General features: G+C 63.5%; 53 protein-coding genes and 1 pseudogene. 25 read left to right on the top strand and 29 right to left on the bottom strand.

Annotated elements, in window-relative coordinates:
• Positions 1-164 precede the first annotated feature (164 nt).
• Positions 165-533 (top strand): hypothetical protein, encoded by a 369-nt coding sequence (locus N805_RS22760; protein ID WP_026034337.1) that lies wholly within the window; start codon positions 165-167, stop codon positions 531-533.
• A gap of 122 nt (positions 534-655) precedes the next feature.
• Here the strand turns inward: N805_RS22760 and ubiA are convergent, their stop codons facing one another.
• Both ubiA and N805_RS22770 read right to left on the bottom strand, forming a co-directional pair.
• Positions 656-1,546, bottom strand: coding sequence for a 4-hydroxybenzoate octaprenyltransferase (gene ubiA / locus N805_RS22765; RefSeq protein WP_019470232.1), 891 nt, complete (start codon positions 1,544-1,546; stop codon positions 656-658).
• Positions 1,546-2,103: a chorismate--pyruvate lyase family protein gene (locus N805_RS22770; protein ID WP_019470231.1), complete on the bottom strand. Its 558-nt coding sequence runs from the start codon at positions 2,101-2,103 to the stop codon at positions 1,546-1,548. Before N805_RS22770 ends, ubiA begins: the two co-directional genes overlap by 1 nt.
• 249 nt (positions 2,104-2,352) lie before the next feature.
• On the opposite strand from N805_RS22770, the gene N805_RS22775 reads away from it, so the two are divergent.
• The 4 genes from N805_RS22775 to N805_RS22790 all read left to right on the top strand — a co-directional run bounded on the left by N805_RS22775 (position 2,353) and on the right by N805_RS22790 (position 4,703).
• Positions 2,353-2,520 (top strand): rubredoxin, encoded by a 168-nt coding sequence (locus tag N805_RS22775; RefSeq protein WP_003253349.1) that lies wholly within the window; start codon positions 2,353-2,355, stop codon positions 2,518-2,520.
• 16 nt (positions 2,521-2,536) lie between these two features.
• Entirely contained in the window at positions 2,537-3,685 is a 1,149-nt protein-coding gene (locus N805_RS22780; protein ID WP_019473521.1) for an NAD(P)/FAD-dependent oxidoreductase, read from the top strand.
• A 187-nt stretch (positions 3,686-3,872) separates the two neighbouring features.
• A complete protein-coding gene (locus N805_RS22785; RefSeq protein ID WP_019473522.1) occupies positions 3,873-4,181 on the top strand; it encodes an HU family DNA-binding protein in 309 nt (102 codons plus the stop codon).
• A gap of 147 nt (positions 4,182-4,328) precedes the next feature.
• Positions 4,329-4,703 carry an SCP2 sterol-binding domain-containing protein gene (locus N805_RS22790; protein WP_019473523.1) on the top strand — a complete coding sequence of 125 codons (375 nt, stop codon included), beginning with the start codon at positions 4,329-4,331 and terminating at the stop codon, positions 4,701-4,703.
• A 135-nt stretch (positions 4,704-4,838) separates the two neighbouring features.
• On the opposite strand, the gene N805_RS22795 is transcribed toward N805_RS22790, so the two are convergent.
• The 6 genes from N805_RS22795 to exbB all read right to left on the bottom strand — a co-directional run bounded on the left by N805_RS22795 (position 4,839) and on the right by exbB (position 11,543).
• Positions 4,839-6,242, bottom strand: a complete 1,404-nt coding sequence (locus tag N805_RS22795) for an aminoacyl-tRNA deacylase and HDOD domain-containing protein (protein ID WP_019473524.1) — start codon at positions 6,240-6,242, stop codon at positions 4,839-4,841.
• A gap of 78 nt (positions 6,243-6,320) precedes the next feature.
• Positions 6,321-8,399 carry an ATP-dependent DNA helicase RecG gene (gene recG, locus N805_RS22800; RefSeq protein WP_016489833.1) on the bottom strand — a complete coding sequence of 693 codons (2,079 nt, stop codon included), beginning with the start codon at positions 8,397-8,399 and terminating at the stop codon, positions 6,321-6,323.
• Positions 8,400-8,402: 3 nt separating this feature from the next.
• The gene (locus N805_RS22805) at positions 8,403-9,329 is read right to left on the bottom strand and encodes a hydrogen peroxide-inducible genes activator (protein ID WP_019473525.1); all 927 of its coding nucleotides are present in this window, start codon (positions 9,327-9,329) and stop codon (positions 8,403-8,405) included.
• 94 nt (positions 9,330-9,423) lie between these two features.
• Entirely contained in the window at positions 9,424-10,155 is a 732-nt protein-coding gene (locus N805_RS22810; RefSeq protein WP_016489831.1) for an energy transducer TonB, read from the bottom strand.
• The gene (gene exbD / locus N805_RS22815) at positions 10,152-10,580 is read right to left on the bottom strand and encodes a TonB system transport protein ExbD (protein ID WP_003253367.1); all 429 of its coding nucleotides are present in this window, start codon (positions 10,578-10,580) and stop codon (positions 10,152-10,154) included. Before exbD ends, N805_RS22810 begins: the two co-directional genes overlap by 4 nt.
• Before the next feature lie 3 nt (positions 10,581-10,583).
• Complete coding sequence (gene exbB / locus N805_RS22820; protein ID WP_019471055.1) at positions 10,584-11,543, bottom strand: tonB-system energizer ExbB; 960 nt, start codon at positions 11,541-11,543, stop codon at positions 10,584-10,586.
• A 190-nt stretch (positions 11,544-11,733) separates the two neighbouring features.
• Between exbB and N805_RS22825 the strand changes: the two genes are divergently transcribed.
• Entirely contained in the window at positions 11,734-12,591 is an 858-nt protein-coding gene (locus tag N805_RS22825) for an SDR family oxidoreductase (RefSeq protein WP_019471054.1), read from the top strand.
• 129 nt (positions 12,592-12,720) lie between these two features.
• Here N805_RS22825 and N805_RS22830 read toward each other — a convergent pair whose 3' ends face one another.
• From N805_RS22830 to N805_RS22850, 5 genes are all read right to left on the bottom strand, one after another.
• A complete protein-coding gene (locus N805_RS22830; protein WP_019471053.1) occupies positions 12,721-13,452 on the bottom strand; it encodes a hypothetical protein in 732 nt (243 codons plus the stop codon).
• A gap of 55 nt (positions 13,453-13,507) precedes the next feature.
• Positions 13,508-13,888, bottom strand: coding sequence for a RidA family protein (locus N805_RS22835; RefSeq protein ID WP_016489827.1), 381 nt, complete (start codon positions 13,886-13,888; stop codon positions 13,508-13,510).
• 23 nt (positions 13,889-13,911) lie between these two features.
• Positions 13,912-16,020 carry a bifunctional GTP diphosphokinase/guanosine-3',5'-bis pyrophosphate 3'-pyrophosphohydrolase gene (gene spoT, locus N805_RS22840; RefSeq protein ID WP_019471052.1) on the bottom strand — a complete coding sequence of 703 codons (2,109 nt, stop codon included), beginning with the start codon at positions 16,018-16,020 and terminating at the stop codon, positions 13,912-13,914.
• A 59-nt stretch (positions 16,021-16,079) separates the two neighbouring features.
• Complete coding sequence (gene rpoZ / locus N805_RS22845) at positions 16,080-16,343, bottom strand: DNA-directed RNA polymerase subunit omega (protein WP_003253383.1); 264 nt, start codon at positions 16,341-16,343, stop codon at positions 16,080-16,082.
• A 241-nt stretch (positions 16,344-16,584) separates the two neighbouring features.
• On the bottom strand, positions 16,585-17,457 hold the full coding sequence (locus tag N805_RS22850) for a LysR family transcriptional regulator (protein WP_019471051.1): 873 nt from the start codon (positions 17,455-17,457) through the stop codon (positions 16,585-16,587).
• Between the two features lie 205 nt (positions 17,458-17,662).
• Between N805_RS22850 and N805_RS22855 the strand changes: the two genes are divergently transcribed.
• The 3 genes from N805_RS22855 (at position 17,663) to N805_RS22865 (ending at position 21,478) form a co-directional block, all read left to right on the top strand.
• Positions 17,663-19,045, top strand: coding sequence for a glutamine synthetase family protein (locus N805_RS22855; protein WP_019471050.1), 1,383 nt, complete (start codon positions 17,663-17,665; stop codon positions 19,043-19,045).
• 4 nt (positions 19,046-19,049) lie between these two features.
• Complete coding sequence (locus tag N805_RS22860; RefSeq protein WP_019471049.1) at positions 19,050-19,823, top strand: gamma-glutamyl-gamma-aminobutyrate hydrolase family protein; 774 nt, start codon at positions 19,050-19,052, stop codon at positions 19,821-19,823.
• A gap of 113 nt (positions 19,824-19,936) precedes the next feature.
• Entirely contained in the window at positions 19,937-21,478 is a 1,542-nt protein-coding gene (locus N805_RS22865; RefSeq protein WP_019471048.1) for an APC family permease, read from the top strand.
• 132 nt (positions 21,479-21,610) lie between these two features.
• On the opposite strand, the gene gmk is transcribed toward N805_RS22865, so the two are convergent.
• On the bottom strand, positions 21,611-22,231 hold the full coding sequence (gene gmk / locus N805_RS22870) for a guanylate kinase (protein WP_019472533.1): 621 nt from the start codon (positions 22,229-22,231) through the stop codon (positions 21,611-21,613).
• Between the two features lie 13 nt (positions 22,232-22,244).
• Entirely contained in the window at positions 22,245-23,108 is an 864-nt protein-coding gene (locus N805_RS22875; RefSeq protein WP_016489820.1) for a YicC/YloC family endoribonuclease, read from the bottom strand.
• Between the two features lie 228 nt (positions 23,109-23,336).
• On the opposite strand from N805_RS22875, the gene rph reads away from it, so the two are divergent.
• Positions 23,337-24,059, top strand: coding sequence for a ribonuclease PH (gene rph, locus N805_RS22880; protein ID WP_019472532.1), 723 nt, complete (start codon positions 23,337-23,339; stop codon positions 24,057-24,059).
• A 133-nt stretch (positions 24,060-24,192) separates the two neighbouring features.
• On the opposite strand, the gene N805_RS22885 is transcribed toward rph, so the two are convergent.
• Positions 24,193-24,972: an exodeoxyribonuclease III gene (locus N805_RS22885; RefSeq protein ID WP_003253401.1), complete on the bottom strand. Its 780-nt coding sequence runs from the start codon at positions 24,970-24,972 to the stop codon at positions 24,193-24,195.
• An 80-nt stretch (positions 24,973-25,052) separates the two neighbouring features.
• On the opposite strand from N805_RS22885, the gene pyrE reads away from it, so the two are divergent.
• Positions 25,053-25,694, top strand: a complete 642-nt coding sequence (pyrE, locus tag N805_RS22890; RefSeq protein ID WP_019472531.1) for an orotate phosphoribosyltransferase — start codon at positions 25,053-25,055, stop codon at positions 25,692-25,694.
• 179 nt (positions 25,695-25,873) lie between these two features.
• Here the strand turns inward: pyrE and argB are convergent, their stop codons facing one another.
• The 4 genes and pseudogenes from argB to coaBC form a co-directional block, all read right to left on the bottom strand.
• Positions 25,874-26,779 carry an acetylglutamate kinase gene (gene argB / locus N805_RS22895; protein ID WP_004575216.1) on the bottom strand — a complete coding sequence of 302 codons (906 nt, stop codon included), beginning with the start codon at positions 26,777-26,779 and terminating at the stop codon, positions 25,874-25,876.
• A gap of 30 nt (positions 26,780-26,809) precedes the next feature.
• Positions 26,810-28,177: pseudogene (locus N805_RS22900) on the bottom strand (phosphomannomutase/phosphoglucomutase); the annotation flags it as partial.
• Positions 28,178-28,321: 144 nt separating this feature from the next.
• Positions 28,322-28,777 carry a dUTP diphosphatase gene (gene dut / locus N805_RS22905; protein WP_019472529.1) on the bottom strand — a complete coding sequence of 152 codons (456 nt, stop codon included), beginning with the start codon at positions 28,775-28,777 and terminating at the stop codon, positions 28,322-28,324.
• Between the two features lie 5 nt (positions 28,778-28,782).
• Positions 28,783-29,994, bottom strand: a complete 1,212-nt coding sequence (gene coaBC / locus N805_RS22910) for a bifunctional phosphopantothenoylcysteine decarboxylase/phosphopantothenate--cysteine ligase CoaBC (protein WP_019472528.1) — start codon at positions 29,992-29,994, stop codon at positions 28,783-28,785.
• Positions 29,995-30,122: 128 nt separating this feature from the next.
• Here coaBC and radC point away from each other — a divergent pair, with 128 nt between their 5' ends.
• Positions 30,123-30,803 (top strand): RadC family protein, encoded by a 681-nt coding sequence (gene radC, locus N805_RS22915; protein WP_019472527.1) that lies wholly within the window; start codon positions 30,123-30,125, stop codon positions 30,801-30,803.
• A gap of 120 nt (positions 30,804-30,923) precedes the next feature.
• Here radC and N805_RS22920 read toward each other — a convergent pair whose 3' ends face one another.
• Positions 30,924-32,531 carry an ABC transporter substrate-binding protein gene (locus N805_RS22920; protein WP_028614092.1) on the bottom strand — a complete coding sequence of 536 codons (1,608 nt, stop codon included), beginning with the start codon at positions 32,529-32,531 and terminating at the stop codon, positions 30,924-30,926.
• 361 nt (positions 32,532-32,892) lie between these two features.
• Here N805_RS22920 and rpmB point away from each other — a divergent pair, with 361 nt between their 5' ends.
• Both rpmB and rpmG read left to right on the top strand, forming a co-directional pair.
• Entirely contained in the window at positions 32,893-33,129 is a 237-nt protein-coding gene (gene rpmB, locus N805_RS22925) for a 50S ribosomal protein L28 (protein WP_003253504.1), read from the top strand.
• Positions 33,130-33,140: 11 nt separating this feature from the next.
• Complete coding sequence (rpmG, locus tag N805_RS22930) at positions 33,141-33,296, top strand: 50S ribosomal protein L33 (RefSeq protein WP_003253507.1); 156 nt, start codon at positions 33,141-33,143, stop codon at positions 33,294-33,296.
• A 77-nt stretch (positions 33,297-33,373) separates the two neighbouring features.
• Here rpmG and N805_RS22935 read toward each other — a convergent pair whose 3' ends face one another.
• On the bottom strand, positions 33,374-33,733 hold the full coding sequence (locus tag N805_RS22935; RefSeq protein ID WP_019472525.1) for a cupin domain-containing protein: 360 nt from the start codon (positions 33,731-33,733) through the stop codon (positions 33,374-33,376).
• Between the two features lie 196 nt (positions 33,734-33,929).
• Between N805_RS22935 and N805_RS22940 the strand changes: the two genes are divergently transcribed.
• Both N805_RS22940 and N805_RS22945 read left to right on the top strand, forming a co-directional pair.
• The gene (locus N805_RS22940) at positions 33,930-35,423 is read left to right on the top strand and encodes an aldehyde dehydrogenase (RefSeq protein WP_019472524.1); all 1,494 of its coding nucleotides are present in this window, start codon (positions 33,930-33,932) and stop codon (positions 35,421-35,423) included.
• A gap of 202 nt (positions 35,424-35,625) precedes the next feature.
• Positions 35,626-36,765, top strand: coding sequence for an MFS transporter (locus tag N805_RS22945; protein ID WP_019472523.1), 1,140 nt, complete (start codon positions 35,626-35,628; stop codon positions 36,763-36,765).
• Between the two features lie 123 nt (positions 36,766-36,888).
• Here the strand turns inward: N805_RS22945 and N805_RS22950 are convergent, their stop codons facing one another.
• On the bottom strand, positions 36,889-38,442 hold the full coding sequence (locus N805_RS22950; protein WP_019472522.1) for a phospholipase D family protein: 1,554 nt from the start codon (positions 38,440-38,442) through the stop codon (positions 36,889-36,891).
• 59 nt (positions 38,443-38,501) lie between these two features.
• Positions 38,502-39,932, bottom strand: coding sequence for a PLP-dependent aminotransferase family protein (locus tag N805_RS22955; protein WP_177313763.1), 1,431 nt, complete (start codon positions 39,930-39,932; stop codon positions 38,502-38,504).
• 178 nt (positions 39,933-40,110) lie between these two features.
• On the opposite strand from N805_RS22955, the gene N805_RS22960 reads away from it, so the two are divergent.
• Entirely contained in the window at positions 40,111-40,341 is a 231-nt protein-coding gene (locus N805_RS22960; RefSeq protein ID WP_019472520.1) for a DUF1127 domain-containing protein, read from the top strand.
• Between the two features lie 154 nt (positions 40,342-40,495).
• Here N805_RS22960 and N805_RS22965 read toward each other — a convergent pair whose 3' ends face one another.
• Complete coding sequence (locus N805_RS22965) at positions 40,496-41,788, bottom strand: NAD(P)/FAD-dependent oxidoreductase (RefSeq protein ID WP_019472519.1); 1,293 nt, start codon at positions 41,786-41,788, stop codon at positions 40,496-40,498.
• 208 nt (positions 41,789-41,996) lie between these two features.
• Between N805_RS22965 and N805_RS22970 the strand changes: the two genes are divergently transcribed.
• Positions 41,997-42,350: a YkgJ family cysteine cluster protein gene (locus tag N805_RS22970; protein ID WP_019472518.1), complete on the top strand. Its 354-nt coding sequence runs from the start codon at positions 41,997-41,999 to the stop codon at positions 42,348-42,350.
• A 2-nt stretch (positions 42,351-42,352) separates the two neighbouring features.
• On the opposite strand, the gene dadR is transcribed toward N805_RS22970, so the two are convergent.
• Complete coding sequence (gene dadR / locus N805_RS22975) at positions 42,353-42,841, bottom strand: transcriptional regulator DadR (RefSeq protein WP_003258963.1); 489 nt, start codon at positions 42,839-42,841, stop codon at positions 42,353-42,355.
• 156 nt (positions 42,842-42,997) lie between these two features.
• Between dadR and dadA the strand changes: the two genes are divergently transcribed.
• From dadA to N805_RS23000, 5 genes are all read left to right on the top strand, one after another.
• Positions 42,998-44,302, top strand: a complete 1,305-nt coding sequence (gene dadA / locus N805_RS22980; protein WP_019472517.1) for a D-amino acid dehydrogenase — start codon at positions 42,998-43,000, stop codon at positions 44,300-44,302.
• 146 nt (positions 44,303-44,448) lie between these two features.
• On the top strand, positions 44,449-45,522 hold the full coding sequence (alr, locus tag N805_RS22985; RefSeq protein ID WP_019472723.1) for an alanine racemase: 1,074 nt from the start codon (positions 44,449-44,451) through the stop codon (positions 45,520-45,522).
• 109 nt (positions 45,523-45,631) lie between these two features.
• On the top strand, positions 45,632-46,180 hold the full coding sequence (locus N805_RS22990; protein WP_016489803.1) for a cupin domain-containing protein: 549 nt from the start codon (positions 45,632-45,634) through the stop codon (positions 46,178-46,180).
• 154 nt (positions 46,181-46,334) lie between these two features.
• Positions 46,335-46,739, top strand: a complete 405-nt coding sequence (locus N805_RS22995) for a c-type cytochrome (RefSeq protein WP_033692624.1) — start codon at positions 46,335-46,337, stop codon at positions 46,737-46,739.
• Between the two features lie 273 nt (positions 46,740-47,012).
• A complete protein-coding gene (locus N805_RS23000; protein WP_019472725.1) occupies positions 47,013-48,869 on the top strand; it encodes an acetyl-CoA hydrolase/transferase C-terminal domain-containing protein in 1,857 nt (618 codons plus the stop codon).
• 119 nt (positions 48,870-48,988) lie between these two features.
• Here the strand turns inward: N805_RS23000 and N805_RS23005 are convergent, their stop codons facing one another.
• Complete coding sequence (locus N805_RS23005; protein ID WP_019472726.1) at positions 48,989-49,561, bottom strand: xanthine phosphoribosyltransferase; 573 nt, start codon at positions 49,559-49,561, stop codon at positions 48,989-48,991.
• Positions 49,562-49,624: 63 nt separating this feature from the next.
• Positions 49,625-51,634: a DNA helicase Rep gene (rep, locus tag N805_RS23010; protein ID WP_019472727.1), complete on the bottom strand. Its 2,010-nt coding sequence runs from the start codon at positions 51,632-51,634 to the stop codon at positions 49,625-49,627.
• A 294-nt stretch (positions 51,635-51,928) separates the two neighbouring features.
• On the opposite strand from rep, the gene N805_RS23015 reads away from it, so the two are divergent.
• Positions 51,929-53,596: a putative bifunctional diguanylate cyclase/phosphodiesterase gene (locus N805_RS23015; RefSeq protein WP_019472728.1), complete on the top strand. Its 1,668-nt coding sequence runs from the start codon at positions 51,929-51,931 to the stop codon at positions 53,594-53,596.
• A gap of 81 nt (positions 53,597-53,677) precedes the next feature.
• Here the strand turns inward: N805_RS23015 and N805_RS23020 are convergent, their stop codons facing one another.
• Complete coding sequence (locus N805_RS23020) at positions 53,678-55,066, bottom strand: NorM family multidrug efflux MATE transporter (RefSeq protein WP_019472729.1); 1,389 nt, start codon at positions 55,064-55,066, stop codon at positions 53,678-53,680.
• Positions 55,067-55,223: 157 nt separating this feature from the next.
• Between N805_RS23020 and N805_RS23025 the strand changes: the two genes are divergently transcribed.
• Complete coding sequence (locus tag N805_RS23025) at positions 55,224-56,150, top strand: LysR substrate-binding domain-containing protein (RefSeq protein WP_019472730.1); 927 nt, start codon at positions 55,224-55,226, stop codon at positions 56,148-56,150.
• Positions 56,151-56,173 lie beyond the last annotated feature (23 nt).

Raw genomic sequence — 56,173 nt, forward strand, 5'->3', positions numbered from 1 at the left:
CCTCTCCTGGATTCGGTGTCTTGGCCCGCATTAGATAACGGAATTATTGCAGCTGTGTGACAGGGTGTTGGCCGTTCTGGCGACATTGCGTGACTGAACTAGGCTTGAAAGAGCCGCAATTGTGGCACCCGAACTCAATTTCCCCCGGAACAATGGTGAATCCAATGACACGAAAAACGCTGAGCTGGATGGCCCTTTTCACTGCGCTGGCGCTCCCGGGGGTGGCGTCGGCCCACCATGCCATGGAGAAGGACGGCATGTGGGTCGATCATGCCGGCATGACTCTGTACACCTTTGACAAGGATGCGGGCGGCAAGTCGATGTGCAATGGCGACTGCGCCACCAACTGGCCGCCATTGAAGGTAATGGATGGCGAAAAGGCCGATGGCAAGTGGACGCAGATCAAGCGTGACGACGGCTCCATGCAGTGGGCCTACGACGGCAAGCCGCTGTATACCTTCATCAAGGACAAGAAGGCCGGGGACAAGACCGGTGATGGCGTGAAAGACGTCTGGCATATCGCCAAGCCTTGAGATTGCCGGGGCCGCTGTGCGGCCCATCGCGACACAAGGCCGCTCCTACAGGGTCCTGCATACGCCGATCAGTGTATGAGCGGCCTTGCGTCGCGATGGGCTGCAAAGCAGCCCCATAATATTCAGCGCAACGCGTAATCCAGCACCACACCAATGAACACCAGCAACCCCGCCCAGTGGTTGTGCAAAAACGCCTTGAAGCACGACTCGCGGTCCAGTTTGCGCGTCGACCAGTACTCCCAGGCAAAGCACGCCGCCGCACCCAGCAACCCCAGGTGGAACCAGCCCCCCAGCTCGAAGCGGCTGCCCGCCAGCAACAGGCAGCCCAGCGACAGCAGCTGCAAGGTGAGGATGATGGTGCGGTCGGCCTCGCCGAACAGGATCGCGGTCGACTTGACGCCAATCTTCAGGTCGTCATCGCGGTCGACCATGGCGTAATAGGTGTCGTAACCCACCGTCCACAGCAGGTTGGCGATATACAGCAGCCAGGCGCTGGCCGGCAGCTCGCCCCCTGCGGCAGTGAAGGCCATGGGAATGCCCCAGGAATAGGCCGCCCCCAGCACCACCTGCGGGTAATAGGTGTAGCGCTTCATGAACGGGTAGCAGGACGCCAGCGCCACCGCGCCAAACGATAGCCACACCGTGCGGCTGTTGGTGCACAGCACCAGCAGGAAGCTGACCCCGACCAGAATCGCAAACAGGGCCAGCGCCTCGCGCGGCTTGACCCGGCCGCTGGCCAGCGGCCGGTCGGCGGTGCGTTTGACGTGGCCGTCCACCTTGCGGTCGGCAAAGTCGTTGATACAGCAGCCGGCGGCGCGCATCAGCACCACGCCAAGGCCGAAGATCAGCACGTTGGCCAGGGTGGGAGAACCGTTGCCGGCAATCCACACCGCCGACAGGGTCGGCCACAGCAGCAGGTAGATACCGATCGGCCGGTCCATACGGCTGAGCTGGATGAAGTCCCAGGCCCGCGGGTGCAGGCGGTTCAGCGACTTGAGCAGTTGCAGGTACATCAGCGGTTTTCCTCCCTGGCCGCTTGCCACAAGGCCGGCAGGAACACTTCTGCCACCAGCAGCTCCAGGCCGCCTCGTTCAAAGCGCGAGCGACGACCCCACAGGGCTGCATGGGTGGCGTCGGTCGGTAGCCACGCCTTTGGATAACTGCACACTTCGATCGGGTGGCGGATGAACGCCTGGTCGCAGAACAACAACTCGCCCAGCGAGCGGCTGCCGAGGGTTTCCAGGTCCAGCCCGCCGCGCTCCAGGGCGCTGCGGCTGGCGACACTGCGGGCGAACACCCAAGGCTGGCCATGGCCGCGCAGGTACACCTCGCGCACCCAGCCTTCGCTGCCGGCAGCAATGCCCAACGCCTGGCATTCATCGTCGCGCAGCGCTTGCCAGCCCTCGGACAGCGGGGTGACGGAGAAGTGATCAGAAGACAGGCGGGTCAGGCGGCGGGTCAGCGAGCCTTCGTCGAACAGCCAGTCAAGGGTAGGCTGGTCGAAGTCGGTCGCCAGCTGTGAATACGGCAGCCACGCGACAGCGGCTGCTTGCGGGGATTCGTACGACACGTCGGTCTGCTTGTTACAACCAATGAGGCGGCGAGCTTAGCATGATTGCCCCGACTGCTTGCATACTGCGGGCAGGGCCGATAAAAAAGCCCCCCATGAATTGCGCGCTGGCTGTTTCGCGGGCACGCCCGCTCCCACAGGGATCACCACAACCTCTGGCCCGTGAAGTTCCTGTGGGAGCGGGCGTGCCCGCGAAGAGGCCATCAGCTGCGACACAAAGCCCCAGCCTGAACCGAGGAAAAAGACCTGATGAAAAAGTGGCAATGTATTGTCTGTGGCCTGATCTACGACGAAGCCGAAGGCTGGCCCGACGACGGCATCGCCCCCGGCACCCGTTGGGAAGATGTGCCTGAAGACTGGCTGTGCCCCGACTGTGGTGTCGGCAAAAGCGACTTTGAAATGATCTCCATCGGCTAATCAAGGAAAGCACGACATGACGTCCCCTGTGGTAATCATCGGTACCGGCCTGGCGGGCTACAACCTGGCCCGTGAATTTCGCAAGCTCGATGCGCAGACGCCGCTGCTGCTGATCACCGCCGACGATGGTCGCTCCTATTCCAAGCCCATGCTCTCCATGGGCTTTGCCAAGCAGAAGGACGCCGACGGCCTGTGCATGGCCGAGCCGGGCGTCATGGCCGAGCAACTGAACGCCGAGATCCGCACCCATACACGCATCAGCGGCATCGACCCCGGCCACCAGCGCCTATGGATCGGCGAAGAGGCAGTGGAGTACCGCGACCTGGTGCTGGCCTGGGGCGCGCAGACCGTGCAGGTGCCGATCGAAGGCGATGGCAGCCATCTGGTGTTCCCGATCAACGATCTGGAAGACTACGCACGCTTTCGTGCCGCCGCCGTCGGCAAACAACGCGTGCTGATCCTGGGGGCCGGCCTGATCGGCTGCGAATTCGCCAACGACATGAGCCTGGGCGGCTTCCAGGTCGACGTGGTGGCGCCGTGCGAACAGATCATGCCGACCCTGTTGCACCCGGCCGCTGCGGCGGCGGTGCAGGGCGGGCTGGAAGGCCTGGGTGTACGCTTCCACCTGGGGCCTGTGCTGACCCGCCTGCAACAGGTGGCGCAAGGCCTGGAGGCACACCTGTCGGATGGCAGCGTGATTGCCTGCGACCTGGTGGTTTCGGCCATTGGCCTGCGCCCACGCATCGACCTGGCCGCCGCGGCCGGCTTGCAGACCAATCGTGGCGTCAGCGTTGACCGCGCGTTACGTACATCCCACGCCAACATCTTCGCCCTCGGCGACTGTGCCGAGGTGGATGGCATCAACCTGCTCTACGTGATGCCGCTGATGAGCTGTGCCCGGGCGCTGGCGCAAACCCTGGCCGGCAAACCGACGGCGGTGGCCTATGGGCCGATGCCGATCACCGTGAAAACCCCGGCGTGCCCGCTGGTGGTGTCGCCGCCGCCCATGGGCCACGAAGGCACCTGGCAGGTGGAGGGGCAGGGCAGTGACCTCAAGGTGCTCTGCTACGGCGCTGACGGCGCATTGCTGGGCTATGCCCTGACCGGGGCTGCCGTGATGGAAAAGCTGGCACTGAATCGTCAGTTGCCACCCGTAATGGCGTAAATAGGGGGCGTTCTGTCGGATTTGTCCTGTTGTTGCCTGCACAATGGCCGGCCTGATACTGGCGCGGCCCCTGAGCACGTGCCATTCTCACTTCCGTCTGCCGCAGATTAGAGCCTGCGGTGCCTTGAGCGCTGCTCCCAAAGGCAGCACGGCATAACAACAAGAATTCCGTCAAAGAGGCTTCATTATGCGCAAACCAGAACTCGCCGCCGTCATCGCCGAAAAGACTGAACTGACCAAGGACAAGGCCAATCAGGTGTTGAACGCGATTCTCGACAGCATCACCGGTGCCCTGGACAAGGACACGGTGACCCTGGTCGGTTTCGGCACCTTCGAAAAACGTCATCGCGGCGCGCGTACCGGTAAAAACCCGCAAACCGGCGAGCCGGTCAAGATCAAAGCCAGTAACACCGTGGCCTTCAAGCCAGGCAAGAACTTGCGCGACGAAGTTAATAAACCCAAAAAAGCCGCCAAACCTGCCACCAAAGGCAAGTGATCGCTCACTGACAAGCCAGTGTCAGCCAAGCGGGCGCCCCAGGGCGCCCGTTGTGCTTTCTGCGGGCAAAATGTTTCGAACTTGCATAAATAGTTCTAGAAAAGGATAGACTGCGCGACTTAGTCACTTTTCATTCGAGGCACGTTGATGAAGTTCCGCTTTCTTCTCTGGGCCATGGGGCTGTTGATGGCCAGGGCCAGCCGTAACAACCCTGCATTCCAGCAGCAGCTCAAGGGCAAGGACCTGGTGTTCCAGATGCAGACCCTGGACGGCAAGGTTGCACGGCACTTCGTCGTCAACAACGAGCGCATCAGTAGCAAGGGCGGCGCGTATCCGCAGCCGGCCTTTGCCATCGCCTTCAAGGACGCGGCCTACGGCTACGCCACGATGCAGGCGGGCAACAAGCAGTTGGCGTTCATGCAGGGGATTCAGGAGAAGAACATCCAGATCAAGGGCAACCCGGCGCTGGTGATGTGGTTCCAAGGGCTGATGAAGTACCTGAAACCGAAGAAGAAAGGCTGAAATTGCCGGGGCTGCTGCGCAGCCCATTCGCCGGCAAGCCAGCTCCCACAGGTACCGCACAGGGTTTGAGGCCAATGCGGTCAATGTGGGAGCTGGCTTGCCGGCGATTGGGCCGCAAAGCGGCCCCTCGTGATATCAGTGCGGTGCTTGAAACTGCGAAGCCAGCTCGCGCAGCAGGTTCTCGGCCTCGAGCACCTTGTTCACCACATCCTCGGCCTTTTCCCGGGTAATCCCCAGGCGCTCCAGCAACTCGTCAGGAATCTCTTCCTGCGGCCCGGAGCCAATCCCCCGCGAGCGCAACAGGCGGGTCGCCAGGCACACCAGGTTGGGAAACGCCGAATACTCGCCGTCGTAAGCCGGGTCGTGCTGGAAGCGCAGCGCGGTCGACAGCTCTTCGGGCATGTCCCACAGCTTCATAAGCCAGGCACCGATCTGTTCGCGGCTGATGCCTAGCAGGTGTTGTTCCACATAGGTGTGGTTCAAGTGCGGGTTCACCTCCAGATGGCGGCAAATCAGCGAAAAGTGGGGCGGAAACACGTGCGCCAGCAACAGGTAGCCAAAGTTGTGCAGCAGCCCGGCCAGGTAGGTCAGCCCGGCCTCGGGGCGTTCTGCCCGCGGCATGGCACGGGTCAGGCCTTCGATGATCGCGGCGGTGTAGATCGACTGCTGCCAGTAGGGGGTGGCCTGCTGCGGTTGGTCTTTCGGCAGGCTCAAGGTCTTGCCCAGGGCCAGGCCAAGGGCCAGGTTGATCACCAGGTCGAAGCCCAGCACGCGCACGATGGCGTCTTCTACCGAGCGGATCTTGCCCGGCGAAGCGTAGTAGGGCGACGCCGCCCAGCTCACGACCTGTGCCGCCAGCGCCGGGTCGGTTTCGACCACGCCGGTGATGTCATCAATGCTCGCGTTGGGGTCTACCCGCAGTTTGATGATTTTCTGGGCGGTATCGGCCAGCGGCGGGATCTCGATGGTTTCTTCCAGGCGCTTCTGGATGCGTCGGGCGGTGAAGGCCTGAACAGCATCGTTGATTTCCTGGGTGTCGTCATGGGGGCGGTCGAGGTTGGGGCTGATGGCCTCGACTTCCTGGCCGAAGCTGCTGGCGCTGGCCTTGGCCAGCATGCGCTTGAAGTGCGCGCGCTCAATCGCCAGCAGCAGCCCGCTTTCGCCAGACTGGATGTACACGGTCTCGGCGTCGAGCAGGCTCTTTTCGTACTGGCACGGCGAGCTGGTCAGCGCGGGAATGCCGGGCAGGGCCTTGAGCTGATGTTTGTCGAGCATTTGCTTGAGGCGCGGCACCGACACGGCAGTCAGCTTGCGCCCGGTCAGCTCGGTCAGGCGGTTGAGGTCCAGCAGTTGGCTCTGCGGGAACAACACCATGAGGGCGCCGACCTCGTCGTCGAGAAGCACCGCCTGCACCCGCGAAGCCGCAGGCAAGTGCGGGTGTTGGACCACCTCGCGGTAGACGACGCCGATCTTGTCGAGCAGCAGCCTGATTACCGTGGGGGCGTGTGGCGTTGCGGTGTCCAGGGCAACTTCAGTCATGGTCCGTATCCACTGATTCTTTTAAACGCGAAGTATAACCAGCCTGCGAGCAAATCTGGATCCATTCTGGGACTAGCGTCACACTTGGCCATATTGCTGACCATGGCGTAGCCAGCGGTCGAGCAGCGGGCTGACGTGGTCCGGCCAGCGGGCCACCAGGGCCTGGGCGGCATCGCGCACAGCCGGTAACAGGTCGGCATCGCGCATCAGGTCGGCGACCTTGAATTGCAGCAGACCGGTCTGGCGTGTACCCAGCATCTCGCCTGGGCCGCGTAGTTCGAGGTCTTTCTCGGCAATGATGAAGCCGTCGTTGGTCTCGCGCATGATACCTAAGCGTTCGCGGCCGATCTGCGACAGTGGCGGGTGGTACAACAGCACGCAATGGCTGACGGCACTGCCCCGGCCAACCCGGCCGCGCAGCTGGTGCAACTGGGCCAGGCCCAGGCGTTCGGGGTTTTCGATGATCATCAGGCTGGCGTTGGGTACGTCCACGCCTACTTCGATGACAGTGGTGGCGACCAGCAGCTGCAATTCACCGGCCTTGAACTGCGCCATGATCTCGGCTTTTTCAGCAGGCTTCATGCGGCCGTGGATCAGGCCCACACGCAATTCGCCCAAGGCACTGCCGAGTTCTTCGTATGTGCTTTCGGCGGCCTGGCAGGTCAGCTCTTCGGATTCTTCGATCAGGGTGCACACCCAGTAGGCCTGACGGCCTTCGGCGCAGGCGGCGCGAACCCGTTCGACCACCTCGAAGCGGCGGCTGTCGGCTACCAGCACGGTGTTTACCGGGGTACGCCCAGGCGGCAATTCGTCGAGCACCGAGGTGTCCAGGTCGGCGTAAGCGCTCATGGCCAGGGTGCGCGGGATAGGCGTGGCGGTCATGATCAGCTGGTGCGGGCACAACTCGCCGGCCACGCCTTTCTTGCGCAGGGCCAGGCGTTGCTGCACGCCAAAACGGTGCTGTTCGTCAATGATCGCCAGGGCCAGGTGCTTGAACTTCACTTCTTCCTGGAACAGCGCGTGGGTGCCGACCACCATCGGCGCACCGTTGGCAATCTGCTCCAGGGCGCTGGCCCGGGCCTTGCCCTTGAGCTTGCCGGCCAGCCAGGCCACTTCGATGCCCAGCGGCTCGAGCCAGCGCTTGAAGGTGATGAAGTGCTGTTCGGCGAGGATCTCGGTGGGCGCCATCAGCGCCACCTGATAGCCGGCTTCCAGCCCTTGCAGAGCTGCCAGGGCGGCGACCACGGTCTTGCCGGCACCGACATCGCCCTGCACCAGGCGCATCATCGGCTCGTGCTGGCTGAGGTCGTAGGCAATTTCGTTGGCCACCCGCTGCTGTGCGCCGGTCGGCTGAAAGCCCAGGTTGGCCAGGTACTGCGCCTGCAGGCGCGTGGCCTTGGGCAGCACCGGCGCCCGCAAGCTGCGCAGGCTCTCGCGCAGGCGTTGCTGCGACAACTGGTGGGTCAGCAGTTCTTCGAAGGCCAGGCGGTGCTGGGCCCAGTGCTGGCCTTCGGCAAGTTCGTCAAGGTCGGCGTCGGCCGGCGGGTTGTGCAGGTAACGGATGGCATCGTCCAGCGGCGCCAGTTGGTAGTCCCGGGCCAGCTCGTCAGGCAGCCAGTCGGGCAGGCTGCGCGGGCCGAGCAGGCCCAGGCTCTGCTGGCACAACAGGCGCAGGCGTTGCTGGGTGAGGCCTTCGGTGGACGGGTAGATCGGCGTCAGGGTCTGTTCGACCGGTGGCGGCGGCTCATCGCCGTTCAGCGCGCGGTACTCGGGGTGGTAGATTTCCAGGCCCGAGGCACCGGGGCGGGCTTCGCCATAGCAGCGCAGGTGGGTGCCACGTTTCAGCCCTTCCTTTTGCGCGTTGCTGAAGTGGTAGAAGCGCAGGCTCAGCACTCCGGTGCCGTCACCCAGGCGTACCACCAGGCTGCGCCGCTTGCCCATGGTCACGTCGGCACCGCTGACCACGCCCTCGATCACGGCATCCTGGCCTGGGCGCAATTGGCCGATCGGCACCACGCGGGTGCGGTCCTGGTAACGCAGGGGCAGGTGAAACAGCACATCCTGCAGGTTCTCCAGGCCGACCTTGGCGAGTTTTTCCGCCATGGCCTCGCCAACACCCTTGAGTACCGTGACCGGGACCTTCGACAGCTCACTCATGACTCAGGCCGTTTGTTCCGCAGGGGCTTTGGCCACCGAGCACAGGCGGATCGAGTCGGCGAGGATCTCGATGGCCTTGGGCCGCGGGAAGCTGGCGCGCCAGGCGATGGCCACGGTGCGGAACGGTGCCGGTGCCGTCAGGGGGCGAACTTCGATGATGCCAGGGGCGTAGTGATGGCTGTGCACCGCCGACAGCGGCAGGATCGACACGCCAAGGCCCGAGGCCACCATGTGGCGGATGGTTTCCAGCGAGCTGGATTCGACCGTGGTGTGCCTGGCGCCTTCGCCGCCCTTGTTCAGGGTAGGACAGGCTTCCAGTACCTGGTCGCGGAAACAGTGCCCCTCACCGAGCAACAGCAGGCTCTTGTCGTTGAGCATGGCGGTGTCGATGGTCTTTTTCGCCGTCCATGGGTGGTCGGCGGGCATCAGGGCGCAGAACGGCTCATCGTACAGCGGCAGGGTCAGCACATCGGCTTCGTTGAACGGCAGGGCGATGATCACCGCATCCAGCTCGCCGTTACGCAGCTTTTCACGCAGTACGTGGGTGAAGTTTTCTTCGATGTACAGCGGCATCTGCGGCGCTACGCGGTGCAGTTGCGGGATCAGGTGCGGGAACAGGTAGGGGCCGACGGTATAGATGGCACCGACCTTGAGCGGGGCGGTCAGCTGGTTCTTGCCGGCCTGGGCCAGCTCGCGAATGCCCTGGGCCTGCTCCAGTACCTTCTGTGCCTGGGCGACGATGCTCTCGCCGACCGGTGTCAGGCGTACCGCGCTTTTGCTGCGCTCGAAGATCAGAACGCCAAGCTCATCCTCGAGCTTCTTCACACCGACCGACAGGGTCGGCTGGCTCACGTGGCAGCGTTCGGCGGCATGGCCGAAGTGCTGTTCCTGGGCGAGTGTGACGATGTAGCGTAATTCTGTGAGGGTCATAACGTGCGTCCATGAAGTTGCGGGCCCAGCATAGCGGCTGCAATCGATAGACGCACGTTATCAGAGTTGCCGATTTGTGACAGAAGCAAAAGTCTTAGCGGCGGTCCAGCGAGTAGACGAACGGTGCCACGACTTCGATCGTGCCATTGTTCAGCAACTCGGGTGGCGGCTTGGGTACCGTGCCGGCTCGACGGATCATTTCCAGGGTCGCCCGGTCCAGTGCCGCACTGCCCGAACCACCTGCCATGGAGTACGAGACCACCTTGCCTTCGGCGTCGACCACGAAGCGCAGGCGGTTGATGCCTTGCAGGCCGCGACGGCGCGCGTCTTCCGGGTAGCGCTTGTACTTGGCCAGGTGGCGCAGCAGGTCGCTCTGCCAGGTTGGCAGGGCGTTGCTGTTGGACGCAATGCTCGGCGCCGGTGCCGCGGATTTCTGCGGTGGCGTGTTGCTCGGCGGTGCGTCTACCGTTTGCTCGGTGGGTGGCGCTTCCTTCGGCGGCTCAGGCTTTTTCTCGGGCTTGGGCGGCTGGGGCTTGGCCTTCGGCTTGGGCGGCTTGGGGATGGCGATCTTGGGCTTGGGTGCTTCGGCCAGCTTGGGCAACGGCGGTTCTTCGACCGGTGCCGGTGGCTGTGGCGCCGCTTTCGGTGGCGGTGGTGGCGCTGGCTCCGGTAACGGTGCCAGCTCGACCATCATCGCTGCCGGGGGCAGTTCGATGGCTTGGGGCACCGACCAGTTGAGCGTCAGCAGCACGGCGACCACGTGCACGCCCAGCACGATCGCCAGGCTGCCACCGTAGCGCGCCATGTTTGAGCGCGTTTTCGTCATTTCTTGGCTGCCGTCTCGAGACCTACCAGACCGACCTTGAGGTAGCCGGCCGCGCGCATGTTGTTCATCACTTCCATCAGGTCGCCGTAATCCACGCCTTTGTCAGCCTGGAAGAAGATGGTGGTTTCCTTGTCACCCTTGGTCTTGGCGTCGAGCATCGGGCCAAGCTGGTCGGGCGCAGCAACCTGATCATCGCCGACGTACAGCTTCTGGTCGGCCTTGACGCTGACGAACACCGGTTTCTCGGGCCTCGGCGCCGGTTTGGCGGTAGAGGCCGGCAGGTCGACCTTGATGTCGACCGTGGCCAGGGGGGCAGCGACCATGAAGATGATCAGCAGCACCAACATCACGTCGATGAACGGCGTAACGTTGATTTCGTGGTTTTCGGCGAGGTCGTCGCCACCTTCGTTGAGATGCAGGCCCATGGCTTACCCCACTTTCACCATGTGCGGGGCGGCGCGGTCGCTGCCCTGGTGGTCCAGATCACGGCTGACCAGCAGCAGGACCTGGGCGGAGGCGTCGGACACCTGGGCCTTGTAGCCAGCGATGGAGCGGGCGAAGACGTTGTAGATGACCACAGCCGGGATTGCAGCGACCAGGCCCAGGGCGGTGGCCAGCAGGGCTTCGGCAATACCTGGTGCAACCACGGCCAGGTTGGTGGTTTGGGTCTTGGCGATGCCGATGAAGCTGTTCATGATGCCCCATACGGTACCGAACAGGCCAACGAACGGCGCGGTGGAGCCGATGGTGGCAAGTACGCCGGTGCCGCTGCTCATGGTGCGGCCGCTGGCATGCACCAGGCGCTCCAGGCGGAAGCTGACGCGTTCCTTGATGCCTTCTTTTTCGCGGGCGTTGGCCGAAAGGCGCATCTCTTCAAGGGCATCGTGGACCAGGGTGTGGGCCAAGGTACCTTCCTTGTTGGAGACTTCGCTGGCGTCTTTCAGGGTGGTGGACTTCTTCAGCTGGGCGATTTCACCACGCAGGCGACGCTTGGCGCCCATCAGCTCGAAGCCTTTGGCAATCCAGATGGTCCAGGTGATGATGGAGGCGATGGCCAGGCCGATCATGACGATCTTCACCACGATATCGGCGTTCTTGTACATGCCCCATGGGGACAGGTCGTGAGCCATGCCCAGCGAGGTGTCTTCAACCAGGGCTTCAACGCTCGGGTCTACCGCAGCCGGTGCGTCAGCCGGGGTGGCAGCAGCGTCGGCAGCCGGGGCAGCAGCAGGCGCGGCCGGGGCAGTGGCGGCAGCAGGCGTGGCGGCGTTGGTGGTTGGCTCATCGGCCATGGCCACCGGGGCCAGCACCAGGCTGAGTGTCAGCGCGGCGATGGCGCGCCAGGCGCGCGACGGGGTTGGCGAAGCGGAAAGTTGAGTACGTGTCATGCTGGCCGGACCTGATGAAGAAAAAAGTGAGCGTTCTCCAAGGCCTCGAGGTAGGCCGAGAACAAATTGGCGGCCATTATTGCAAGTAATTCTTGTTAACAAAAGTAATCTTGTTGCTTTTTTCGCCTATGGTCTAGCCGCCCATCGTGTAGCGTGGCCGGGCTGATCAATTGGTCTAGGGAGTTTAGAGATGTCAGACCTTTCCGTGATGGTGGTGGGTTGTGGTGATGTGGGGGGGCGTCTGGCCCAGCAAATGATGGCCAAAGGCTGGCAGGTGAGCGGCCTGCGCCGCGCTGTCGGGCAGCTGCCTGCGGGCGTCCAACCGGTTGCCGCGGACTTGGCCGAACCGTCGATCCCGCCAGCCTGGCCACAGGGTCCACTGGATTACCTGGTGTACTGCGTGGCGGCCAGCCAGCACGACGAGGCGGGTTACCAGGCGGCCTATGTTGATGGTTTGCGCCATGTGTTGGCCTGGCTGGCCGAGCGTGGTCAGCGCCCCCGTCGTCTGCTGTTCGTTTCCAGCAGCAGCGTGTATGCGCAAAAGGACGGTGAGTGGGTCGAGGAAGGCGCGGCCACCGAGCCCGAAGGTTATTCCGGGCGGGTGATGCTGGAGGCTGAGCGGCTGGCGCTGGCCAGTGGTATCCCGGCGAGCGTTGTGCGCCTGACGGGTATCTACGGCCCAGGCCGCGAGTGGCTGTTGAGCCAGGTGCGCCAGGGTTACCGTGTGGCTGAGGAGCCGCCGCTGTACGGCAACCGCATTCATGCCGAGGATGCTGCCAGCCTGCTGGCGTTTCTGCTGCAGGCCGATGCTGATGGCACGGTGCTGGACGACTACTACATTGGCGTTGATGACGACCCCGCGCCGCTGGCCGACGTGGTGGCCTGGCTACGGGCGTACATGGGGGTTACCGAGTGGTCCGATGAGCAGCGGGTGCGGCGTACCGGCAGCAAGCGCTGCAGCAACGCCCGGGCCCGGGCATTGGGCTGGGCGCCGGTGTATCCGAGCTACAAGGAAGGCTATGCCGCCATCCTGAAAGGAGGGCGTTGAATTTACCGGCCTCTTCGCGGGTAAACCCGCTCCCACAGGGATATCACAAGGCCTGAAGACAGTGATTACCCTGTGGGAGCGGGTTCACCCGCGAAGAGGCCAGTGCATTCAGTGCAAATGCAACAGGACTCAGCTGCGTTCCAGCACCCACTGGCGCTTGCCCGCGGCCAGCGCCGGCATTTCGTCTGGCTGCGCACGGTTTACCGCCTGGAAAATCTCCAGTTTGTCGCCATCACGCTTGATGATGAACGGAGCACCACGCTGGTTACGCTCCAGCCAGAGGCTGTCATTGCTGCCGCCCATGGCCGCGCAGTCACCTGCCAGGCACAGTGCAAAACGGTCCGGCCCCGGCAGGCCGGTGACGTTACCGGTGTCGCTGAAGCGCACGCTGGCACCTTTGCCCTGGCCTTCGACCACCTTCCAATTGCCGCCCAGGTAGGCCTGGTACAGCGCTTTCTCGAAGCTGCTGCCCAGCGGTGCATTGGCAGTAGCCGGTGCCTTGGCACGCACGAAGGTCTGCTTGGCGCCGCGCTGGTCGACGGCTTGCAGCTCGTCCCCATCAAGCGACAGCTGCTCGGTCTGGCCGCCCGCGAAGCTGGCCTGCCATTGCTTGTCATTGGCGCTCAGCTGGCCGTCAGCGGCCTCGAAACCATTGCTGAAGCTGGCCTGCTGGCTGGCAACGTCGAGCCTCCATTCAAACACTGGGCCGTGCTCATTCAGGGCTTGGCGCAGGCTGCCGCCCTTGACCGCTGCGGTGATGGCCTCCTGGTTGATCCAGGTGCCGTTGTAATCTTCGGGTTTGTGGCTGGCGCAGCCGCCCAGTAGCAGGGCTGCCAGCGCGATAGGCAGTGCTTGACGCATGACGGGGTAACCTTGCAAAGGAGGGGTGACGGGCAGGGCGCCCGTCACCGGAGCATCATTCGATGACCAGGATGGCGTCCATTTCGACCTGAGCGCCTTTCGGCAGCGCGGCAACGCCGATGGCGGCACGGGCGGGGTAGGGTTGCTCGAAGTAGCGGCCCATCACCTCGTTGACCTTGGCGAAGTGGCTCAGGTCGGTGAGGAAGATGTTCAGCTTGACGATGTCCTTGAACGAACCGCCAGCGGCTTCAGCCACGGACTTGAGGTTCTCGAACACCTGCACGGTCTGGGCTTCGAAGCCTTCGACCAGTTCCATGGTCTTGGGGTCCAGCGGGATCTGGCCCGACATGTACACCGTGTTGCCTGCCTTGATCGCCTGCGAGTAGGTGCCGATGGCGGCTGGGGCCTTGTCGCTAGTGATGACGGTCTTGCTCATGATGACTCCTTGCGGTTGGCGGACTACGTACGCATGCGGGTGATGCGGACCACACCGGTCAAGGTACGCAGCTTCTTGATCACACGCGCCAGGTGCACACGGTCGTGCACGCTGACCACCAGTTGGACCACGCTGATACGGCCGTCGCGTTCGTCCATGCTGATCTTCTCGATGTTGCCGTCGGCAGCGTTGACACTGCTGGCCAGCAGGGCAATAAGGCCGCGCTGGTGCTCCAGTTCGACACGCAGTTCGACATTGAACTCACCGGTGATGTCCTTGGCCCAGGAAAGCTGCACGCACTTTTCCGGGTTGTGGCGGATTTCACTGATGTTGCGGCAATTCTCCAGGTGCACGACCATGCCCTTGCCGGCCGACAGGTGGCCGACGATCGGGTCGCCAGGGATAGGCGTGCAGCACTTGGCGTAGCTCAGCACCAGGCCTTCGGTACCCCGGATCGCCAGCGGGCCTTCTGGTGCAGGCAGCTGCTCGCCTTCGGCCGACAGCAGGCGGCGAGCGACCACGTAGGCCATGCGGTTGCCCAGGCCGATGTCTTCGAGCAGGTCTTCGATCAGCTCCAGGCGGTACTCGGCGAGAATCGCCTGGATACGCTCCTGAGGGATTTTCTCCAGGCTGCTGTCGAAACCGGTGAGCACCTTGTTCAGCAGGCGTTCGCCCAGGCTGATGGACTCGGAGCGACGCTGCTGCTTGAGTGCGTGGCGGATGTGCGTGCGCGCCTTGCCGGTCACCACGAAGTTGAGCCAGGCCGGGTTCGGCCGTGCGCCCGGGGCGCTGACGATTTCCACCGTCGAGCCGCTTTGCAGCGGTTCGGACAGCGGCGCCAGGCGGCGGTTGATGCGGCAGGCGATGCAGCTGTTGCCGACGTCGGTGTGCACCGCGTAGGCGAAGTCCACCGCCGTGGAGCCTTTGGGCAGCTCCATGATGCGGCCTTTGGGCGTGAACACGTAGACCTCGTCCGGGAACAGGTCGATCTTCACGCTCTCGATGAATTCCAGCGAGTTGCCGGCACGTTGCTGCAACTCGAGGATACCCTTCACCCACTGCCGCGCGCGGGCGTGGCTGCCCTTGGGCTGCTCGTCGTCGTTGGACTTGTACAGCCAGTGCGCGGCGATGCCGTTGTTGGCCATCTCTTCCATTTCGCGGGTGCGGATCTGGATTTCGATGGGCACGCCGTGCATGCCGAACAGCGTGGTGTGCAACGACTGGTAGCCGTTGGCCTTGGGGATCGCGATGTAATCCTTGAAGCGACCGGGCAGCGGCTTGTACAGGTTGTGCACGGCGCCAAGCACGCGGTAGCAGGTGTCGACCTTGTCGACGATGATGCGGAAGGCATACACGTCCATGATCTCGTTGAAGGCACGGCGCTTGCCGCGCATCTTCTTGTAGATGCCATAGAGGTGTTTCTGCCGGCCGCTGACCTCGCCCTCGATGCCGTCGGCAGCCAGGCAGTTGGCCAGCGAGTGCTCGATCTTGGCGACGATCTCTTTGCGGTTGCCGCGTGCGCTTTTCACCGCCCGGTGAATCAGCGACGAGCGCATCGGGTGCATGGCCTTGAAGCCGAGGTCCTCGAACTCCACGCGCACGGTGTGCATGCCCAGGCGGTTGGCGATGGGGGCGTAGATTTCCAGGGTTTCCTTGGCGATGCGCCGGCGTTTTTCGCCGGACAGCACTTCCAGGGTGCGCATGTTGTGCAGGCGGTCGGCCAGCTTGACCAGGATCACGCGAATGTCGCGGGCCATGGCCATGGCCATTTTCTGGAAGTTTTCGGCCTGCGCCTCGGCCTTGGTCTCGAAGTTCATCTGGGTCAGCTTGCTGACCCCATCGACCAGTTCGGCCACCGTCTCGCCAAATTGCTGGCTGAGGGCTTCCTTGGCGATACCGGTGTCTTCGATCACATCGTGCAGCATGGCCGCCATCAGGCTTTGATGGTCCATGTGCATGTCGGCGAGGATGCTGGCCACGGCCAGCGGGTGGGTCACGTAGGGCTCGCCGCTGCGGCGGCGCTGCCCATCGTGGGCCTGTTCGGCGTAGAAATAGGCGCGCCGAACCAGGTTGACCTGTTCGGGGCCAAGGTAGGTCGACAGCCGTTCGGCCAAGGCTTCTATACCCGGCATGGGTTGACCTCCTGCGGAGGAAAAGGGCCTTGCGCCGTGCGACGTCGACCTGGCATCAATCAGACAGCCTCGTTGTTCTCGTCCTCGAAGGCGGCGAAGACCGGATCCTCGGTGACGATCTCTTCAGCGGCGATGAACTCGTTGGTGACGATGCCTTCGGCGATTTCACGCAGGGCAACAACGGTCGGTTTGTCGTTTTCCCACGCAACGCGTGGCTCTTTGCCGCCGGTCGCCAGCTGGCGAGCGCGCTTGGTCGAGAGCATGACCAGCTCGAAGCGGTTATCCACGTGTTCCAGGCAGTCTTCAACAGTTACGCGGGCCATGGTCTTCCTCAGTAGCAAATGCGGTGGGCGTGCAGCCCAGTAATGGGCAGGCGGACTCGATAGTATAAAAATTCACCAGCCAATAGGGAAGCGCTGTTTTGCCGGGCGGTCACCTTGAAGCCCTGTGTTTGCTTCTTCGCGGGTAAACCCGCGCCCACAGGCACCGCCTACCCTGTGGGAGCGGGTTTTCCCGCGAAAGGGCCGGACCAGACAGCCGCAATACTTGACCCCGACGATAACCTCAGAGCATCGCGCCACGCAACCGCGGCGTCAGCTCTTCGAAAAGGGTCTGCACCGAGCGCAGCGCCCGGCAATCCGGCCGGGTCAGCAGCCACAGCTGGGTGTCGCAACCCGGCAGCGGTCCGCTCAGCGCATCCACGCCGGGCAGGGCGTGCACCATGTAGTCCGGCAGCGCCGCCACGCCCAGGCCGGCAGTTACCAGCTGGGCAATGGTCGACATGCCGCTGCACTGGTAGCGTGGGCTTAGCCCGGGGTGCTGCTGGTTGCGCCAGACCACCGTGGGGTGGTCCTGCATCGAGTCGTCGGGGGCGATCCATGGCACGCTGACGGCCGATTCTGCCAGGCGCTCGCGCCACTGCGGCTGGCCGCAGACCACATAGGAGGTGGACCCCAGGTTGCGACCCACCAGGTGTTCCGGGGGTGTATTGGTCAGGCGCAGGGCAATGTCGGCATCGCGCCGGCTGAGGTTGGCGAAGGTGTTCGAGGTGCCCATCTCCAGCGACAAGGCCGGGTAGTTGGGCATGAACTCGGCCAGCGCCGGCAGCAGCAGGCTATGCATGACCGCCTCGGTGCAGGTCACCCGCACCGTGCCGCTTACCACCTGCTCGCCACTGGTCATGGCAATGCGCGCCGCCTCCAGCGCCTGTTCGGCGCGCTCGGCCTGCTCGGCCAGGGCCTGGGCGGTATCGGTCGGCAGGTAGCCCTTGCGGCTCTTGACGAACAAGGCGGTGCCCAGCGCCGACTCCAGCCGGCGGATCGAGCGGAATACCGTCGAAACGTCGACTTTGAGGAGCTCGGCGGCTTTGGCCAGCGAGCGGCCGCGCTCCAGTGCCAGGACCAGGGAGAGGTCGGCGTGGGTGATCTGATATTGCATTGGTGCACGCTCTGCTTGCCGAATTGCCAATGTCTGTTGCGTCAGGGCCATTTTATAGTGAAACGGCCCCCCGGAATCAATGCGTCCGGTCGGGTAACCAATCCCCACGATGGGAAAGTGAAAAAAACAACAGCTGCAACCATCGTCGCCCGTGAGGCGCCAGCCGTATCCCCACATCGCCGCAGCACATCAAAGGATGTACACCATGACGTCGGTAACCCCGTGCGCCAGTTCTTCCAGCGAGATGAATGACTTCCTCCAGGCCCATCCGGAAACGCAGTACGTCGACCTGCTGATTTCCGACATGAATGGCGTGGTACGTGGCAAGCGCATCGAGCGGGCCAGCCTGCACAAGGTGTACGAGAAAGGCATCAACCTGCCGGCTTCGCTGTTCGCCCTGGACATCAACGGTTCCACGGTAGAGAGCACCGGCCTTGGCCTGGACATTGGCGATGCCGACCGCATCTGCTTCCCGATCCCTGGCACGCTGTCGGATGAGCCGTGGCAGAAACGCCCCACCGCCCAGCTGCTGATGACCATGCACGAGATCGAAGGCGCGCCGTTTTTCGCCGACCCACGCGAAGTACTGCGTCAGGTGGTGAGCAAGTTCGACGATCTGGGCCTCACCATTTGCGCGGCGTTCGAGCTGGAGTTCTACCTGATCGATCAGGACAACCTCAACGGCCGCCCGCAGCCGCCGCGCTCGCCCATTTCCGGCAAGCGTCCGCAGTCGACCCAGGTGTACCTGATCGACGACCTCGACGAATATGCCGACTGCCTGCAGGACATGCTCGAAGCGGCCAAGGAGCAGGGCCTGCCTGCCGATGCCATCGTCAAGGAAAGCGCCCCGGCGCAGTTCGAGGTCAACCTGCACCACGTGGCCGACCCGCTGAAGGCCTGCGACTACGCGATCCTGCTCAAGCGGCTGATCAAGAACGTGGCCTACGACCATGAAATGGATACCACCTTCATGGCCAAGCCCTACCCGGGCCAGGCGGGCAACGGCCTGCACGTGCATATCTCGCTGCTGGACAAGAAAACCGGCAAGAACATCTTCTCGAGCGATGACCCGCTGCAAAGCGACGCGCTGCGCCACGCCATTGGTGGTGTGCTGGAGACCATGCCGGCGTCCATGGCCTTCCTCTGCCCGAACATCAACTCCTACCGCCGCTTCGGCGCGCAGTTCTACGTGCCCAATGCACCGAGCTGGGGCCTGGACAACCGCACCGTGGCCGTGCGCGTGCCTACCGACAGCAGCGAAAACGTGCGCCTGGAACACCGCGTGGCCGGGGCCGATGCCAACCCGTACCTGATGCTCGCGGCAATCCTTGCCGGCGTGCATCACGGCTTGACCAACAAGGTCGAGCCGGATGCCCCGATCGAGGGCAACTCCTACGAGCAGCTGGAACAGAGCCTGCCGAACAACCTGCGTGATGCCCTGCGCGCGCTGGACGACAGCGAAGTGCTCAACCAATACATCAGCCCGGACTACATCGATATCTTCGTGGCCTGCAAGGAAAGCGAGCTGGCCGAGTTCGAAGTGTCGATTTCCGACCTTGAGTACAACTGGTACCTGCACACGGTGTAAGCCCATGAGCGCAAATGCGGTCCCCTTGATCGGTGTCAGCGCCTGCCGCCAGCAGGTGGGGAAGAACTCGTCGCACACGGTAGGCGACAAGTATGTCGAGGCGGCCGGCTTTGCCGGTTTGCCGCTGATCCTGCCGGCCCGAGACGGGGGCAGCGACACGCAGGCGCTATTGGCCCGGCTGCACGGCATTGTTTTTACCGGCTCGCCTTCAAATATCGAACCGCATCATTACAATGGCGCCCCTAGCGTAGCCGGGACACGGCACGATCTGGCGCGCGATCGCCTGACCCTGCCGCTGCTGCAGGCAGCGATTGCCGCCGGCGTGCCGGTGTTCTGCATCTGTCGTGGCTACCAGGAACTGAATGTGGCGCTTGGCGGCAGCCTGCACCAGCGCGTGCAGGAAATGCCCGGGTACCTTGACCACCGCGAACCTGAGGACGCACCCCTGGAGGTGCAATACGGCCCTCGTCACCCTGTCGGCATCGAGCCAGGCGGGTTGTTCGAGCGCCTGGGCCTGGCGGCGCAGTTCGAGGTCAACTCGCTGCACAGCCAGGGTATCGACCGCCTGGCCCCGGGCCTGCGTGTCGAGGCGCGGGCCCCGGATGGCCTGATCGAAGCGGTGTCCATGCCTGCGGCGCCGGGCTTTGTGCTTGGCGTGCAATGGCACCCAGAGTGGCGCTTCACCGAAAACCCAGTCTCGCTGCGCCTGTTCCAGGCGTTTCGCGAGGCCTGCATTGCCTACGCGGCACGGGAGGGCGCACGGCAGGAGACATTCTGACGTCAGCCGAAGGTCTCGGATGACGGGTTCCCGGCAGCAAGCTTTCAATGAGTGAAAGCAGGCCTTGTGCGCAAGGCCTGCGAAAACAATTCCAAAATTTACGGCAAATACTCATGAGCAATTATACAGAAGCCGGCCGCCCACCCGATGTGGCGGCCGACGCAGGCAACACCCAACGCGGCAAGGGCCTGGCCAAAGGCCGCCTGGGCCTGTTGGCCAGCGTGGTGCTGGGCATTTCCACCATCGCCCCGGTCTACACCCTGACGGGCGCCCTTGGCCCCACCGTGCGCGAGGTGGGTGCCCACCTGCCAGCCGTGTTCATCGTCGGCTTCCTGCCGATGCTGCTGGTGGCCCTGGGCTACCGCGAACTGAACTCGGCAGAGCCGGACAGCGGTACTTCGTTCACCTGGTCGGCGCGTGCCTTCGGCCCGATGATCGGCTGGATCGGCGGCTGGGGGCTGGTGGTCGCCACCACCATCGTGCTGTCGAACCTGGCGGGGGTGGCGGTCGATTTCTTCTACCTGTTCCTTGGCCAGATCACCGGCAAGCATGAACTGGCAGCGTTGGCCGACAACCTGTTGATCAACATCAGCACCTGTTGCGTGTTCATCGGCCTGGCCGTGTGGATATGCTGTCGCGGCATCGCCACCACCATGACCGTGCAGTACGGCCTGGTGGCCCTGCAGTTGCTGGTGCTGATCGGCTTTGCCTTTGCCGCCTTCGGCGGCACCACTGCGCCGCCACCGCTGGCGTTCGATTTCGCCTGGTTCAACCCGTTCGGTGTCGAGTCGTTCTCGGCCTTTGCCGCCGGGCTGTCGCTGTCTATCTTCATCTTCTGGGGCTGGGACACGTGCCTGACCGTCAGCGAAGAGTCGGTGGGCAGCGAAGAAGTGCCAGGCAAGGCCGCCACCTGGACGGTGATGTTGATCCTCGGGCTGTACCTGTTCACCGCCATCGCCACGCTGCAGTTTGCCGGTATCAGCGAAACCGGGCTGGGCCTGAACAACCCACGCATCCAGGAGAACGTCTTCGCCCACCTGGCCGGCCCGGTCATGGGGCCGCTGGCAATCCTGATGTCCATCGCCGTGCTGGCCAGCACCGCGGCGTCGCTGCAGTCCACCTTCGTGGCGCCGGCGCGCACCCTGTTGGCCATGGGTTACTACGGTGCGGTACCGCAGAAGTTCGCCAGCGTCTGTCCGCGTTCGCAAACCCCGCGCTACGCCACCATTTGCGCCGGCCTGGCAGCAGGCCTGTTCTACGTGACCATGCGTACCCTGAGCGAGAACGTGCTGGCGGATACCATCACCGCGCTAGGCATGATGATCTGCTTCTACTATTCGCTGACCGCGTTCGCCTGCGTCTGGTATTTCCGCGCCAGCCTGTTCGACAGCCTGCGCCACTTCATCATGCGCGGCCTGTGCCCGCTGGTAGGTGGGGTGATCTTGTCGGTGATCTTCGCGCGTACCGCCATCGACAGCGCCTCGCCGGACTTCGGCAGTGGCTCGCATGTGGGCGGGCTGGGGCTGGTATTCGTGATTGCCGCGATCATCTCGGTGCTCGGCATCGGGCTGATGATGCTGTCGCGCATGCGGGCGCCGGCTTACTTCCTGGGGGCCACCCTGCGTCAGCAGGCTACCCTGCCTTTGCAGGAATAAATAATTGGGGCCGCTCTGCGGCCCTTCGCGGGCACGCCCGCTCCCACAGGTACAGCGCACGCCTCAGGGCGGTGACTAACCTGTGGGAGCGGGCGTGCCCGCGAAGGGCTGCAAAGCAGCCCCAATCGTTGTTCAGCCGATCAACTGCTTCAGTAGAGACCCGTGGCGCTGTTGCTGCTTCTTCAGCAGCAGGCGATTCGAGCGGAACACCGCTTTCAAGTCTTCCAGCGCCGCGTCGAAATCATCATTGATGATCACGTAGTCATACTCGTCGTAGTGCACCATCTCGCTGACCGCTTCTTTCATGCGCCCGGCGATGATCGCTTCGCTGTCCTGCCCGCGGCCGTCCAGGCGCTGACGAAGCGCTTCCTGGCTTGGCGGCAGGATGAACACCGACAACGCCTGCGGCATCAGCTTGCGCACCTGCTGGGCGCCTTGCCAGTCGATCTCCAGGATCAGGTCATAGCCCTGGTCCAGGGTCTGCTGCAGCGCGCTGCGCGAGGTGCCGTAGAAGTTGCCGAACACTTCGGCATGCTCCAGGAAGTCGCCTTGCTGGATCAGCGCCTTGAACTCCTCGTGGACCACGAAGTGGTAGTTCACCCCGTGTTCCTCGCCCGGGCGCATGGCGCGGGTGGTGTGCGAGACCGAGACGCGGATTTGCTGGTCGTCCTTGGTCAGGGCCGTTACCAGGCTGGTCTTGCCGGCGCCCGAAGGGGCCGAAACGATGTAGAGGGTGCCGCTGCTGTGGTTCATGGTCGGGGTGGCCTTACTCGATGTTCTGTACTTGTTCACGCATCTGTTCGATCAATACCTTCAGGTTGACCGCCGCTTGCGTGCTGCGTGGGTCGAAGGCCTTGGAGCCCAGGGTGTTGGCTTCGCGGTTGAGTTCCTGCATCAGGAAGTCCAGGCGCCGGCCGGCAGCACCGCCACCCTTGAGCACCCTGCGTACTTCGGTGACGTGGGTGCTGAGGCGGTCGAGTTCCTCGGCCACGTCGCTCTTCTGGGCCAGCAGCACCATTTCCTGCTCCAGGCGCTGCGGGTCGAGTTCGGCCTGCATGTCGCCGAAACGGTCGAGAATCTTCTGCCGCTGCGCTGCCAGCATCTGCGGCACCAGGGCGCGCAGGGTGGTGACTTCGCTGGTCATGTTATCCAGGCGCTCGTTGATCAGCCGGGCCAGTTCCTGGCCTTCGCGCTGACGGCCAGCCTTGAGCTCGGCCAGTGCTTCGTCGAACAGGGCCATGGCTTCGGCGTTCAGCGCCTGTGGGTCACTGGTGTCGGCCACCAGCACACCCGGCCACGACAGCACTTCCAGCGGGTTCAGCGGTGCCGGCTGCTTGATCAGGCCGGCCACTTCCTCGGCGGCAGCGACAAGCTGTGCAGCGCGCTCGCGGTCTACCTTCAGCGGCTTGCCGTTGCTGTCTTCATTGAGGCGCAGGGTGCATTCCACCTTGCCCCGCGAAAGGCCCTGGCGCAGGCCTTCACGCACGGCGCCTTCGAGGTCGCGCAGCGCTTCGGGCAGGCGCAGGTGGGGTTCCAGGTAACGGTGGTTGACCGAACGCAGCTCCCAGATCAGGGTGCCTTGGCTGCCGGCGCGCTCGACACGAGCAAAAGCGGTCATGCTGTGCACCATGGGGAGTACCTCGCGTAGATGAATGAACGGTGGGAGCCTCTCGGCTGCAAGGCGCAGGATTGTAGCGCAGTGGGGCCTCGGCGCCCAATCCACCTATGTTACAGAGGGGTGGCCATGGCAGCAGGAAAAGGCGACGGGCTGTGCCGGGCGCGACAATAGGCATGTCTTCCCCGCGCTGCGGGCTCTATAATGCTCGGCAGATTCAAAGTCCCAGTACAGGTATCCCAGATGAAACGTCCAAGTGGTCGCGCCGCCGATCAGCTCCGCTCGATCCGCATCACCCGCAACTACACCAAGCACGCCGAAGGGTCGGTACTGGTCGAGTTCGGTGACACCAAGGTCATTTGCACGGTCAGCGTGGAAAACGGTGTGCCGCGCTTCCTCAAAGGCCAGGGCCAAGGTTGGCTGACCGCCGAGTACGGCATGCTGCCGCGCGCCACCGGTGAGCGTAACCAGCGCGAAGCCAGCCGTGGCAAGCAGGGTGGCCGCACCCTGGAAATCCAGCGCCTGATCGGCCGTTCGCTGCGCGCCGCGCTGGACATGAGCAAGCTGGGTGACATCACCCTGTATGTCGACTGCGACGTGATCCAGGCCGATGGCGGCACCCGTACAGCGTCCATCACCGGTGCCATGGTCGCCCTGTGCGACGCCCTGGCAGTGATCAAGAAGCGTGGTGGCCTCAAAGGTGGCAACCCGCTCAAGCACATGATTGCTGCCGTGTCGGTGGGCATGTACCAGGGCGAAGCCGTGCTCGACCTGGACTACCCGGAAGACTCCGCTGCCGAAACCGACCTGAACGTGGTGATGACCAGCGCCGGTGGCTTCATCGAAGTGCAGGGCACCGCCGAAGGCGCACCGTTCCAGCCGGAAGACTTCAACGCCATGCTGGCGCTGGCGCAAAAAGGCATGAACGATATCTTCGAACTGCAGCAGGCCGCGCTGGCCGACTGACTGTTTGGGGCCGCTGCGCGGCCCATTCGCGGGACAAGCCCGCTCCCACAAGATTTGTACAGCTTTCCAGCCATACATGAATCCTGTGGGAGCGGGCTTGTCCCGCGAAAGGGCTGCGAAGCAGCCCTGGCAATCAGATGGTCAACGTCCAGTCATAGTCCACGATCAGCGGCGCATGCTGGGAGAAGCGCGGCTGACGCGGCAGGCGGGCATTGCGCACAAAGCGGCGCAGGCCCGGCGTGAGGATCTGGTAGTCGAACCGGTAGCCCAGGTTGAGCATCTCGGCCTGCTCGTTGTCCGGCCACCAGCTGTACTGGTCGCCTTCACGGCTGACTTCGCGCAGGGCATCGACGTAACCCATCTCGCCGGTGATCGCATCCATCCAGGCGCGTTCCGGCGCCAGGAAGCCCGGCGACTGCTGGCTGTCACGCCAGTTCTTGATGTCGAGCTTCTGCTGCGCCACGTAGAACGAGCCACAGTAGATGTATTCGCGACGCTTGCGACGCTGTTTGTCCAGGTACTTGGCGAAGTCGTCCATCAACTTGAACTTCTGGTTCAAGTCTTCGTCGCCGTTCATGCCCGAAGGCAGCAGCAGGCTGGCAATACTGACTTTGTCGAAATCTGCTTGCAGGTAACGCCCGTAGCGGTCGGCTGTCTCGAAGCCCAGGCCGGTGATGACTGCCTTGGGCTGCATGCGCGAGTAAAGGGCCACACCACCTTGGGCGGGCACCTCCGCGTCGCAGGCATAAAGGAAATAGCCATCGAGCTGGAAAGCTGGGTCATCGAGTTCAAAGGCCGAGGCGCGGGTATCCTGAAGGCAGATGACGTCGGCATTCTGGGCTTGTAGCCAGCTGAGCAAACCACGCTCGGCCGCAGCCTGAATGCCATTTACGTTCACACTGATGATCCGCATAAATGGCCCCAAAAATCTCGTGCGTGTATGATACCCGAGCTCAACCCATTTAGCTAAATCCGTGGTGTCCGGGACTATTCATGCAGCCGTATCAGCGCGACTTTATCCGTTTTGCCATCGATCGCGGGGTACTGCGTTTCGGTGAATTCACCCTGAAATCGGGGCGTACCAGCCCGTATTTCTTCAATGCCGGCCTGTTCAACACCGGTTCCGCATTGGCCGAGCTGGGGCGGTGCTATGCCGCAGCCATCGTCGACAGCAAGATCCCGTTCGACGTGCTGTTCGGCCCGGCCTACAAGGGTATCCCTTTGGCGGCGACCACCGCTGTGGCCCTTGCCGATCAGCATCAGCTCGACGTGCCATGGTGCTTCAACCGCAAGGAAGCCAAGGACCACGGCGAAGGCGGCAGCCTGGTCGGCGCGCCGCTGGCCGGTGATGTGCTGATCATCGACGACGTGATCACCGCCGGCACCGCCATCCGCGAGGTGATGCAGATCATCAACGCCCAGCAGGCCAAGGCCGCCGGCGTGCTGATCGCCCTGAACCGCGAAGAGCGTGGCAATGGCGAACTGTCGGCAATTCAGGAAGTGGAGCGCGACTTCGATATCCCGGTGGTCAGCATCGTTTCGCTGACCCAGGTGCTGGAATTCCTGGCCGATGACCCACAGCTGAAGCAGCACCTGCCGGCTGTCGAGGCTTACCGGGCGCAGTACGGGATCTGATCCTGGCCTGGAAATGAAAAAGGCGACCTTCACATGAAGGTCGCCTTTTTTGTGTCACCTGTTCCGGCCCTTTCGCGGGTGAACCCGCTCCCACAGGATCTCCACAGCCCTCGAAGGCGGTGCTATCCCCGTGGGAGCGGGTTTACCCGCGAAGAGACCGGTGCAGGCTAGCCAATCACTCAGCGCGGCTTGCGATTGGTGATCAGGGTACCCACGCCGCTGTCGGTGAAAATTTCCAGCAGCACCGCGTTCGGTACGCGGCCGTCGATGATGTGCGAGCTGTTCACGCCGCCCTGCACCGCATCCAGTGCGCACTTGATCTTCGGCAGCATGCCGCCGTAGATGGTGCCGTCGGCGATCAGTTCGTTGACCTGCTCGGTGGTCAGGCCGGTCAGTACCTGGCCCTGCTTGTCCATCAGGCCGGCGATGTTGGTCAGCAGCATCAGCTTCTCGGCTTTCAGCGCCTCGGCTACCTTGCCCGCCACCAGGTCGGCGTTGATGTTGTACGACTCACCGTTGGCGCCCACGCCGATCGGCGCGATCACCGGGATGAAGTCACCCTTCACCAGCATGTTCAGCAGGTCGGTGTTCACGCTCACCACTTCGCCGACGTGGCCGATGTCGATGATTTCCGGGGTGGTCATCTCGGGCGTCTGGCGGCTGACGGTCAGCTTGCGGGCGCGGATCAGCTCCGCGTCCTTGCCGGTCAGGCCGATGGCGCTGCCGCCGTGGCGGTTGATCAGGTTGACGATGTCCTTGTTGACCTGGCCACCCAGCACCATCTCCACCACGTCCATGGTCGCCGAGTCGGTGACGCGCATGCCGTCGATGAAGTGGCTTTCGATCGACAGGCGCTTGAGCAGGTCGCCGATCTGCGGGCCACCACCGTGGACCACCACCGGGTTGATGCCCACAGCCTTCATCAGCACGATGTCACGGGCGAAGCCTGTTTTCAGCTCCTCGCTTTCCATCGCGTTGCCGCCGTACTTGATCACCAGGGTCTTGCCGACAAAGCGGCGGATGTAAGGCAGTGCTTCGGACAAAACCTCGGCTACATGGGAAGCGGCATCGCGATCGAGGGTCATGCAGGGCTCCTGTAAGGAACAGATAGTCGGTCAGAACGGCAGTTGCAGCTCAGGCTCAACCCGCAGCAACTGGGTACGGAATACATCCTTGATACGTTGCAATTCGGCGTCGCTGTCGGCCTCGAAGCGCAGCACCAGCACCGGCGTGGTGTTGGAGGCGCGAACCAGGCCCCAGCCGTGGGGGTAGTCGACCCGCACACCGTCGATGGTGGTCAGGCTGGCTTCGCCCCAGTCGGCGTCGCGTTGCAGTGCATCAATGATGCTGAATTTACCCTCGTCGGTCACATCAATATTGATTTCCGGCGTGGAAATATCGTTCGGGAAGGCGGCAAACAGGTTTTCGGCGCTCTGCCCGGCCTTGCTGAGGATCTCCAGCAGGCGCGCGGCGCTGTAGATGCCGTCGTCAAAACCGTACCAACGTTCCTTGATGAAGATATGACCGCTCATTTCGCCGGCCAGCAGCGAACCGGTCTGTTTCATCTTCTTCTTGATCAACGAATGGCCGGTCTTCCACATCAGTGCGCGGCCGCCATGCTGTTCGATCAGCGGGGTCAGGCGACGGGTGCATTTGACGTCGAAGATGATTTCGGCGCCCGGGTTGCGCGCCAGCACGTCCTGGGCAAACAGCATGAGCAGGCGGTCTGGGTAGACGATGCTGCCGGTGTTGGTCACCACGCCGACGCGGTCGCCGTCACCGTCGAAGGCCAGGCCGATGTCGGCGCCGGTTTCCTTGACCTTGGCGATCAGGTCTTCGAGGTTTTCCGGCTTGCCCGGGTCCGGGTGGTGATTGGGGAAGTTGCCGTCGACTTCGCAGAACAGCGGGATCACTTCGCAGCCCAGGGCTTGGATCAGCTGCGGTGCGACCACGCCGGCGGCGCCGTTGCCGCAGTCCACCACCACTTTGAGTTTCTTGGCCAGTTTCACGTCGCTGACGATCTGCTGGAAATAGCGCTCGAGTATCTCGACCTTTTCCACACGGCCTTCGGCCAGGGTCAGGTCGTTGGTTTTCAGCCGGGTCAGCAGGGCCTGGATCTGTTCGTTGGCCAGGGTGTCGCCGGCGATGACGATCTTGAACCCGTTGTAGTCCGACGGGTTGTGGCTGCCGGTCAGCATCACGCCCGACTTGCCTGCCAGCACGTTGGCCGCGTAGTACAGCGCCGGGGTGGGCACCAAGCCGACGTCGTTGACCTGGCAACCGGCATCGACCAGGCCCTTGATCAGCTGCTCGACCAGCATCGGGCCCGACAGGCGGCCATCGCGGCCTACAGAAACCTGCGGTTCACCCTGGACCAGGCTCTGCGCGCCGATGGCGCGGCCGATCCAGTAGGCGGTTTCGGCGTGGAGGGTTTTGCCGACCACGCCGCGGATGTCATACGCGCGGAAAATGCTGTCGGGTAGTGCGGCGGGGACCAGGTGGGCCATATCGTTCATCTCTGGAAGCTCCATTAGTCAAAGGCTTTCTGGGCAGGCGCAAACTGAACGCTTGGACGGTGCTTTCGCCAGAGAGTTCGCCATCCTTGGCCTGAACGGTCATTCGCCGGCTCAGTGGCTGCCGGAGTGACCGAAGCCGCCAGCGCCACGCTGGCTTTCATCGAACGCTTCGACGATGTCGAAATGGGCCTGTACCACCGGGACCAGCACCAGCTGGGCGATACGTTCGCCAACAGCAATGGTGAACGGCGTGTTGCCACGGTTCCAGCACGACACCATCAGCTCGCCCTGGTAGTCCGAGTCGATCAGGCCGACCAGGTTGCCCAGCACGATGCCGTGCTTATGGCCCAAGCCCGAGCGCGGCAGGATCACCGCTGCCAGGCCCGGGTCGCCAATGAAGATCGACAGGCCGGTAGGAATCAGCAGGGTCTGGCCGGGCTCGAGGACGGTGTCCTCCTTGAGCAGGGCGCGCAGGTCCAGGCCGGCGGAGCCGGGGGTGGCGTAGGTCGGCAGCGGGAATTCGCTGCCCAGGCGTGGGTCGAGGATCTTGGCTTGAAGAGCGTGCATGTAACTTATTGAACCTGGTTGAGCCGATCGGCGATGAAGGCGACCAGTTGCCGGGCGATCTTGCCCTTGCTGGTCTGCGCGAAGAGGGTCTGGTGCTGCTGGCGGTCGATCACGGTCAAGGCGTTTTCTTCGCTGTTGAAGCCGATGCTGGGGTTGGCCACATCATTGGCGACGATCAGGTCGAGGTTCTTGTCCTTGAGCTTGCGCGTGGCGTAATCGAGCAGGTGTTCGGTTTCGGCGGCGAAGCCGACGCTGAACGGGCGGTCGTTGCGGCCAGCAATGGTGGCAAGGATATCGGGATTGCGCACCATCTGCAGCAGCATGCCGTCGCCGGTCGTAGGATCTTTCTTCAGCTTTTGCGTGGCAACGACTTCCGGGCGGTAGTCCGCAACCGCCGCGGAGGCGATGAACAGGTCGCATGGCATGGCCGCTTCACAGGCCGCGAGCATGTCCCGCGCGCTGACCACGTCGATGCGGCTGACCCGGTCGGGGGTTGGCAGGTGCACAGGGCCGGTGACGAGGGTGACCCGAGCCCCGGCCTCGGCAGCCGCTTCGGCCAGGGCGAAGCCCATCTTGCCGGAGCTATGATTGGTGATGTAGCGCACCGGGTCGATGTTTTCCTGGGTCGGGCCGGCGGTGATCAGCACGTGCTTGCCGGTCAGTGCCTGGCGCTTGAAGCTTTCTGCGGCGCACCAGGCCAGGTCGGTGGCTTCGAGCATGCGCCCCAGGCCCACGTCGCCACAGGCCTGGCTGCCGGATGCCGGGCCGAACACCTGGATGCCACGGCTCTTGAGCAGCTCGAGGTTGGCCTGGGTGGCCGGGTCGCGCCACATGGCCTGGTTCATGGCCGGGGCCACGGCGACAGTGGCGTCGGTGGCCAGCACCAGGGTGGTCAGCAGGTCGTCGGCCATGCCTTGGGCCATGCGCGCCATGAGGTCGGCCGTGGCCGGGGCGATCAGCACCAGGTCGGCCCACTTGGCCAGTTCGATATGGCCCATGGCCGCTTCGGCGGCAGGGTCGAGCAGGTCCATGTGCACCGGGTGGCCCGACAGCGCCTGCAGGGTCAGCGGGGTGATGAACTCGGCACCACCACGGGTCATGACGACGCGCACCTGCGCGCCGTGCTCCAGGAGACGGCGAATCAGCTCGGCGCTTTTGTAGGCGGCAATGCCGCCACCTACGCCGAGAACGATGCGCTTGCGATACAGCCGCTGCATAGGCTTGCCTTTTTCCAGTGAGAGCGGGCGGCGACGTTTGAAATTGCCTGCGGCAGTACGTCGCATGTACGAGGCGAAATAGATTAACACAGGGTCGAAATGGGCCGCAGCAAGGGCAGGGGGCGGGGATGAATATCAGGGAATGGCCGGCTGAAGAAAGGCCGCGGGAAAAGTTGCTGCTGCGCGGGGCGGCGGTACTCACGGATGCCGAATTGCTTGCCGTGCTGCTGGGCTCTGGTGTGGCCGGGCGCAACGTACTGGACCTTGCGCGGGGGCTGTTGGTGCGTTTTGGCGGGCTGAGGCAGTTTCTGGAGGCCGATCGCGAAGCGGTGCTGCGCGAGCCGGGCATCGGGGCCGTGAAGTATGCGCAGTTACAGGCGCTACTGGAGATCGGCCGGCGTTATCTGGATGAAAACATCAAGCGCGCAGAGGCTCTGGATGGGCCAGCGGCGGTGCGGCGTTACCTCAAGGCCATGCTGCGGCATGAGGCCAGTGAAGTGTTCGGGTGTCTGTTTCTGGACACCAAGCACCGGCCGTTGGCGTTCGAGATCCTGTTCAGGGGCACGATAGATCGGGCAAGCGTTTATCCGCGCGAAGTGGTGCGGCGGGCTTTGCTGCATAACGCGGCGGCTTTGATCCTGTGTCACAACCATCCATCGGGGAACAGTGAGCCGAGCCAGGATGACGTGCATTTGACCCTGTCGTTGAAGCGGGGGCTGGGGCTGATCGATGTGCGGGTGCTGGATCACATCATCATCGGTGACGGGGAGCCCTTATCGATGGTTGAGCAGGGGTGGATTGTCGCTTAGAGGTGTGCATGTGCCGGCCTCTTCGCGGGACAAGCCCGCTCCCACAGGTTCACCGCCATATTGGAGGGCAGTGCAGACCTTGTGGGAGCGGGCTTGTCCCGCGAAGAGGCCTGTGCAGGCTTACTTGGTCACCGACACCTTGCTGAAATCCAGCCGTCCGAACGGGCTCACCTGGTACCCCTCAACGCCTTGGCGCAGCAGCGTCGCCGCCGTCGGATGCGCCAGCGGCACCCACAGTGCCTGCTGCTGGATCAGCGTCTGCGCCTGCTGATACAGCCGGCTGCGCACGCTCTGGTCGTTGGTGGTGCGCCCGGCGCTGATCAGTTGGTCCAGGCGGTTGTCGCAGAAGCGGGCAAAGTTGGTCCCCGACTCGACCGCAGCGCAGGAAAACTGCGGGCTGAGGAAGTTGTCCGGGTCGCCGTTGTCGCCCGCCCAGCCCATGAACAGCAGGTCATGCTCGCCGGCTTTGGCGCGGCGGATCAGCTCGCCCCATTCGATCACGCGGATCTCTGCCTTGACCCCGATCTTGGCCAGGTCGGCCTGCAGCATCTGCGCGCCAAGGCTGGGGTTGGGGTTGAGCAGGCTGCCCGACGGGCGGGTCCAGATGGTGGTGCTGAAGCCATCGCCCAGGCCCGCCTTGGTCAGCAGCGCCTTGGCTTTCTTCAGGTCCAGCGGGTAACCGGGCAGGTCCTTGGCATAGCTCCAGGTGTTGGGCGGGTAGGGGCCGTTGGCGGCCACCGCGGAGTCTTCGAACACGGCCTTGAGGTAGGCCTGCTTGTCGAAGGCCAGGTTGATGGCCTGGCGCACTTCCGGCTTGTCCAGCGGCGGGTGCTGGCTGTTGATGGCGACGAAGGCAGTCATGAATGCCGGGGTCGTGGCCACCTTGAGGTTGCCGTCCTTGCCTGCTTCGGCAATGTCCAGCGGCTTGGGCGACAGGGCCACCTGGCACTCGCCACGCTTGAGCTTCTGCAGGCGCACGTTGGCATCGGTGGTAATGGCGAAGATCAGCGGGTCGACCGCGGGCTTGCCGGCGAAGTAGTCAGGGTTGGCGCGGTAGCGCACCACAGCGTCCTTCTGGAAACGCTGGAACACGAACGGCCCGGTGCCGATCGGCTGGTTGTTGAGCTTCTCAGGCGTGCCGGCCTTCAGCAGCTTGTCGGCATATTCGGCAGAGTAGATCGAGGCGAAGCCCATGCTCAGCGTGGCCAGGAACGTGGCGTCCGGGTGGCTGAGGGTAAAACGCACGGTGTTCGGCGCCGGGGCCTCGATTGCCTTGATCAGGCTGCCCAGTTGTAGCGACTGTGCATGCGGATAGCCACCCGGTGCGGTCTTGTGCCAGGCATGGGCGGGGTAGAGCATGCGCTGGAAGCTGAACAGCACGTCGTCGGCGTTCAGCTCACGGCCTGGCTTGAAGTAGGGGGTGGTGTGGAATTTCACGCCATCGCGCAGGGTGAAATCATACACCAGGCCGTCGGCCGACACCGTCCAGCTGGCTGCCAGGCTCGGCACCACCTTGCCTTGCGCCGCGTCGAACTCCACCAGGCGGTTCATCAGCACGTCGGCCGTGGCGTTGGTAGTGGTCAGCGAGTTGTACTGCACCACGTCGAAGCCTTCGGGGCTGGCTTCGCTGCAAACGCTCAGCGGCGCGGCCTGGGCTACGCCGGCAGCGAACAGAGCGCCGGCAGCGAACAGAGAGTTGAACAATAAGGAAAGGGCGGCGGCACGCATGGTGGCTCCTTGGCTGTCAGTGGCCCATCTGCCAGTGCAGTCTGGAAAAGGCCTACCCTAGTGCGCCCGTCGGTAAATGACCACACCCTTTTTTACAAATCTGGCGACGAGTGGTCGACGGCCGACGGGGCCTGCCGCTATGCTGGCCCGGCGCGTTCTGGGTTGCGGCAATGTGTATCTACTGTTGTTGCAGCCAAGTCTTTCTGGTATAAAGCAGCGCTCTTTTCTAGGGGCTCGGCCTGTCGCATAAGCGGATCCGGTCGATAAGACCTCCAGAATCACGGCGCCCAGGCGCCAAAGACTGAGAGATTAAGCGGCCAACCCATGCCGGGTTGGGCATGTGGTTTTAGAGGGCTGAGTCATGTCGAGAGTCTGTCAAGTTACTGGTAAGGGTCCAGTAACCGGGAACAACATTTCCCACGCAAACAACAAAACCCGTCGTCGTTTCCTGCCGAACCTGCAGCACCACCGTTTCTGGGTTGAATCCGAGAAGCGTTTCGTGCGTCTGCGCGTTTCCGCCAAGGGCATGCGTATCATCGACAAGCGCGGCATCGACGCCGTTCTGGTTGACATCCGTAAAGCTGGCGCCAAGGTTTAAGGGAGAACATCATGCGTGAATTGATCCGTCTGGTTTCGAGTGCCGGTACCGGCCACTTCTACACCACCGACAAGAACAAGCGCACCACCCCGGACAAAATCGAGATCAAGAAATATGATCCGGTTGTTCGCAAGCACGTGGTGTACAAGGAAGCCAAGATCAAGTAATTGATCGGCGACCTGAAAAAACCCGCTTCCGAAAGGACGCGGGTTTTTTTATGTCTGTCAGGGCGTCTTCGCGGGCCTTACTTCTGCTCGAACATCACATAGATCTTGCGGCAAGGTTCCAGCACTTCCCAGGTGCCCGTGAACCCGGCAGGGATGACAAACCGATCACCGGCACGCAGGGTCTTGGCCCCGCCATCCTGGTCGCGCAGCACCGAAACGCCCTGGACGATTTCGCAATACTCATGCTCGGTGTAGTTCACCGTCCACTGGCCCACTTCGCCTTCCCACACGCCAGCGGCAAACTGCCCGCAAGGGCTGGAGTAGTGGTTGTAGACCGCCTGGTCTGGCTCGCCCTTGAGGATTTTTTCCGCCGCCGGGCGGTAGCGTTCGGCCTCGGTGATGACCTGCGCGAAGTCGATGATGCTGTCGATTCTCATGGTGCGGCTCCTGTTGTTGTTTAATAAAATGAACATCAGTAGGCTTTTGAGCCTTTCGTGTCAAATATATTGATAGTTTACACCGGCTGGTTTAGGGTATCGCTTGCCAGTGTGCGCTCGTCGCCCGGCCAGAATTCTGACAACGCCTGTGAGTCCTCAGTGCGGCGTTGCACCTAAACAAGAGGAGGAGTTTCGTATGACTACCCTGACCCGTGCGGACTGGGAACAACGTGCCCAGCAACTGAAGATCGAAGGCCGCGCCTTCATCAACGGCGAATACACCGATGCCGCATCCGGTGAAACCTTCGAGTGCCTGAGCCCGGTCGACGGACGCTTCCTGGCCAAGGTTGCCAGCTGCGACCTGGCCGATGCCAATCGCGCTGTGGAAAACGCCCGCGCCACCTTCAACGCCGGCGTGTGGTCGCAACTGGCCCCGGCCAAGCGCAAGGCCAAGCTGATCCGCTTCGCCGACCTGCTGCGCAAGAACGTCGAAGAGCTGGCGCTGCTGGAAACCCTGGACATGGGCAAGCCGATCGGCGACTCCTCCAGCATCGACATCCCGGGTGCTGCGCAAGCCATTCACTGGACCGCCGAAGCCATCGACAAGGTCTACGATGAAGTCGCCCCGACCCCGCACGACCAGCTTGGCCTGGTTACCCGCGAAGCCGTGGGTGTGGTCGGTGCCATCGTACCGTGGAACTTCCCGCTGCTGATGGCCTGCTGGAAACTCGGCCCGGCGCTGGCTACCGGTAACTCGGTGGTGCTCAAGCCGTCCGAAAAATCGCCGCTGACCGCCATCCGCATTGCCCAGTTGGCCATCGAAGCCGGTATCCCGGCTGGCGTGCTGAACGTGCTGCCAGGCTATGGCCACACCGTAGGCAAGGCCCTGGCCCTGCACATGGATGTCGACACCCTGGTGTTCACCGGTTCGACCAAGATCGCCAAGCAGCTGATGGTGTATGCGGGCGAATCGAACATGAAGCGCATCTGGCTGGAAGCCGGTGGCAAGAGCCCGAACATCGTCTTTGCCGACGCGCCGGACCTGCAAGCTGCCGCCGAGGCCGCTGCCAGCGCCATCGCCTTCAACCAGGGCGAAGTGTGCACCGCAGGCTCGCGCCTGCTGGTCGAGCGTTCGATCAAGGACAAGTTCCTGCCGATGGTGGTCGAGGCCCTGAAAGGCTGGAAGCCAGGCAACCCGCTGGACCCACAGACCACGGTCGGTGCCTTGGTCGACACCCAGCAGATGAACACCGTGCTGTCGTACATCGAAGCTGGCCACAAGGACGGCGCCAAGCTGCTGGCCGGCGGCAAGCGCACCCTGGAAGAGACTGGCGGCACCTATGTCGAGCCGACCATCTTCGACGGCGTGACCAACGCCATGCGCATTGCCCAGGAAGAAATCTTCGGCCCAGTGCTGTCGGTGATTGCCTTCGACACCGCCGAAGAAGCCATCGCCATTGCCAACGACACGCCCTATGGCCTGGCGGCTGGTATCTGGACCTCGGACATCTCCAAGGCCCACAAGACCGCCCGTGCCGTGCGCGCTGGCAGCGTCTGGGTCAACCAGTACGACGGCGGCGACATGACCGCACCGTTCGGTGGCTTCAAGCAGTCGGGCAACGGCCGTGACAAGTCGCTGCATGCGCTGGAGAAATACACCGAGCTGAAGGCGACCTGGATCAAGCTGTAATTCCAGAGGGCCGCGTTGCGGCCCAATCGCCGGCAAGCCAGCTCCCACAGGTTCTTCGCAGCCCTCAAGGCCTCTGTTGTACCTGTGGGAGCCCGGCTTGCCGGCGATGGGCTGCACAGCAGCCCCAACAATAGCCGGGTCGGCTCACGCTGCCCCGGCTTCGTCGTTTTTGCTGTTCACGAATTCTGCCTGGGAGGCTGCAATGCGTTGGGGTACCTACTTCGCCGTACTGGCATCGGTGCTCAGTGTCGGGCTGGCGCTTGGCGTGAGCATGCCGCTGGTGTCCCTGCGCCTGGAGGCCTGGGGCTACGGCAGCTTTGCCATCGGCGTGATGGCGGCGATGCCGGCGCTGGGTGTGCTGGCAGGCGCCAGCCTGGCCAGCCGCCTGGCCGGCTGGGTTGGCGTACCTTCGGCGATGCGCCTCTGCTTGTGGGGAGGGGCGCTGTCGATAGGCCTGCTCGCGCTGCTACCCAGCTACCCGCTGTGGCTGCTGCTGCGGTTGATGATCGGCATGTCCCTGACCGTGGTGTTCATCCTCGGCGAAAGCTGGATCAACCAGCTGGTGGTCGAGCAATGGCGTGGCCGCCTGGTGGCGCTGTACGGCAGCAGCTACGCGTTGAGCCAGCTGGCCGGGCCGCTGGTGCTGGGCTTTCTCGGCTCCGATGACGACTTCGGTTTCTGGGCCGCGACGGGCCTGCTGCTGGTCGCGCCGCTGATTCTGCTGGGGCGTGGCGGTGCACCGAGCACGGAAGCCTGCAACGTTACCTTCGGCGACCTGTTCCGTTTCTGCCGGCGTTTGCCGGTGATCGCCTGGGCCATTGCCCTGTTCGCTTCGTTCGAGGCGATGATCCTTACCTTGCTGCCGGTGTATTGCCTGCAGCAGGGCTTCACCACCGAGATCGCCCTGTTCATGGTCAGTACCGTGGTGGTGGGTGATGCAGTGTTGCAATTGCCCATCGGCGCGTTGGCCGACCATATGTCGCGCCGCACCCTGTTCACCGGCTGCGCGGTGAGCCTGCTGGTGTCCAGCCTGGCGATTCCGCTCTTGCTGCATACCCCGGTGATCTGGCCGCTGTGGGTATTGTTCGGGGCGAGTGCAGGAGGGTTGTTCACCTTGTCGCTGGTGTTGATTGGCGAGCGCTACCGGGATGATGCGCTGGTGCGGGCCAACGCCCACGTGGCGCAACTGTGGGGTATTGGTTGCCTGCTCGGGCCTTTGCTGGCGGGGGCGGGGAGCCAGTGGGTAAGCGGGCATGCGCTGCTGTGGCTGATGGCGGCCGGGGCTGCGGGGTTGGTGGTGCTGACCCAGCGGCGTGGGGCTTTCGAGGCTGTTTCCGCCTGAGGGATTTTGGGGCCGCTTTGCGGCCCATCGCGACACAAGGCCGCTTCTACAAGGGATCGCGTATCGCCTGTTAGGAGCGGCCTTGTGTCGCGATGGGCTGCAAAGCAGCCCCAACGATAGCGGCTACAACATCTTCTCCAAGCCAACCGCCTTGCTGATCCAGGCATTGAACCGCCGCCACATCCCACCCGGTTCAGACGTCAGCACGTGCCGTTGGCCATTGTCCTCGGTCGCCCACACCAGCTTGTCACCCATCAGTTTCACCTGATAGCTCAGCGCAGGCGCCATGCCCTGCTGGGCCAGCTCGCGGGTGTATTCGGCCAGCTCCGGGCTGTCTACCAGCACCCCAACCTCGGTGTTCCACAGCACTGAACGCGGGTCGAAGTTGAACGAGCCGATGAAGGTCTTGCGCCGGTCGAACACGATCGCCTTGGTGTGCAGGCTCGAGTCGGAGCTACCACTAAAACTCAACCGCCCCGCGCTGGGGTCGCCTGGCTGGCGGCGAAGCTCAAAAAGCTGTACCCCATGCTCAAGCAAGGCCCTGCGATAGGGCGCATAGCCGCCATGCACTGCCGGCACGTCGGTGGCTTCCAGCGAGTTGGTGAGCAGCTTCACCGAAACGCCAGCGTCGGCGCGGCCGGTCAGGTACAGCAGGCCCGGTTCGCCCGGCACAAAGTAGGCCGATGCCAGGATCAGCTCGCGGTGCACGTTGGCCAGGTCCGGTGCCAGCTGCTGGCTCAACAGCAACTGTGGGTCCGGTTCGTCGTCGGCCAGCACCTTGCTGGGCGCATCCCACAGCACCTGGGCGTGGGCCCAGATCAGCTCGTTGCGCCATACGTCCAGGCGCGGCTGCGACTGGTAGGCCATCAGGCGGTCGTACAGGGCTTTGCGCCGGGTCCTGGCTTCGGCCAGCGACACTTCCAGGCGATGGCGGCTGGCCCGCAGGTCGTTGGCATCCGGCTCACGCCAGAGGAAGTCGGTGATCGGCCGGCTGAGGGCGCTGTTCCAGTACTGGTCGAAGCTGTGCCCCAGCTGCTCGGCCACCGGGCCTATACCCAGCAGGTCGATGTCGGTGAAGTTGAGGTTGGGCTCGGCATCGAAATACTCGTCGCCCAGGTTACGCCCGCCGACAATCGCCATGCTGTTGTCCACCAGAAACAGCTTGTTGTGCATGCGCCGGTGCTGGCGCGACAGGTTGAACAGCCGCCCCACGGCGCGTGTTACGCCGGTGCTGCGGCCCAGGTGCAGCGGGTTGAACACGCGGATCTGGATGTTGGGGTGGGCATCGAGGGTGCCCATGATGGTGTCCAGGCCGTCGCTGGTGGTGTCGTCCAGCAGGATGCGCACACGCACGCCACGGTCGGCGGCACGCAGCAGTTCATGCACCAGGGCGCGGGTGCTGAGGCCGTCGTGGACGATGTAATACTGCAGGTCGATGCTGGCCTGGGCGTTGCGGATCAGTTCGGCACGGGCGCGGAACGCTTCATTGCTGTTGGGCAGCAGGCGAAAGCCCGAGCGACCGCCGTAAGGCGCGGCCTGGCGCAGCACCGAGCGGCCAAAGGCGGAGTCATTGGCGGGCAGTGCCTGGCTGGTTTCGCGGGGCGCGCTGACGCTGGCGCAGCCGGCAAGGCCGAGCAGCAGCACCAGCAGCAGAGGCAAGGCGTGCTGGAGTCTCAAGGGTGGATCGTCCTGTGCAGCAAGGGCTTTGGGGTTGGACCGTGGCGGGCGGCGCAAAGTTACGCGTCGGCGCTTTCTTCATCCAGTAGACGAAGGGCGGTTTCCCCGACCTTGCGCACGGCAGCCTCGATCTGCGGCGTCGGCCGCGCGGCGAAGTTCATGCGCAGGCAGTGGCGAAACTTGCCCGAGGCCGAGAAGATGCTGCCCACCGCAACTTGCACACCTTGCTCCAGTAAAGCCCGGTTCAGGCGCAGCGTATCGAAATGTTCGGGTAGTTCCACCCACAGCATGAAGCCACCCTGGGGGCGGCTGACCCGGGTGCCCGGTGGAAAGTAGCGGGTTACCCATTCGCTCATCAGGTCTCGGCCACGCTGGTATTGGCTGCGCATGCGCCGCACGTGGGGCTGGTAGTGGCCGCCGGCGATGAAGTCGGCGATGGCCAGCTGCGGCTGGCTGGCGCTGCTGCCGGTGCTGATGTACTTCATGTGCAGCACCCGCTCCAGGTAGCGCCCGGGCGCCACCCAGCCCACCCGCAGGCCGGGGGCGAGGGTTTTGGAAAACGAGCTGCAGAACAGCACGCGGCCATCGTCGTCGAACGACTTGAGGGTACGCGGACGCGGGTAGGTGTAGGCCAGGTCGCCGTACACATCGTCCTCCAGAATCGCCACGTCGTAGCGCTGGGCAAGGCTCAAAAGGGCCTTCTTGCGGGCCTCGGGCATGATGTAGCCGAGCGGGTTGTTGCAGCTGGGGGTGATCTGGATGAGCTTGATCGGCCACTGCTCCAGGGCCAGTTCCAGCGCCTCCAGGCTGATGCCGGTCACCGGGTCGGTGGGGATTTCCAGCGCCTTCATGCCCAGGCCCTTCAGGGTTTGCATGGCGCCGTGGAAGCTGGGCGAGTCGACAGCGACGATGTCGCCTGGCTCGCAGACCGCGCGAATGCTGCACGACAACGCCTCATGGCAACCGGTGGTCACGACCAGGTCGGCCGGGCTCAGGCGGCAGCCGGAGTCGAGCATCAGCCGCGCTACCTGCTCACGCAGGGCCAGGTTGCCGTGGATGTTGTCGTAATACAGGCCAGGCATGTCCTGGCGCCGGCTCAACTGAGCAAGGCTACGCAGCAGCGGCTTGAGGGTAGGGCTGTTGATGTCGGGCATTCCACGGCCGAGCTGGACCACATCCTGACGCGGCGTGCTGCGGATCAGCTCCAGCACCTGCTCCCATTGTGAGATATCCACCGGGCGCTGGGCCGGGCGGCTGACGGCGGGCAGGGCTGGCAGGTGGCGGTGGTCGCTGACGAAGTAGCCGGATTTGGGCCTGGGCGAGACCATGCCGCCGTCTTCCAGCAGGCGATAAGCCTGCTGCACGGTGCTCAGGCTTACCCCGTGTTCCACGCTCAGGGCGCGCACCGAGGGCAAGCGCTGGCCGGGGCGATACAGGCCCTGCTCGATACGGGCACCGAGCAGCTCGGCGAGGTTCAGGTACAGGGTCACGGCATACTCCTGCGCTGCAATGGCGCAGCGACCGGTACAGATTCGCTGAAAATACAGCATTCAGTCGGTCTTCGGCCAATTCTGTATGGGAATAATAAGGCTGTATTGGATCTGTATTGCCAGTATTGCCGGCGCGCATGCTTTCTCCACGGTATCAATCGAATGGGAGAACGCAGCGATGGGTGGCATGAGCGATGTGCGCTTGCAACTGTTGGCCAGGGAACTGGAAGCCGGGCAGCAGGCCAAGGTCTTCAACGCGCCGGCAGGGCTTGGGCGCTGGGGGCTGATGCTGCATCGCTGGCATACCCGCAGGGCGCTGTTGCAGCTGACGGATGACGAGTTGCGTGATGTCGGGCTGAGCTGGGAGCAGGCCCGTACTGAAGGGCGTAAACCCTTCTGGAAAGACTGATCAACGTGAAGCTGCGCGGCCCCTGTAGGAGCGGCCTTGCGTCGCGAAAGGGGTGCGAAGCGCCCCGATTTTCAGCTTCGCCGCTAATATCGCTGGGGCCGCTATGCGGCCCTTTCGCGACGCAAGGCCGCTCCTACACCGACCGCGTCAGCTTTCAGATCAGCTCTTTGAGGCGATGCCACAGCATGCCCAGCGCCAGCAATGGCGAGCGCAGGTGCTTGCCGCCAGGGAAGGTGATATGCGGCACTTTGGCGAACAGGTCGAAACGCCCGCTTGCCTGGCCACTGATGGCCTCGCCCAGCAGGCGCGCGGCCAGGTGGGTGGCGTTGAGCCCATGGCCTGAATAGGCCTGGGCGTAATACACGTTCGGCTGGCTGGCCAGGCGGCCAACCTGCGGTAGGCGGTTGGCGCCAATGCCGATCATGCCGCCCCATTGGTAGTCGATGCGCACGTCGGCCAGCTGCGGGAACACCTTGAGCATCTTGGGCTGCATGTAGGCGGCGATGTTTTTCGGGTCGCGGCCTGAATAGTGGCAGGCACCGCCGAACAGCAGGCGGTGGTCGGCGGACAGCCGGTAGTAATCCAGCGCCACGCGCTGGTCACACACCGCCATGTTCTGCGGCAACAACGCGCGGGCGCGCTCTTCGCCCAGCGGCTCGGTGGCGATGATGTAGCTGCCGGCGGGTAACACCTTGCCGCCCAGCTCGCGGTTGAGGCCGTTGAGGTAGGCGTTGCAGCACAGCACCAAGGTCTTGGCGCGTACCCGGCCCTGGGCGGTATGCACCTGCACTTCGGGGCCATAGTCGATGCGGGTAACCTCGGACTGTTCGAACAGCTTCACACCCAGGCGGCTGGCCACGGCCGCTTCCCCCAAGGCCAGGTTGAGCGGGTGCAGGTGGCCAGAGCCCATGTCGATCAGCCCGCCCACATAGCAGTCGGCGCCGACCACGCTGTGGATATCGTCCTTGCCGACCAGCCGCAGCTCGTGCGCATAGCCCAGGCTGCGCAGTTCTTCGGCGTCTTCGGCAAAGCCCAGCAGCTCGGCCGGCTTGTTGGCCAGGTCGCAGTAGCCCCAGGTCAGGTCGCAGGCGATGGCATGCTTCTCGACCCGCTCGCGGACGATCTGCACGGCCTCCAGGCCCATCAGCTTCATGCTGCGCACGCCTTCCTCGCCTATTACCGGCAGGAACTGTTCCAGGCCGTGGCCGACGCCGCGGATCAACTGCCCGCCATTGCGCCCACTGGCGCCCCAGCCCAGTTTGCGCGCTTCCAGCAGGATGACCGAGAGGCCGCGTTCGGCCAGCTCGATGGCAGTGTTCAGGCCCGAGTAGCCGCCGCCAATGATGCATACATCGGCGCTGTGCTCGCCTTGCAGGAAGGAGTAGTCAGGGTGTGGCGCGCTGCTGGCGGCGTAGTAGGAGGCGGCGTGCTGCGCGCTGTGGATCATGGGCTTGGTCCTGAGGCTGGTGGGCTAGGGGAGGAGGATAAGTCGGGGTGGGGTAGTGGGCAACAAGGCGAGGGCTGCGCCCTCGTTCGCGGGCTCGCCCGCTCCCACAGGTACTCTACAATCTTGAGACCTGCGAGTTACCTGTGGGAGCGGGCAAGCCCGCGAATGGGCTTATAATCCAACTTTTCCATCAGCTTTGTACTTGGTCATGTCCTGCAACCGCCACAAGATCCACTTCCTGCGCGAACTCATCCCCTCGTTCGAGTGCGAGCCCGGCTGCCACGATTGCTGCGGCCCGGTCACCACGTCGACGGAAGAAATGGCCCGCCTGCCGCGCAAGTCCCAGGCCGAGCAGGAAGCTGCCCTGGAGCGCCTGGACTGCGTGCACCTGGGCCCCAACGGTTGCACGGTGTATGAAGAGCGCCCGATGATCTGCCGCCTGTTTGGCACCACGCCACGCATGGCCTGCCCGCGTGGCCGTGGCCCTGAGCCGATGATCGACCCCGCAGCCGAGCAGCTCGTGCACCAGTTCATCGCCACCACCCGGCAGGTGCTGGTCTAGCCTCAGTCCGGGATCGGCAGGCAGAGGCTTTCTTTCACCTCTTCCATCACGATGTAGCTCTTCGATTCGCGCACGTGCGGCAGCTTCAGCAGGATGTCGCCAAGCAGCTTGCGGTACGACGCCATCTCCGAAATACGCGCCTTCACCAGGTAGTCGAAGTCACCTGACACCAGGTGGCATTCCAGCACGTGGGGCAGCTTCAAGACCGCGCGGCGGAACTCCTCGAAGGTGTCGCCCGACTTGTAGTCCAGGCTGATTTCCACGAACACCAGCAGGCTGCCCTTGAGGTGCTGCGGGTTCAGGCGGGCGTTGTAGCCCATGATGATGCCCTCGCGCTCCAGCCGGCGAACCCGCTCGGTGCAAGGGGTGGTGGACAGCCCAACTTTCTCGCCCAGTTCGGTGAAGGAAATACGCCCGTCATTCTGCAGGATCCGCAGGATGTTACGGTCGATCTTGTCCAGTTCACGCTTGCTCTGGTGCTGGGTTCTCATAGGGGATGCCCCTCCGTGAAAGGCGATTTTGCCGAGAATTCTCGCCAATAATAGGCTTTTATATAGTGAATTGCACTGGTCTCAAATTCCTATACTGCGCCCATTCATGCCATATCAATAAAAGTCTGCGGCGTGCCGCGTGTGAGGGATATAACGATGCGAGTTCTGGTACTTGGTAGCGGTGTAATCGGAACCGCCAGTGCCTATTACCTGGCCCGGCAAGGTTTTGAAGTGACGGTGGTCGACCGCCAGCCGGCGGTGGCCATGGAAACCAGTTTTGCCAACGCAGGCCAGATCTCGCCCGGTTATGCCTCGCCCTGGGCCGCCCCAGGCGTGCCGCTGAAGGCCATCAAGTGGCTGCTGGAGCGCCACGCCCCCCTGGCCATCAAGCTCACCGGCGACGTCGACCAGTACCTGTGGATGGCGCAGATGCTGCGCAACTGCACCGCCAGCCGTTACGCGGTGAACAAGGAGCGCATGGTGCGCCTGTCCGAGTACAGCCGCGACTGCCTGGACGAATTGCGCGCCGAAACCGGCATTGCCTACGAAAGCCGCTCCCTGGGTACCACCCAGCTGTTCCGCACCCAGGCCCAGGTGGATGCCGCGGCCAAGGACATTGCCGTGCTTGAGCAGTCTGGCGTGCCTTACGAGCTGCTGGACCGCGAGGGGATTGCCCGCGTCGAGCCGGCCCTGGCTGGCGTGAAGGACATTCTGGCCGGCGCGCTGCGCCTGCCTAACGACCAGACCGGCGACTGCCAGATGTTCACCACCAAGCTCGCCGACATGGCCATCAAGCTGGGTGTGGAATTCCGTTTTGGCCAGGACATCCAACGCCTGGACTTCGCGGGCGACCGCATCAATGGCGTGTGGATCGACGGCAAGCTGGAAACCGCCGACCGCTACGTGCTGGCGCTGGGCAGCTACTCGCCGCAGATGCTCAAGCCGCTGGGTATCAAGGCCCCGGTTTACCCGCTGAAGGGCTACTCGCTGACCGTGCCGATCACCAACGGCGACATGGCCCCGACCTCGACCATCCTCGACGAGACCTACAAGGTCGCGATCACCCGTTTCGACAACCGTATCCGGGTTGGCGGCATGGCTGAAATCGCCGGTTTTGACCTGTCGCTGAATCCGCGCCGGCGCGAAACGCTGGAGATGATCGTCAACGACCTTTATCCTCGCGGTGGTGACCTGAGCCAGGCCAGCTTCTGGACCGGCCTGCGCCCGGCGACCCCGGACGGCACGCCGATCGTGGGTGCCACGGCGTTCCGCAACCTGTTCCTGAACACCGGTCACGGGACCCTGGGCTGGACCATGGCGTGCGGCTCCGGTCGCCTGCTGGCCGACCTGATTGCGCGCAAGAAACCGCAGATCAGTGCCGAAGGCCTGGACATTTCCCGTTATGGCAACAGCCGGGAAGCGACCAAGCACGGGCAGGGCGCGCCGGTTCACCAGCAGTAATAGCCTGCACCGGCCCATTCGCGGCTAAAGCCGCTCCCACAGGGATCGCATGGTCTTGGCCATTGTGCGGTCCCTTGTGGGAGCGGCTTTAGCCGCGAAGAACCCAACACCGTTTTCAACCTGTGAACCACCATAAGGCAGCCGCCATGCGTCCCGCCCGCGCCCTGATCGACCTCCAGGCCCTGCGCCACAACTACCGTCTGGCCCGTGAACTGACCGGTGCCAAAGCCCTCGCCGTGATCAAGGCCGATGCCTATGGCCACGGTGCCGTCCGCTGCGCCCTGGCCCTGGAGGCCGAAGCCGACGGCTTTGCCGTGGCCTGCATCGAAGAGGCGCTGGAGTTGCGCGCCGCTGGTATCAAGGCCCCGGTGCTGTTGCTGGAAGGCTTCTTCGAAGCCAGCGAGCTGGCGCTGATTGCCGAGCACGACCTGTGGTGCGTAGTGCACTCGCTGTGGCAGCTGGAAGCCATCGAGAAAACCCAGCTGCACAAGCCGCTCACCATTTGGCTGAAGCTGGACAGCGGCATGCACCGCGTCGGCCTGCACCCCAAGGACTACCACGACGCCTACCAGCGCCTGCTGGCCAGCGGCAAGGTTGTGCGCATCGTGCTGATGAGCCACTTCGCCCGTGCCGACGAACTGGATGCCGACGCCACCGCCCAGCAGATCGCCGTGTTCGAGGCCGCCCGCCAGGGCCTGGCCGCCGAGTGCAGCCTGCGCAACTCGCCCGGCGTGCTGGGCTGGCCGCAAGCGCCCGGCGACTGGGTACGCCCGGGCCTGATGCTGTACGGCGCCACGCCGTTCGAAGTGCCCCAGGCCGAAGCCGCGCGGCTGCAACCGGTAATGACCCTGCAGTCGCGGGTCATCAGCGTGCGCGAGTTGCCTGCCGGCGAGCCGGTGGGCTACGGCGCCAAGTTCGTCAGCCCACGGCCAACCCGGGTAGGCGTGGTCGCCATGGGCTATGCCGATGGCTACCCGCGCCAGGCGCCCAACGGCACCCCGGTGCTGGTCGCCGGCCAGCGCACCCAGCTGATCGGCCGGGTGTCGATGGACATGCTCAACATCGACCTGACCGACGTGCCGCAAGCCACCGTCGGCAGCCCGGTCGAACTGTGGGGCAAGCAGGTGCTGGCCAGCGAAGTGGCCGCACACGCGGGCACTATTCCTTACCAGATCTTCTGCAACCTGAAGCGGGTTCCGCGGGACTACATCGGCGAATGACACGCTGAAGCGGACAGGTTGAGGGGCGGTGTGTTGTAAATACTGAACGGCATTGCCATGATATCGTTCACATCCACCCCCCTTTCCACCGTTTCAGGAGGCTCCAGCTTTGGACGTCGGCGAACGACTGCAAGCCATCCGCAAGCTCAAGGGCCTGTCCCAGCGCGAACTCGCCAAGCGTGCCGGTGTGACCAACAGCACCATCTCGATGATCGAGAAGAACAGCGTGAGCCCCTCCATCAGCTCGCTGCGCAAGGTGCTGAGCGGCATTCCCATGTCGATGGTCGAGTTCTTTTCGGTCGAGCTGGAACCTGAAAGCCCCACTCAGATCGTCTACAAGGCCCACGAGCTGATCGATATCTCGGACGGCGCGGTGACCATGAAGCTGGTGGGCAAGTCGCACCCCAACCGTGCCATCGCGTTTCTCACCGAGGTGTACCCGCCTGGCGCCGACACCGGTGCCGAAATGCTCACCCACGACGGCGAAGAAACCGGCATCCTGCTCGAAGGCCGGCTGGAGCTGGTGGTCGGCAACGAGATCTTCATCCTCGAAGAAGGCGACAGCTACTACTTCGAAAGCACGCGCCCGCACCGCTTTCGCAACCCGTTCAACCAGCCTGCCCGCCTGATCAGTGCGGCGACGCCTTCAAACTTTTGATCCAGCGCAGTGCATTGATTCGGCAATACCCCTTTCCCGTGTAGGGTCGTTTCACGGCTTCTGGGTTCCCGCTATACTTTTCAACGCTCGCCGTTCCGTGGCCGCGAGCGTGATTAGCCACCATGAGGGTGTTCGCGTGAACCAAATCAAGAAGATGCTGGCCGTACCAGCAGCCGTATTCGCCCTCTGGGCAATGAGCGCAACCGCTGCGACCAATGACGACATTGCCAAACGCCTGGAGCCGGTTGGCCAGGTGTGCGTCCAGGGCCAGGAATGCAAAGGCATGGAAGTGGCTGTTGCAGCGGGGGGCGGGGGTGCCAAGACGCCCGATGAGATCATCGCCAAGCACTGCAATGCCTGCCATGGCACCGGCCTGCTTGGTGCGCCTAAAGTGGGCGATACCGCCGCGTGGAAAGAACGCGCCGACCACCAGGGCGGCCTGGATGGCATCCTGGCCAAGGCCATTACCGGCATCAACGCCATGCCGCCCAAGGGCACCTGTGCGGACTGCTCGGATGACGACCTGAAAGGGGCGATCAAGAAGATGTCCGGGCTGTAAGACACAGCTGAATTGCATCAGGCCCGCCGTTGATGGCGGGCTTTGTTTTTGTGGTGCCTGTGCTGGCCTCTTCGCGGCTAAAGCCGCTCCCACAGGTACTGCACAGGATTCGAGGACTGTGCAGTACCTGTGGGAGCCAGAGTTAGAACCCAGGACTCAAGGACTGTGAGGTCTCTGTGGGAGCGGCTTTAGCCGCGAAAGGGCCGGTACAGGCAACCAACCCGCCAGTGCCATGTCCAACCCCTGAACCCATGGATGTCTCAGGAGGCCCCGATGCACCTCTGCTCCATCGATCAGGCTGTCGAGCAGGTCTTGTCCCGGCTGCCAAACCATATCCATATGGGCCTGCCATTGGGCCTGGGCAAGCCTAATGCTTTCGTGAACGCCCTCTACGCACGGGTGCGCGAGCTGCCCGAGCGGCAGCTGACTATCTACACCGCGCTGTCCCTCGGCCGGCCACCATTGGGCGACGGCCTGCAGCGGCGCTTTCTCGAACCCTTCGTCGAGCGTGTCTTCGCCGACTACGAAGAGCTCGACTACCTTGCCGACCTGCGCAACGACAGCCTGCCGCCGAACATCCGCGTCGAGCAGTTTTTCATGCAGCCCGGCAGCCTGCTGCACAGCGAGGCGGCCCAGCAGGACTACATCAGCAGTAACTACAGTCACGCCGCACGCGACATCAACGCCAAGGGCCTTAACCTGGTCGCGCAACTGGTGGCCGCCACACCTGAAAGGCCTGTTCACCTGAGCCTGGCCTGCAACCCCGACATCACCCTCGACCTGCTGCCGATGATCGCCAAGCGCCGTGCGGCCGGCGAAACCATTCTCATGCTGGGCCAGGTGCATGCCGAGCTGCCCTACATGCCAGGCGATGCGGAACTGCCCATTGATGCGTTCGACCTGCTGCTCGATGAAGCCGAGCAACGTCGCCTGTTCTCCACCCCGAACATGCCGGTGGGCACCCAGGACCACTGCATCGGCTTGCACGCCAGCACGCTGGTACGCGATGGCGGCACCCTGCAGATCGGCATCGGTGCCATGGGCGATGCAGTCGCCGCCGCGTTGCTGGCGCGCCAGGGTGACAACGCAGGCTACCGCGCCTTGCTAGACGAGCTGGATACGTGCCCATGGCATGCGCTGATCGAGCGCGAAGGGGGGCTGGGGACGTTTGCCCAAGGCCTGTACGGCTGCAGCGAGATGTTCGTCAATGGCCTGCTGGTACTGGCCGAAGCAGGCCTGCTGCGGCGCCCGGCCAATGAGCACGGACCAGTGGTGCACGGTGGCTTTTTCCTTGGCCCACAGGCGTTCTACCAGCGGTTAAGGGAGATGCCACTCGAACAGCGCGCACGTTTTGCCATGACCCGTATCAGCTTTATCAACGAGCTATACGGGCAGGAAGAACTCAAGCGACGCCAGCGCCGCGATGCGCGCTTCATCAACACTGCGTTTGCCATGACCTTGCTCGGCGCCGGCGTGGCCGATCAGCTGGAGGACGGCCGCGTGCTCAGCGGCGTGGGCGGGCAGTACAACTTCGTCGCGCAGGGCCATGCGCTGGAAGGCGGGCGGTCGATTCTGCTTTTGCGCAGCTGGCGCGAGGCAGGCGGGGAGGTGACCTCGAACCTGTTCTGGACCTATGGGCACTGCACCATCCCCCGGCACCTGCGCGATATCGTGGTGACCGAATACGGCATTGCCGACTTACGTGGGCAGACCGACAGCGAGGTGATTGCGCGGTTGCTGGCGGTGAGCGATTCGCGGTTTCAGCAGGGGCTCATCGAGCAGGCCAAAGAGGCCGGCAAGCTGCCCAAGGATTTTGAGCTGGACGCTCGCTTTACCGACAATACGCCGCAGCGGTTGGAGGCGATCAGGGCGCGGCATGCGCGGCTGTTCCCGGAGTATCCGATGGGGACGGACTTTACAGCTGAGGAGCGGGACCTGTTGCGGGCGCTGAACTGGCTGAAGAGCAAGTTCAAGCTGAGCGAGGTGCTGGAGCTGGGCAAGGCAGCGTTGGATGCGCCGGGGCCTGAGGGGTATCAAGGGCACCTGGAGCGGATGGGGCTGGACGCTCCGCAGGGATTGAAGGAAGAGCTGTATCAGCGGCTTTTGCTGGCAGGGTTGGCGGCGACCTGAAAATTGCCGGGGCTGCTTTGCAGCCCATCGCGACACAAGGCCGCTCCTACAAGGGTTATGCGTTTTCCTGTAGGAGCGGCCTTGTGTCGCGATGGGCCGCAGAGCGGCCCCAGTGGGCATCACTCGATGAAGCTGACCACACCGCCTTCCAGCGACTTCACCCGGGCCAGCGATTCAACGCGGTAGCCCTGGCTGTCCAGCTCGGCACGGCCGCCCTGGAACGACTTCTCGATCACGATACCCAGGCCGGCCACGGTGGCACCGGCTTGCTTGATGATCGAGATCAGCGCTTGCGACGCCTTGCCGTTGGCCAGGAAGTCGTCGATTACCAGCACGCGGTCGCTGCTGTTGAGGTGGCGTGGCGAAATGGCCACGGTGTTCTCGGTCTGCTTGGTGAAGGAGTACACCGAGGCAGTCAGCAGGTTCTCGGTCAGGGTCAGCGACTGGTGCTTGCGCGCAAAGATCACCGGTACGCCCAGTTTCAGGCCAGTCATCACGGCCGGGGCAATGCCCGAGGCTTCGATGGTGACAATCTTGGTCACGCCGGCATCGGCGAACAGGCGGGCGAACTCGTCACCGATCAGCTGCATCAGCGCCGGGTCGATCTGGTGGTTGAGAAACGCGTCGACTTTGAGAACTTGATCGGAAAGCACGATGCCTTCTTCGCGAATCTTCTGCTGCAGTGCTTCCACTGTGTATCTCCGATGTAGCAAAGGTGGCCGCAAGAAGCGGCAAAGTTAAAGAGTAATGGTTGATCAGCGTTTGAGCATTGCCCGAATATCGGCCAGCGCGTTGTTGCCCCGCGCGGCTTTGACTTCTACGGGCGCATCGTCCAGGCCTTCCCAGGCCAGGTCGTCTGGCGGCAGTTCATCCAGGAACCGGCTGGGCGTGCAGTCGATGATTTCACCGTACTGCTTGCGCTTGGCAGCGAAGGTGAAGGCCAGGGTCTGGCGCGCGCGGGTGATGCCCACGTAGGCCAGGCGGCGTTCCTCTTCGATGGTGTCGGCCTCGATGCTGGAGCGGTGCGGGAGGATTTCCTCTTCCATGCCCATGATGAACACGTAGGGGAACTCCAGGCCCTTGGAGGCGTGCAGGGTCATCATCTGCACACCTTCGGCGTTTTCTTCCTCTTCCTGCTGGCGCTCGAGCATGTCGCGCAGCACCAGCTTGCCGATGGCGTCCTCGATGGTCATATCACCCTCTTCGTCCTTCTCGAGGGTGTTTTTCAGCGCTTCGACAAGGAACCAGACGTTGCTGATCCGGAACTCCGCCGCCTTGTCGCTGGCGGTCTGCTGACGGATCCAGTTCTCGTAGTCGATGTCGCGGATCATCTCGTGCAGCGCGGCGATCGGGTCTTCCAGGGCAACCTTGTGGCGTACCCCGTCCAGCCAGTGCTTGAAGCGCTGCAAGCGCTCGGTGTAGCGGGCGTCCAGGTGCTCACCCAGGCCCAGCTCCTCGCTGGCGGCGTACATCGAAATGCCGCGCTCGGTGGAATAGTTGCCGAGCTTTTCCAGGGTGGTGGAGCCGATTTCGCGGCGCGGTACGTTGATCACCCGCAGGTAGGCGTTGTCATCGTCCGGGTTCACCAGCAGGCGCAGGTAGGCCATCAGGTCCTTGACCTCCTGGCGGCCGAAGAAGCTGTTGCCGCCCGACAGGCGATACGGCACCTGGTGGTGCTGCAGCTTCAGTTCGATCAGCTTGGCCTGGTAGTTACCGCGGTAGAGGATGGCAAAATCGCTGTACGGGCGGTTGGTGCGCAGGTGCAAGGTGAGGATTTCCATGGCCACGCGTTCGGCCTCGGCTTCCTCGTTCTTGCAGCGGATGACGCGGATCTCGTCGCCCACGCCCATCTCGCTCCACAGCTGTTTCTCGAACGCGTGCGGGTTGTTGGCGATCAACACGTTGGCACAGCGCAGGATGCGGCTGGTGGAGCGGTAGTTCTGCTCGAGCATGACGATCTTCAGGGAGGGATAGTCCTCCTTGAGCAGCATCAGGTTTTCGGGGCGCGCACCGCGCCAGGCGTAGATCGACTGATCGTCGTCGCCCACCACGGTGAACTGGTTGCGCATGCCGATCAGCATTTTCACCAGCAGGTATTGGCTGGCGTTGGTGTCCTGGTATTCGTCCACCAGCAGGTAGCGCACGCGGTTCTGCCAGCGTTCGAGCACCTCGGGGTGCTCCTGGAACAGCTTGACCGGCTGCAGGATCAGGTCGTCGAAGTCCACCGCGTTGAACGCCTTGAGCGTGCGCTGGTAGTGGGTGTAGACAATGGCGGCGGTCTGCTCGCGCGGGTTGCGCGCCTTTTCCAGGGCCTCTGGCGGCAGGATCAGGTCGTTCTTCCAGGCACCGATCATGTTCTTGATCTCGTCGATGCCGTCGTCGCCGGAGTATTCCTTCTGCATGATGTCCGACAGCAACGCCTTGATGTCGGACTCGTCGAAGATCGAGAAGCCTGGCTTGTAGCCCAGCTTGTCGTGCTCCTTGCGGATGATGTTCAGGCCCAGGTTGTGGAAGGTACACACCGTCAGGCCACGGCCTTCCCCCGGGCGCAGCAGGGTGGCGACCCGCTCCTTCATCTCGCGGGCGGCCTTGTTGGTGAAGGTCATCGCCACGATGTACTGGGCACGGATGCCGCAGTTCTGGATGAGGTGGGCAATCTTGCGCGTGATCACGCTGGTCTTGCCCGAACCTGCACCGGCGAGCACCAAAAGAGGGCCGCCGACGTAGTCACGGGCTTCTTGCTGCCGGGGATTGAGTCGGGACATGCTAGAAACCGGGGGTCGCCAGAAAATAGCCGCGCATTCTAACAGGCATGGGGCGGTTGTGGCGCGACCGTCTGACGTCTGAGTCAGACTTTTGTCCGCCTCATTATTAGCGCGACTAATGCTACTAGAGGAAAAAATCATATTTGCCGCTTCCTCTGGTTTCGAGCAGGATGCACGACAAAATACGTCGGGATGCTACGCCCGCAAATGCATGTATAAAAGTGAAAATCATTTTCATTAATGCAGTAGCATACTGGCAGTTATCGTTGCACCGTGAAGTCCTAAGGAGCCCGCTTGTCCACGCCTGTCGAACCTTTGCGTTTGCTGCTGTTGGCTGATGAGCCGCAATGGGCCGCCTTGTTGCACGCCTGCATGCCTGCCCTTAACGGCAGTGCCGTGCTGCTGACCGCGCCTGACTGGGACTCGGTCGATAGCCTGTTCAGCCATGATCGCCAGGCCGTGGTGCTGGCAACTCCGGCCCTGCAGCCGGTGCCCGGGCGCTGCGAGCTGCCAACTATTCTGCTGCTGGATCACGAGCCCGAGGTAGCACCCAGCGCCGTCAGCGACTGGCTGGTACGCGACCAGCTCAACGCTGATACCTTGCGCCGCTCGCTGCGCCATGTGCGCGAACGTGGGGTGCTGGTGGCCACCTTGCAGCGCCTGGCCGAACAGGACCCACTGACCGGCATCGCCAACCGCCAGGGCTTCCAGGCCTTGCTGACCGCGCGCCTGGCCGAGAACGAGGGCCGTGGCATTGCCTTGGGCCACCTGGACCTGGACAACTTCCGCCACGTCAACGATGCGCTCGGCCACCAGAGCGGTGACCGCCTGATCCTGCAAGTGGTGGCGCGGCTGCAAAACCAGCTGGAGGCTGGCGACCAGCTGGCGCGCCTGGGCAGCGACGAGTTTGCCTTGCTGATCGACACCCGCCGCGACGCCAACCGCGCTGAATGGATTGCCGAGCGCATCATCGAGGCCTTGGCCGAACCCTACTGGATCGACGGCGAAAGCCTGCTGCTGGGGTGCAGCCTGGGCTTGGCCCATGCCCGCGCGCACAGCGGTGCCGACCCGTTGATGTGGCATGCGCACATTGCCATGCGCCAGGCCAAGGGCAGCCAGGGCTGCACCTTCCATGTGTTCAATGAACGCATCAATCGCAACGCCCGCAGCCTTGCCGACCTGGAAAGCGAACTGCGCCGCGCGCTGCGCCGTGACGAGCTGGAGCTGCACTATCAGCCGCGGCTCGACCTGGCCGACGGGCGCATCGTCGGCCTGGAGGCGCTGGTGCGCTGGCGTCATGCCGAACGCGGGCTGTTACCGCCTAGCGAGTTCGTGCCCCTGGCCGAGCAGAGCGGCCTGATCGTGCCGCTGGGCTACTGGGTCATCTCCCGTGCCTTGCGCGACATGCAGGCGCTGTGTGAGCGCGGGCTGGAGCCGCTGCACATGGCGGTAAACCTGAGTTTTCGTCAGTTCCAGGACAGCCAGCTGCTGGCCACCCTGAGCCGCCTGATCCTTGAGCATGGTGTGGACGCCCGCTGGCTGGAGTTCGAACTGACCGAGACGGCGGTGATGCGCCGCAACGAGGTGGTGCGCCAGACCATGGACGCCCTCGGCCGCCTGGGCGTGCGATTCTCGCTCGACGATTTTGGCACCGGGTTTTCTTCGTTCGTACACCTCAACAGCTTGCCGATCACTTTGCTCAAGGTGGACCGCAGTTTTGTTGCGGGAATGGAAATGCGCGAGGAAAACCGCAAGCTGGTGCACGCCATGATCAACCTGGCGCACAACCTCAACCTCGAGGTGGTGGCCGAAGGGGTGGAGAGTGAAGAGCAGCTGGCGTTGTTGCGTGGGTTTGGCTGTGACCAGGTGCAGGGCTTTTTGGTCAGCAAGCCGCTGCCGGTCGGGGAGCTGATCGATTTTTTGCTGAAGGTGCCTGGCTGTCAGTTGGATGCTGTCCTTTAGGGCCCTTTCGCGGGCACGCCCGCTCCCACAGGGATCGCGCAATCCTGTGGGAGCGGGCGTGCCTGCGAAGAGGCCCTGAAGTCAGGCCGAAGCAGCAGCCCCTGCGCGCGCCACCGCCTTCCTCAAAAGCCGCTTCATCCGCCACTCAAAGCCAAAGGTCAGCGCCACCGCCGCACATGCCAGCCCCAGCGCCAGCCCCCACCAGATGCCCACCGCCCCACCGCCCAAGGTAAAGGTGAACAACCAGGCGCTCGGCGCCCCCACCAGCCAGTAGCACACCAGCCCGATCAGGAAGGTGGTCTTGGCATCTTTCAGCCCACGGATCGAGCCCATGGCAATGGTCTGCATGCCATCGAACAGTTCGAACCACGCCGCCACCATCAACAGCTGCACGGCCACCTGGAAGATCGCGGCAAAGGCCGGGTCATTGCGGTCGATGAACAGCCCCACCAGCGCCTCGGGCAGCAGCAGGAACAGCGCGGCAAACGCAAACATGATCATCGCCCCGAAGCCAATACCGACGCGCCCGGCACTGCGCGCCGCCAGCAGGTTGCCGGCGCCGTAATACAAGCCCACGCGCATGGTCACCGCATAGGACAAGCCCGTCGGCACCATGAACGCCGTGGACACGATCTGCAGGGCGATCTGGTGCGCCGCCAGTTCGGTACTGCCCAGCACGCCCATGCACAGCGCGGCGAAGGCGAACAGGCCCACTTCCACCATGTAGGTGCCGCCAATCGGCAAACCCAGCCGCCACAGCTCGCGCAGGGCCGGCAGCGACGGGCGCGACAGGCCCTTGCGCAGCGGGTAGGCGGCATAGGCCGAATGCCAGCGGATGTACAGCGCAAGGGCGATGGCCATGCCCAGCGATACCACTGCGGTGACCAGGCCGATGCCCATCAGGCCGAGTTTTGGCAGGCCGAACATGCCTTCGATCAACGCTACGTTGAACAGGTAGTTGAGCACCGTGCCGACCACGCTGATCACCATCACCGGGGTCGAGCGGCCCAGCGCGCTGGTAAAGCCACGCAAGGCCATGAAGGTCAGGTAGCTGGGCAGCGCCAGTGGCAGCAAGGTGAGGAATTCGGCCGCCGAGGCAACGTTTTCGGGCTGTTGCCCGAACAGCAGCAGTACCGGCTCAAGGTTCCACAGCGCCAGTGCGGCGAACAGCGCCAGGCCCCAGGCCAGCCACAGGCCGTTCTGTGCCAGGCGGGTAGCACCTTCGATGTCGTTGGCGCCCTTGCGGATCGCAACCAAAGTGCCGACCGCAGCGATCACGCCCAGGCAAAAGATCGACACGAATGAGTAGCTTGCCGCGCCCAGGCCGCCACCGGCCAGCGCTTGCGGGCTGATACGGGCCATCATCAGGGTGTCGGTCAGCACCATCAGCATGTGCGCCAACTGCGAGGCGATCAGCGGCCCGGCCAGGCGCAGCAAAGCCTTGAGTTCTGTGGTGGGCGCGACATGCATGGGGGCGGTCCTTTTTCCTGGGGAAAACAACGAAGGGCGATTCTGAGGCTTCGGTCAACTTTGCACAAAAGGATAAAAGCGATCCTTGGCATGAGTCTTACTCATGTATATATGCTCATGGGTGATTCGCTCCACAGTCCCGTATGGCAGGTGCCTCATGTCCCGACAACTTCCTCCGTTGTATGCCCTGCGCGCATTCGAAGCTGCTGCACGGCTTTGCTCCTTCACCCGTGCCGGCGAAGAGCTGTCGATTACCCAAAGTGCTGTCAGCCGGCATATCCGTACGTTGGAAGAGCACTTTGCCTGCCGCCTGTTCGTGCGCAGTGGCCGCAGCCTGCAGTTGACCGAAGCGGCGCGGGTGCTGTTGCCCGGGGTGCGCGAAGGCTTCGCGGCGCTGGAGCGGGCCTGCGATAACTTGCGCGGCGAAGATGACATCCTGCGCATGAAAGCCCCCTCGACTTTGACCATGCGCTGGTTGCTGGCATGCCTGAGCCGGTTCCGGCACCTGCAGCCGGGTAATGAAGTGCAGCTGACCAGCGCCTGGATGGACGTCGACCATGTGGACTTCAACCAGGAGCCGTTCGATTGTGCGGTGCTGCTCAGCGATGGCGTGTTCCCGGCGGAGTGGGAGGTGCGCAAGCTGTTCCCGGAATTGCTGATCCCGGTCGGCGCGCCCGACCTGCTCGACGAAGAACCTTGGGACATGTGCCGGCTGGCCTCTATCGAATTGCTGCACCCCACGGTGGACAAGCGTGACTGGCGGGAATGGCTGGAGCGCATGGGGCTTGGCGACAAGGTTTCGCTCAAGGGCGGGCAGGTGTTCGACACCCTGGAGCTGGGCATGATTGCCGCTGCGCGTGGCTACGGGATATCCATGGGTGATTTGCTGATGGTGGCCGAAGATGTGGCGCAGGGGCGGTTGAGCCTGCCTTGGCCGACAGCAGTGCCCAGTGGGATGGACTACTACCTGGTATGGCCGCGCACCCGGCCGGGTGGCGAACGGTTGCGGCGCTTGAGTGATTTTCTGGCAGACGAGGTGGCGGCGATGGACTTGCCGGATGTGGAAATCCTGCCGCCCCTCTGATCGCCTGTACCGGCCTCTTCGCG

The organism is Pseudomonas putida S13.1.2 (genome assembly GCF_000498395.2).
Classification (GTDB): Bacteria; Pseudomonadota; Gammaproteobacteria; order Pseudomonadales; family Pseudomonadaceae; genus Aquipseudomonas; species Aquipseudomonas putida_Q.

Bases quoted from the DNA above. Each gene is read 5' to 3' on its own strand.
- coaBC (WP_019472528.1), bottom strand. From the start codon at position 29,994: ATGCAGCGGCTGTATCGCAAGCGCATCGTTCTCGGCGTAGGTGGCGGC.
- N805_RS22785 (WP_019473522.1), top strand. From the start codon at position 3,873: ATGCGCAAACCAGAACTCGCCGCCGTCATCGCCGAAAAGACTGAACTG.
- recG (WP_016489833.1), bottom strand. From the start codon at position 8,399: ATGAGTGAGCTGTCGAAGGTCCCGGTCACGGTACTCAAGGGTGTTGGC.
- rph (WP_019472532.1), top strand. From the start codon at position 23,337: ATGAAACGTCCAAGTGGTCGCGCCGCCGATCAGCTCCGCTCGATCCGC.
- N805_RS22855 (WP_019471050.1), top strand. From the start codon at position 17,663: ATGACGTCGGTAACCCCGTGCGCCAGTTCTTCCAGCGAGATGAATGAC.
- argB (WP_004575216.1), bottom strand. From the start codon at position 26,779: ATGACCCTCGATCGCGATGCCGCTTCCCATGTAGCCGAGGTTTTGTCC.
- pyrE (WP_019472531.1), top strand. From the start codon at position 25,053: ATGCAGCCGTATCAGCGCGACTTTATCCGTTTTGCCATCGATCGCGGG.
- N805_RS22805 (WP_019473525.1), bottom strand. From the start codon at position 9,329: ATGACCCTCACAGAATTACGCTACATCGTCACACTCGCCCAGGAACAG.
- N805_RS22885 (WP_003253401.1), bottom strand. From the start codon at position 24,972: ATGCGGATCATCAGTGTGAACGTAAATGGCATTCAGGCTGCGGCCGAG.
- N805_RS22945 (WP_019472523.1), top strand. From the start codon at position 35,626: ATGCGTTGGGGTACCTACTTCGCCGTACTGGCATCGGTGCTCAGTGTC.
- ubiA (WP_019470232.1), bottom strand. From the start codon at position 1,546: ATGTACCTGCAACTGCTCAAGTCGCTGAACCGCCTGCACCCGCGGGCC.
- rpoZ (WP_003253383.1), bottom strand. From the start codon at position 16,343: ATGGCCCGCGTAACTGTTGAAGACTGCCTGGAACACGTGGATAACCGC.
- N805_RS22795 (WP_019473524.1), bottom strand. From the start codon at position 6,242: ATGACTGAAGTTGCCCTGGACACCGCAACGCCACACGCCCCCACGGTA.
- N805_RS22790 (WP_019473523.1), top strand. From the start codon at position 4,329: ATGAAGTTCCGCTTTCTTCTCTGGGCCATGGGGCTGTTGATGGCCAGG.
- N805_RS22865 (WP_019471048.1), top strand. From the start codon at position 19,937: ATGAGCAATTATACAGAAGCCGGCCGCCCACCCGATGTGGCGGCCGAC.
- spoT (WP_019471052.1), bottom strand. From the start codon at position 16,020: ATGCCGGGTATAGAAGCCTTGGCCGAACGGCTGTCGACCTACCTTGGC.
- N805_RS22780 (WP_019473521.1), top strand. From the start codon at position 2,537: ATGACGTCCCCTGTGGTAATCATCGGTACCGGCCTGGCGGGCTACAAC.
- N805_RS22830 (WP_019471053.1), bottom strand. From the start codon at position 13,452: ATGCGTCAAGCACTGCCTATCGCGCTGGCAGCCCTGCTACTGGGCGGC.
- radC (WP_019472527.1), top strand. From the start codon at position 30,123: ATGAATATCAGGGAATGGCCGGCTGAAGAAAGGCCGCGGGAAAAGTTG.
- exbD (WP_003253367.1), bottom strand. From the start codon at position 10,580: ATGGGCCTGCATCTCAACGAAGGTGGCGACGACCTCGCCGAAAACCAC.
- N805_RS22920 (WP_028614092.1), bottom strand. From the start codon at position 32,531: ATGCGTGCCGCCGCCCTTTCCTTATTGTTCAACTCTCTGTTCGCTGCC.
- exbB (WP_019471055.1), bottom strand. From the start codon at position 11,543: ATGACACGTACTCAACTTTCCGCTTCGCCAACCCCGTCGCGCGCCTGG.
- rpmG (WP_003253507.1), top strand. From the start codon at position 33,141: ATGCGTGAATTGATCCGTCTGGTTTCGAGTGCCGGTACCGGCCACTTC.
- N805_RS23025 (WP_019472730.1), top strand. From the start codon at position 55,224: ATGTCCCGACAACTTCCTCCGTTGTATGCCCTGCGCGCATTCGAAGCT.
- N805_RS22965 (WP_019472519.1), bottom strand. From the start codon at position 41,788: ATGATCCACAGCGCGCAGCACGCCGCCTCCTACTACGCCGCCAGCAGC.
- N805_RS22935 (WP_019472525.1), bottom strand. From the start codon at position 33,733: ATGAGAATCGACAGCATCATCGACTTCGCGCAGGTCATCACCGAGGCC.
- dadA (WP_019472517.1), top strand. From the start codon at position 42,998: ATGCGAGTTCTGGTACTTGGTAGCGGTGTAATCGGAACCGCCAGTGCC.
- N805_RS22860 (WP_019471049.1), top strand. From the start codon at position 19,050: ATGAGCGCAAATGCGGTCCCCTTGATCGGTGTCAGCGCCTGCCGCCAG.
- rep (WP_019472727.1), bottom strand. From the start codon at position 51,634: ATGTCCCGACTCAATCCCCGGCAGCAAGAAGCCCGTGACTACGTCGGC.
- N805_RS22810 (WP_016489831.1), bottom strand. From the start codon at position 10,155: ATGACGAAAACGCGCTCAAACATGGCGCGCTACGGTGGCAGCCTGGCG.
- N805_RS22940 (WP_019472524.1), top strand. From the start codon at position 33,930: ATGACTACCCTGACCCGTGCGGACTGGGAACAACGTGCCCAGCAACTG.
- rpmB (WP_003253504.1), top strand. From the start codon at position 32,893: ATGTCGAGAGTCTGTCAAGTTACTGGTAAGGGTCCAGTAACCGGGAAC.
- N805_RS22995 (WP_033692624.1), top strand. From the start codon at position 46,335: ATGCTGGCCGTACCAGCAGCCGTATTCGCCCTCTGGGCAATGAGCGCA.
- N805_RS22960 (WP_019472520.1), top strand. From the start codon at position 40,111: ATGGGTGGCATGAGCGATGTGCGCTTGCAACTGTTGGCCAGGGAACTG.
- N805_RS22835 (WP_016489827.1), bottom strand. From the start codon at position 13,888: ATGAGCAAGACCGTCATCACTAGCGACAAGGCCCCAGCCGCCATCGGC.
- dut (WP_019472529.1), bottom strand. From the start codon at position 28,777: ATGCACGCTCTTCAAGCCAAGATCCTCGACCCACGCCTGGGCAGCGAA.
- N805_RS22760 (WP_026034337.1), top strand. From the start codon at position 165: ATGACACGAAAAACGCTGAGCTGGATGGCCCTTTTCACTGCGCTGGCG.
- N805_RS23000 (WP_019472725.1), top strand. From the start codon at position 47,013: ATGCACCTCTGCTCCATCGATCAGGCTGTCGAGCAGGTCTTGTCCCGG.
- alr (WP_019472723.1), top strand. From the start codon at position 44,449: ATGCGTCCCGCCCGCGCCCTGATCGACCTCCAGGCCCTGCGCCACAAC.
- N805_RS22825 (WP_019471054.1), top strand. From the start codon at position 11,734: ATGTCAGACCTTTCCGTGATGGTGGTGGGTTGTGGTGATGTGGGGGGG.
- N805_RS22970 (WP_019472518.1), top strand. From the start codon at position 41,997: ATGTCCTGCAACCGCCACAAGATCCACTTCCTGCGCGAACTCATCCCC.
- N805_RS22875 (WP_016489820.1), bottom strand. From the start codon at position 23,108: ATGGTGCACAGCATGACCGCTTTTGCTCGTGTCGAGCGCGCCGGCAGC.
- N805_RS22850 (WP_019471051.1), bottom strand. From the start codon at position 17,457: ATGCAATATCAGATCACCCACGCCGACCTCTCCCTGGTCCTGGCACTG.
- gmk (WP_019472533.1), bottom strand. From the start codon at position 22,231: ATGAACCACAGCAGCGGCACCCTCTACATCGTTTCGGCCCCTTCGGGC.
- dadR (WP_003258963.1), bottom strand. From the start codon at position 42,841: ATGAGAACCCAGCACCAGAGCAAGCGTGAACTGGACAAGATCGACCGT.
- N805_RS22775 (WP_003253349.1), top strand. From the start codon at position 2,353: ATGAAAAAGTGGCAATGTATTGTCTGTGGCCTGATCTACGACGAAGCC.
- N805_RS23020 (WP_019472729.1), bottom strand. From the start codon at position 55,066: ATGCATGTCGCGCCCACCACAGAACTCAAGGCTTTGCTGCGCCTGGCC.